The 56050-nt window shown below is 72.0% G+C and carries 37 protein-coding genes; 18 read left to right on the top strand and 19 right to left on the bottom strand.

Translation table 11 applies throughout. The features are described from left to right. Positions 1–177 precede the first annotated feature (177 nt). The 5 genes from AB0M39_RS26860 to AB0M39_RS26840 are packed head-to-tail and all read right to left on the bottom strand — an operon-like array spanning position 178 to position 5629. Entirely contained in the window at positions 178–1488 is a 1311-nt protein-coding gene (locus AB0M39_RS26860) for a DUF58 domain-containing protein (protein ID WP_365368469.1), read from the bottom strand. 8 nt (positions 1489–1496) lie between these two features. Beyond that, entirely contained in the window at positions 1497–2480 is a 984-nt protein-coding gene (locus tag AB0M39_RS26855) for a MoxR family ATPase (RefSeq protein WP_365368468.1), read from the bottom strand. Then, a complete protein-coding gene (locus AB0M39_RS26850) occupies positions 2477–3718 on the bottom strand; it encodes a DUF4350 domain-containing protein (protein ID WP_365368467.1) in 1242 nt (413 codons plus the stop codon). Before AB0M39_RS26850 ends, AB0M39_RS26855 begins: the two co-directional genes overlap by 4 nt. Then, complete coding sequence (locus AB0M39_RS26845; protein ID WP_365368466.1) at positions 3715–4401, bottom strand: DUF4129 domain-containing protein; 687 nt, start codon at positions 4399–4401, stop codon at positions 3715–3717. Before AB0M39_RS26845 ends, AB0M39_RS26850 begins: the two co-directional genes overlap by 4 nt. 4 nt (positions 4402–4405) lie before the next feature. Beyond that, positions 4406–5629: a hypothetical protein gene (locus tag AB0M39_RS26840; RefSeq protein ID WP_365368465.1), complete on the bottom strand. Its 1224-nt coding sequence runs from the start codon at positions 5627–5629 to the stop codon at positions 4406–4408. A gap of 179 nt (positions 5630–5808) precedes the next feature. On the opposite strand from AB0M39_RS26840, the gene mtnA reads away from it, so the two are divergent. The 7 genes from mtnA (at position 5809) to AB0M39_RS26805 (ending at position 14464) form a co-directional block, all read left to right on the top strand. Then, positions 5809–6951 (top strand): S-methyl-5-thioribose-1-phosphate isomerase, encoded by a 1143-nt coding sequence (gene mtnA / locus AB0M39_RS26835; protein ID WP_365368464.1) that lies wholly within the window; start codon positions 5809–5811, stop codon positions 6949–6951. A gap of 4 nt (positions 6952–6955) precedes the next feature. Continuing rightward, positions 6956–7645 (top strand): two-component system response regulator MtrA, encoded by a 690-nt coding sequence (gene mtrA, locus AB0M39_RS26830; protein ID WP_187438793.1) that lies wholly within the window; start codon positions 6956–6958, stop codon positions 7643–7645. 1 nt (position 7646) lies between these two features. Then, positions 7647–9647: an MtrAB system histidine kinase MtrB gene (gene mtrB, locus AB0M39_RS26825; protein WP_365368463.1), complete on the top strand. Its 2001-nt coding sequence runs from the start codon at positions 7647–7649 to the stop codon at positions 9645–9647. A gap of 94 nt (positions 9648–9741) precedes the next feature. Beyond that, positions 9742–11493, top strand: a complete 1752-nt coding sequence (locus tag AB0M39_RS26820; protein ID WP_365368471.1) for an LpqB family beta-propeller domain-containing protein — start codon at positions 9742–9744, stop codon at positions 11491–11493. A 259-nt stretch (positions 11494–11752) separates the two neighbouring features. Next, on the top strand, positions 11753–12484 hold the full coding sequence (locus AB0M39_RS26815) for a ComF family protein (RefSeq protein WP_365368462.1): 732 nt from the start codon (positions 11753–11755) through the stop codon (positions 12482–12484). A 335-nt stretch (positions 12485–12819) separates the two neighbouring features. Beyond that, complete coding sequence (gene raiA, locus AB0M39_RS26810) at positions 12820–13509, top strand: ribosome-associated translation inhibitor RaiA (protein ID WP_365368460.1); 690 nt, start codon at positions 12820–12822, stop codon at positions 13507–13509. Positions 13510–13711: 202 nt separating this feature from the next. Continuing rightward, positions 13712–14464, top strand: coding sequence for a response regulator transcription factor (locus AB0M39_RS26805; protein ID WP_365368459.1), 753 nt, complete (start codon positions 13712–13714; stop codon positions 14462–14464). Positions 14465–14634: 170 nt separating this feature from the next. On the opposite strand, the gene AB0M39_RS26800 is transcribed toward AB0M39_RS26805, so the two are convergent. Both AB0M39_RS26800 and AB0M39_RS26795 read right to left on the bottom strand, forming a co-directional pair. Next, complete coding sequence (locus AB0M39_RS26800) at positions 14635–15798, bottom strand: crosslink repair DNA glycosylase YcaQ family protein (protein ID WP_365368458.1); 1164 nt, start codon at positions 15796–15798, stop codon at positions 14635–14637. A 162-nt stretch (positions 15799–15960) separates the two neighbouring features. Next, positions 15961–16536, bottom strand: a complete 576-nt coding sequence (locus AB0M39_RS26795; RefSeq protein WP_365368457.1) for a GNAT family N-acetyltransferase — start codon at positions 16534–16536, stop codon at positions 15961–15963. Between the two features lie 251 nt (positions 16537–16787). On the opposite strand from AB0M39_RS26795, the gene secA reads away from it, so the two are divergent. Continuing rightward, on the top strand, positions 16788–19607 hold the full coding sequence (secA, locus tag AB0M39_RS26790; RefSeq protein ID WP_365368456.1) for a preprotein translocase subunit SecA: 2820 nt from the start codon (positions 16788–16790) through the stop codon (positions 19605–19607). Positions 19608–19770: 163 nt separating this feature from the next. Here secA and AB0M39_RS26785 read toward each other — a convergent pair whose 3' ends face one another. Continuing rightward, positions 19771–20193: an Rv3235 family protein gene (locus tag AB0M39_RS26785; RefSeq protein ID WP_365368455.1), complete on the bottom strand. Its 423-nt coding sequence runs from the start codon at positions 20191–20193 to the stop codon at positions 19771–19773. A 302-nt stretch (positions 20194–20495) separates the two neighbouring features. Between AB0M39_RS26785 and AB0M39_RS26780 the strand changes: the two genes are divergently transcribed. Both AB0M39_RS26780 and AB0M39_RS26775 read left to right on the top strand, forming a co-directional pair. After that, positions 20496–21002: a hypothetical protein gene (locus AB0M39_RS26780; RefSeq protein WP_365368454.1), complete on the top strand. Its 507-nt coding sequence runs from the start codon at positions 20496–20498 to the stop codon at positions 21000–21002. Positions 21003–21071: 69 nt separating this feature from the next. After that, on the top strand, positions 21072–21746 hold the full coding sequence (locus AB0M39_RS26775) for an HAD hydrolase-like protein (protein ID WP_365368453.1): 675 nt from the start codon (positions 21072–21074) through the stop codon (positions 21744–21746). Positions 21747–22456: 710 nt separating this feature from the next. Here AB0M39_RS26775 and AB0M39_RS26770 read toward each other — a convergent pair. Then, positions 22457–23023, bottom strand: coding sequence for a DJ-1/PfpI family protein (locus AB0M39_RS26770; RefSeq protein WP_365368452.1), 567 nt, complete (start codon positions 23021–23023; stop codon positions 22457–22459). Between the two features lie 447 nt (positions 23024–23470). On the opposite strand from AB0M39_RS26770, the gene AB0M39_RS26765 reads away from it, so the two are divergent. Then, positions 23471–28447: an NAD-glutamate dehydrogenase gene (locus AB0M39_RS26765; RefSeq protein ID WP_365368451.1), complete on the top strand. Its 4977-nt coding sequence runs from the start codon at positions 23471–23473 to the stop codon at positions 28445–28447. A 52-nt stretch (positions 28448–28499) separates the two neighbouring features. On the opposite strand, the gene AB0M39_RS26760 is transcribed toward AB0M39_RS26765, so the two are convergent. The 3 genes from AB0M39_RS26760 to AB0M39_RS26750 form a co-directional block, all read right to left on the bottom strand. After that, positions 28500–29483, bottom strand: coding sequence for a serine/threonine-protein kinase (locus AB0M39_RS26760; protein WP_365368450.1), 984 nt, complete (start codon positions 29481–29483; stop codon positions 28500–28502). Positions 29484–29868: 385 nt separating this feature from the next. Further along, positions 29869–30654 carry an ABC transporter ATP-binding protein gene (locus tag AB0M39_RS26755; protein ID WP_365368449.1) on the bottom strand — a complete coding sequence of 262 codons (786 nt, stop codon included), beginning with the start codon at positions 30652–30654 and terminating at the stop codon, positions 29869–29871. After that, complete coding sequence (locus AB0M39_RS26750) at positions 30647–31513, bottom strand: ABC transporter permease (protein WP_365368448.1); 867 nt, start codon at positions 31511–31513, stop codon at positions 30647–30649. The genes AB0M39_RS26755 and AB0M39_RS26750 overlap by 8 nt, the downstream gene beginning before the upstream one ends. A 152-nt stretch (positions 31514–31665) precedes the next feature. Between AB0M39_RS26750 and AB0M39_RS26745 the strand changes: the two genes are divergently transcribed. Both AB0M39_RS26745 and AB0M39_RS26740 read left to right on the top strand, forming a co-directional pair. Further along, positions 31666–32313, top strand: coding sequence for a TetR/AcrR family transcriptional regulator (locus AB0M39_RS26745; protein ID WP_365368470.1), 648 nt, complete (start codon positions 31666–31668; stop codon positions 32311–32313). 274 nt (positions 32314–32587) lie between these two features. Beyond that, positions 32588–36052 carry a CDP-glycerol glycerophosphotransferase family protein gene (locus AB0M39_RS26740; protein WP_365368447.1) on the top strand — a complete coding sequence of 1155 codons (3465 nt, stop codon included), beginning with the start codon at positions 32588–32590 and terminating at the stop codon, positions 36050–36052. 208 nt (positions 36053–36260) lie between these two features. On the opposite strand, the gene AB0M39_RS26735 is transcribed toward AB0M39_RS26740, so the two are convergent. Continuing rightward, positions 36261–37328 (bottom strand): glucose-1-phosphate thymidylyltransferase, encoded by a 1068-nt coding sequence (locus AB0M39_RS26735; RefSeq protein ID WP_365368446.1) that lies wholly within the window; start codon positions 37326–37328, stop codon positions 36261–36263. A gap of 325 nt (positions 37329–37653) precedes the next feature. On the opposite strand from AB0M39_RS26735, the gene AB0M39_RS26730 reads away from it, so the two are divergent. Genes AB0M39_RS26730 through AB0M39_RS26720 form a run of 3 tightly spaced genes read left to right on the top strand, consistent with a single transcriptional unit; the run spans position 37654 to position 40817 of the window. Then, positions 37654–38838 carry a glycosyltransferase family 39 protein gene (locus tag AB0M39_RS26730; RefSeq protein WP_365368445.1) on the top strand — a complete coding sequence of 395 codons (1185 nt, stop codon included), beginning with the start codon at positions 37654–37656 and terminating at the stop codon, positions 38836–38838. A 28-nt stretch (positions 38839–38866) separates the two neighbouring features. Beyond that, on the top strand, positions 38867–40396 hold the full coding sequence (locus tag AB0M39_RS26725) for a bifunctional glycosyltransferase/class I SAM-dependent methyltransferase (RefSeq protein WP_365368444.1): 1530 nt from the start codon (positions 38867–38869) through the stop codon (positions 40394–40396). Between the two features lie 46 nt (positions 40397–40442). Further along, positions 40443–40817 carry a hypothetical protein gene (locus AB0M39_RS26720; RefSeq protein WP_365368443.1) on the top strand — a complete coding sequence of 125 codons (375 nt, stop codon included), beginning with the start codon at positions 40443–40445 and terminating at the stop codon, positions 40815–40817. Between the two features lie 83 nt (positions 40818–40900). Here AB0M39_RS26720 and AB0M39_RS26715 read toward each other — a convergent pair whose 3' ends face one another. From AB0M39_RS26715 to AB0M39_RS26690, 6 genes are all read right to left on the bottom strand, one after another. Further along, entirely contained in the window at positions 40901–43228 is a 2328-nt protein-coding gene (locus AB0M39_RS26715) for a bifunctional glycosyltransferase family 2 protein/CDP-glycerol:glycerophosphate glycerophosphotransferase (protein ID WP_365368442.1), read from the bottom strand. Positions 43229–43323: 95 nt separating this feature from the next. Next, positions 43324–45588: a bifunctional glycosyltransferase family 2 protein/CDP-glycerol:glycerophosphate glycerophosphotransferase gene (locus AB0M39_RS26710; protein ID WP_365368441.1), complete on the bottom strand. Its 2265-nt coding sequence runs from the start codon at positions 45586–45588 to the stop codon at positions 43324–43326. A 153-nt stretch (positions 45589–45741) separates the two neighbouring features. Next, complete coding sequence (locus AB0M39_RS26705) at positions 45742–46623, bottom strand: carbohydrate ABC transporter permease (protein ID WP_365368440.1); 882 nt, start codon at positions 46621–46623, stop codon at positions 45742–45744. Beyond that, positions 46620–47972: a sugar ABC transporter permease gene (locus AB0M39_RS26700; RefSeq protein ID WP_365368439.1), complete on the bottom strand. Its 1353-nt coding sequence runs from the start codon at positions 47970–47972 to the stop codon at positions 46620–46622. Before AB0M39_RS26700 ends, AB0M39_RS26705 begins: the two co-directional genes overlap by 4 nt. Before the next feature lie 4 nt (positions 47973–47976). Beyond that, positions 47977–49332 carry an ABC transporter substrate-binding protein gene (locus tag AB0M39_RS26695; protein ID WP_365368438.1) on the bottom strand — a complete coding sequence of 452 codons (1356 nt, stop codon included), beginning with the start codon at positions 49330–49332 and terminating at the stop codon, positions 47977–47979. A 149-nt stretch (positions 49333–49481) separates the two neighbouring features. Further along, entirely contained in the window at positions 49482–52691 is a 3210-nt protein-coding gene (locus tag AB0M39_RS26690) for an FHA domain-containing protein (protein WP_365368437.1), read from the bottom strand. Positions 52692–53158: 467 nt separating this feature from the next. Between AB0M39_RS26690 and AB0M39_RS26685 the strand changes: the two genes are divergently transcribed. Then, positions 53159–54838: a protein kinase gene (locus AB0M39_RS26685; RefSeq protein ID WP_365368436.1), complete on the top strand. Its 1680-nt coding sequence runs from the start codon at positions 53159–53161 to the stop codon at positions 54836–54838. 138 nt (positions 54839–54976) lie between these two features. Continuing rightward, on the top strand, positions 54977–56050 hold a 1074-nt coding region (locus tag AB0M39_RS26680; protein WP_365368435.1), incomplete at its 3' end, for a serine/threonine-protein kinase.

The following is a 56050-nucleotide window of genomic DNA, read 5'->3' as shown; positions in this document are numbered from 1 at the left end:
TACTGCAGGGGGGACCCTGTGGGAGAGTAGGACGCCGCCGAACAATCATTGTGGGAGAGCCCCGCACCTTATGGTGCGGGGCTTTTCTGCGTTCAAGACCCATTACGCAGACGCAGGGTTTCGGCACCCTGCGTCTGTCTCTTTCTGTTCCCTCTCCTCGTACCGGCCGCACTGCCGCTAAAGGCGGCCGGCGGCCTTCAGCGCAAGATAGGCGTCTGCGAGAGCGGGAGCGAGTTTGTCGGGAGTGGCGTCGACGACGGTGACGCCATGACGCTGAAGCTGTTCGGCAGTACGTCGGCGTTGCGCCTGGGCCTGTGTGGCCGCCGCCGCGTCGTAGACGGCTTCGACATTGCCCCGGGCGCGGGACATCTGCTCGACATGAGGGTCGGCGACCGACGCCACAAGCACCGTGTGCCTCTGCGTGAGCTGAGGGAGGACGGGGAGCAGCCCCTCCTCGATGGGTGCGGCGTCGAGGCTGGTGAGCAGCACGACGAGCGAGCGGCGCGGGGCGCCCTGCAGGGCTGCGGCGCTGAGACCGCGAGCGTCCGTCTCCACGAGCTCGGGCTCCAGCGGAGCGAACGCGTTGACCATGGCGGGCAGGATCTCGCCGGCGGACCGGCCCTGGACCTGGGCTCGGACGCGACGGTCGTACGCCAGCATGCCCACGCGGTCGCCCGCGCGGGATGCCAGTGCGGTGAGGAGCAGGGCCGCGTCCATGGCCGCGTCGAGGCGTGGGACGTCGCCCACGCGACCAGCCGACGTGCGGCCGGTGTCGAGCACGATGAGGATGTGGCGGTCGCGCTCAGGGCGCCAGGTCCGTACGGCGACGGTGCTCTGCCGGGCGGTGGCGCGCCAGTCGATGGACCGGGTGTCGTCCCCGGGGACGTAGTCGCGGAGACTGTCGAACTCGGTTCCCTGGCCGCGGATCAGAACGCTGGTCCGGCCGTCGAGCTCGCGGAGGCGGGCCAGTCTGGACGGCAGGTGCTTGCGGCTGGTGAACGGCGGCAGCACGCGGACAGTCCAGGGGACTCGGTGGCTGCCCTGTCGGGCGGCGAGGCCGAGCGGGCCGTACGAGCGGACGGTGACACGCTCCGCCTGGCGGTCTCCGCGGCGAGTGGGGCGCAGGGTGGTCGTCACCCGTCGGCGTTCCCCCGCTGGGACGGTGACGGTGTGCCGGGATGCGGCTTGCTCGGTTCCGGCGACCCAGCTGCTCGGTGGCCAGGCATCGCGGAGCTGGGCGCGCAGGCGGCGGTTGGAGGCGTTTGTGACCGTGAGCTGGACTTCCGCGCCGTCACCCAATCGAACTGATGTATCACCACTTCGAGTGAAACGGAGCGTTCGCACTGGCGCGGCGAGGGCGTAGTCGCACAGGATTGCGAGTGAGAGAGGGGCGTTGACCGCGAGCATCCCGGTCCAGCTCGGTCCGAGGATGCCCACGGGGAGCGAGCCGAGAGCGGCGAGGAGCGCGGTGCGTCCGGTGAGGGCCATGGGGGGCCTCAGCGGGGGACGGGGACGTGGCTGAGGATTGCGGTGATGACGGAGTCGGGGGTGACTCCTTCCATCTCCGCCTCGGGCCGGAGCTGGATGCGGTGGCGCAGTGTGGGCAGAGCCAATGCCTTCACATCGTCCGGGATGACGTAGTCGCGGCCCGTCAGCCAGGCCCAGGCGCGGGCGGTGGACAGCAGGGCAGTGGCGCCTCGAGGGGAGGCGCCGAGAGTGAGCGAGGGGGATTCACGGGTGGCACGGCAGATATCGACGACGTAGCCGGCGATCTCGGCGGAGACCGACGTCTTGGCAACCGCAGCGCGAGCCGCCTCCAAGTCGGCGGGGCCGGCGACGGGCCGTACGCCTGCGGCGACGAGGTCGCGCGGGTTGAAGCCTTCTGCGTGGCGGGTCAGGACGCTGATCTCGTCCTCGCGGGAAGGCAGAGGGACCGTCAGCTTGAGGAGGAAGCGGTCCAGCTGCGCTTCGGGCAGCGGGTAAGTGCCCTCGTACTCAACGGGGTTCTGGGTCGCGGCGACCAGGAATGGCTCGGGCAGCGGGCGGGGCGTGCCGTCGACCGTGACCTGACGCTCCTCCATCGCTTCGAGGAGAGACGACTGGGTCTTGGGCGGGGTGCGGTTGATCTCGTCGGCCAAGAGGAGGTTGGTGAACACAGGGCCGGGCTGGAAGGAGAACTCGGCGGTACGCGCGTCATAGACGAGGGACCCGGTGACGTCGCTGGGCATCAGGTCGGGGGTGAACTGCACACGCTTGGTGTCGAGTTCAAGAGACGCCGCGAGGGTGCGGACCAGGAGCGTCTTGGCGACGCCGGGCACTCCCTCGAGGAGAACGTGACCTCGGCAGAGCAGGGCCACGACGAGCCCGGTGACAGCGGGGTCCTGGCCGACGACGGCCTTGGCGATCTCGGTGCGCAGGGCCTCCAGGGAGGTGCGGGCGCGGTCCGAGCTCTCAGCTGTCTCGGTGGTCGGGGCGCTCATGAAGTGCGTACCTCTCTTTCGAGGGCGTCGAGTTGGTCGGTCAGGCGGACGAGGGCGGCGTCGTCGGACGGGGCCGGTCCGAAGAGCAGCGACCTGAGGTCCCGATCGCCGCTTGGGAGGTGGGCCGAGACCGCCGGGAGCAGGGCCTCCGGAGAGTGTGCGTCGACCGGGGGCACGCCGAGAAGGGGTGCGAGGCGAGCGCGCGTCGCCGAACGCAGTGCGGCGGCGGCGCGGTCGCGGGCGTTCACATGTCGGTAGAGGCGGGCGCGGCCCTCGGTGGACTCCGAGGCGCGGATGGCCACGGGGAGGCGTTCGGTGACGAGGGGGCCGAGGCGTCGGGCGCGCCAGACGGCGGCGAGGGCTGCGGCGAGGGCGAGTTGGAGGGTCCCCCAGAGCCAGCCGGAGGGGATCAGGTCGAGGAACGTGTCGTCGGCCTCTTCCTCGCCGCTGCCACCGCCGCTGCCACCGCCGCTGCCACCGTCGCTGCCGCCGCCTTCTTGGGCGGAGGCGTCGCCGAGAGAGGGGAGGTACCAGACCAGATGCTGGCGGGAGCCGAGGAGTTGCAGAGCGAGGGAGGCGTTGCCGTGCTCGTCGAGACGGTCGTTGTAGAGGATGTCGGGGGAGCCGAGCAGGACGGTGTCGCCGTTGTCGGGGCCCTTCACTACGAGCAGGGTGGGCAGGCCTCCGCTGAGGTAGCACTGTTCGGCGCCGGAGGCGTCGGTGGAGTAGCGCTCCCCGCCGAGGTCGACGTCGCCGGCGGTGCGGGCTGCGGGGAGCGAGCACTGCGGGTCGAGTGCCGAGACCGGGTCGGGGGATTCGGCGTGGACGCCGGGGGCCAGTGTGCCGACGGAGGCGGGACCGGCGGAGACGAGGACCGTGCGGCCTCCGTTCCTGGCCGTCGCGTCGCGGAGGGTCTGCTGCTGGTAGTCCGTCAGCAGGTCGGGGGAGGCCACGAGAAGAGTGGTGTCGGGGTCCGTGGAGGTGGTGGCCCCTTCGAGAGTGGTGACCACTCGGGTGGAGACGCCGCGGTCCTTGAGGAGCTCGGCGACGGCGCGGCTGCCGTACTGGTCCGCGGAGCGGGGGTCGAGGCGCCCGTGCTGGTCTCCGGAGCGCAGGGCTGCCAGGGCGATCCCGGCGGCGACGAGGATGACCAGTGCGAGCATCAGGCCCCGTATACGCCGCCATACCTGCTGGGCGTTGGGGGACATGGAGGTGGAGTCGAGGGAGGCCGCGCTCATGCGGGTGCTCCCTGGGCTGCTCCGGTCAGTTGGGGCTTGGTGCGCTCCAGCTCGAGGTCCAGGTCGCGGAGGCGTCCGTATGCCTGCTCGTCGGCGGTGCGGCCGCCGTATGTGACGTCGTCGAACTCCCGGGCTGCGGCGCGAAGTCCGTCGGCGCGGCTCGGGAGGGAGCGGCCGGCTTCCGCGGCGGCCTCGTCGGCGGTGCGGCCGGGGCGCGGGTCCAGAAGGGCTCGTTCCTCCAGGGAGCGGACGATGGCGCGCATCCGCTCCTGGACAGCCTGGTTCCAGCGTCCGGCTGCGGCGTGGGCCTCGGCGGCGGCACGGTGCTCCGATGCGCTGCGGGGGCTGTCGTCGAAGAGCGAGTCGGCGGCGCCGGCGCTTCGCTGGGGGGTGCCCAGACGCCACCAGAGGGCGGCGATCAATCCGATGACGAGGAGGAGGACGACCACCAGTCCGAGCGGACCGCCGGGGGCGGCGCCCGACGCGGAGTCGAAGAGGTCGCCGACCCAGTCCCAGAAGCGGTCGAGTGCGCGCTGGAGGAGGTTCGGGTCGTTCTCGTGGTACATCGGCTTGGACAGTTCCCGCTCCGCCGCCTCCCGGGCGGGGACGCGGGGAGTGTCCACCGGTACGTCGTCGCTCGCGCGCAGAGCCAGCCGCGCCGTCGTCACGCCCCCCGTGAACACCCCATCAGCTCCTGAAGGACGGGTTGCCCGGAGGCTCGGAGCCGTAGCCGGGGACGCCGGCGGCCCGTGCCAGGTCGAGGTCGAGGGCCTCGCGGCGGATGCGCTGGTCCACGTAGAGGAGGACGGTCACGCCGGCGGAGATCGGGTACGTGATGGAGGCCGCGATCACCGAGCCGATGCCCGTGATGATCAGGAAGGGCCAGCCGAAGTCGGGAGCCGTCCCGGACAGGAGGTCCGAGAAGCTGCTGCCGTCGACGGCGAACGCGATCACGGTGAAGGGAATCGCGATGATCATCGTCACCAGGACGGTCAGCAGCACCGTGAGCGCGATGATGCCGAACGTCCGCCACCAGGCGCCCTGGACGAGCTTGGCGGAGCGGCGCAGGGACTGGACGATCCCCTGGCGCTCCAGCATCAGCGCGGGCGAGGCGAGCGCGAAGCGGATCATCAGCCACAGGGTGACCGCGCAGCCGGCGAGACCTCCGAGGACGACGAGGGCGGCGCCGCCGCCTCCGCCGATCAGCACGCCCGGGATGAAGCCCACGGCCATGATGCCCACGCTCATGAGCGGGAGCAGCACGGTCAGGCCCAGCAGCTGAGGCAGCCGGGGCCGGGCCTCCTGCCAGGCGTCGGAGAGGTCCACGGGGCGGCCGAGCACCGACCGGCTGATCACCACGGTGAGCACCGCGGTGGTGATGAGCGTGCAGATCAAGGTGATGATCAGCGCGGGGACCATGGCGAGCAGGCTGGACTGGAGCGACTCGACGGACTGGCTGAGGGCTTCCGACGGGCTGGCGTTCGGGTCGACGTCGGGCGGCTCCGGCAGGAGGTAGCGCTCGACGAGGATGTTGGCGATCTCCGAGATCACCGAGACGGTGATGGTGACGCCCAGCACGGTGCGCCAGTGGGCGCGCAGGGTCGAGACCGCGCCGTCGAGGATCTCGCCGACGCCGAGGGGGCGCAGCGGGATGACTCCGGGCTTGGCGGCGGGGGGCTGACCCCAGGGGCCCTGCGGCTGGCCGCCTCCCCAGCCGGGTGCGGGCGGGGGGACCGGGCCGCGCTGCGGGGCCGGGGCCGTGGGCGCGGACCACTGTCCGGGGGGCGGCTGCTCCTTGGACCAGTTCGAGGCGGGGCCGCGCTCGTCGGCGGGCTCGGCGGGACGGGGCACGCCGTCATGCCCGTCAGAGGAGGCAGATCCGGGCGAAGCCCAGCCCGGAGTGTCGTTCACGCTCGTCCACCTCATGATTTGGTCGCGGAACCGACTCGCCGAGCCGGTGTGTTCACGGTGCCCTTCCGCCCCTGGAGGCGGCTGGTTGGCTGCCATCGTGCCACGCGCCGCCCAGCGGTGCGCCGGGCCCTGTGTCTTCGCACCTTCAATGTGGGTGGCTCACCGGGCAGACTGGGCGGATGGCTGATCAGTACGTACAGAAACCGGCCGAGGTCGAACCGTCGATGCTTCCGTCGCTGCGGTGGGACGAGCCGCCGGAGGGGCCCGTACTGGTGCTGCTCGACCAGACGCGGCTGCCCGCGGAGCAGGTCGAGCTCGTCTGCACCGACGTGCCCGCTCTGGTGGGGGCGATCCGGACGCTCGCCGTGCGGGGAGCGCCGCTGCTGGGCATCGCCGGTGCGTACGGGGTGGCGCTCGCGGCCGTGCGGGGCTTCGACGTCGCCGAGGCGGTGGAGCAGCTGGAGACCGCGCGGCCCACCGCGGTGAACCTGGCGTACGGGGTGCGGCTGGCGGCCGAGGCCCACCGGCGGGCGGTCGCCGCGGGGGCGGACTCCGGGCAGGCCGCGCAGGCGGCGCTGTCGGCGGCCAGGGAGCTGCACCGCGAGGACGCCGAGGCCAGTGCCGCCATGGCCGGGCACGGGCTGGCGCTGCTGGACGAGCTGCTGCCGGGCGGCGGTCACCGGATCCTCACCCACTGCAACACCGGGGCGCTGGTCTCCGGAGGAGAGGGCACCGCGTTCGCCGTGGCCCTCACCGCGCACCGCGCAGGCAGGCTGCGGCGGCTCTGGGTAGACGAGACGAGGCCCCTCCTGCAAGGCTCCCGGCTGACCGCCTATGAAGCGGCCCGCAATGGAATGCCGTACACACTGCTCACGGACAATGCCGCTGGGTCGTTGTTCTCGGCGGGGGAGGTGGATGCCGTACTCATCGGGGCGGACCGGATCGCGGCCGACGGATCAGTGGCGAACAAGGTGGGCAGCTACCCGCTGGCCGTGCTGGCGAAGTACCACCATGTGCCGTTCATCGTGGTCGCTCCGACGACGACGGTCGATCTGAGGACCGAGGACGGGGCCTCGATCGAGGTGGAGCAGCGGGCGGGGCAAGAAGTGACGGAGGTCACATCGCCCCAGCTGGGGGTCGGCGGGGCGGGTGGCGGGCTGTCGGTCGCGCCGCTCGGAACACAGGCCTACAACCCGGCCTTTGACGTCACACCCGCAGATCTGGTGACGGCGATCGTCACCGAGGTGGGAACGTTGTCCCCGGTCACGGGGGCAGGAATTGCAGAGCTGTGCGCCAGGTCACGCCAGGTAACGATTAGCTAATGGGATGATGTCGATTATGAAGGGACGTGTCCTTGTCGTCGACGACGACACCGCACTGGCCGAGATGCTCGGCATCGTGCTGCGTGGAGAAGGTTTCGAGCCGTCGTTCGTAGCGGACGGCGACAAGGCCCTTGCCGCTTTCCGGGAGGCCAAGCCGGACCTGGTCCTGCTGGACCTCATGCTGCCCGGACGTGACGGCATCGAGGTGTGCAGGCTGATCAGGGCCGAGTCCGGCGTGCCGATCGTGATGCTCACGGCCAAGAGCGACACCGTGGACGTGGTGGTCGGCCTGGAGTCCGGGGCCGATGACTACATCGTCAAGCCGTTCAAGCCGAAAGAGCTCGTCGCCCGGATCCGGGCGCGGCTGAGGAGGTCCGAGGAGCCCGCGCCGGAGCAGCTGGCGATCGGGGATCTGGTCATCGACGTGGCCGGTCACTCGGTGAAGCGGGAGGGCCAGTCGATCGCGCTGACCCCGCTCGAGTTCGACCTGCTGGTCGCCCTCGCCCGCAAGCCGTGGCAGGTCTTCACCCGTGAGGTGCTGCTCGAGCAGGTGTGGGGCTACCGCCACGCCGCGGACACCCGGCTGGTCAATGTGCACGTGCAGCGGCTGCGCTCCAAGGTCGAGAAGGACCCGGAGCGTCCCGAGATCGTGGTGACCGTCCGTGGCGTCGGATACAAGGCCGGGCCGAGCTGAGATGTCTCAAGGCAGCGTTGCTCCGAAGCCCGGGGAGCCGGGAGTCCGTACGGGGCGGGCTGCCGGACCGGGGCGTGAGCGCTCGCGATTCGGCCGTCTGCTCCAGGGCGGACGGCTGCTCCAGGACGGGGCGCCGGGCAATCCGGTGCCTCGGCTGGTCATGCGCTGGGTGCGCCGGCCGCTGCTGCCCGCAGTGCGGCTGTGGCGGCGCAACATCCAGCTCAGGGTGGTCGCGGGCACGCTGCTGATGTCGCTGGGCGTGGTGCTGCTGCTCGGCTTCGTGGTCATCGGACAGGTGCGCAACGGTCTTCTCGACGCCAAGGGCAAGGCCGCTCAGAGCCAGGCCGCCGGCGGTTTCGCCGCGGCGCAGGAGAAGGCGAACGCGCCGGTCGGCCCACGCGGCCAGGACGGCGCCGCCGATGGCACGGGCGCCGGCCGCCCCTGGCGGTCTGACCTGGTGGAACAGCTGGCCAGTGGTGGCCAGGGCGCGTTCAAGGTGGTGGCGCTGAGCGCCGACTCCGCGGGCATGGGCTCCAGCCGCGGACCCCGGACCTCGGGCGGCGTGGACCACGAGAGCATCCCGAAGTCGCTGCGTCAGGCCGTGGCCCAGGGGACGGGCACGTTCGAGACGTACATGCGGATCTCGTACAAGAACGAGGAGCACGATCCCGAGCCCGGCTTGGTCGTGGGCAAGCGGCTGAACGACATCGAGGGCAATCCGTACGAGCTCTACTACGTCTTCCCGCTGGCCCAGGAGGAGCAGTCGCTCAACTTGGTCAAGGGAACCCTCGCCACGGCCGGCCTCTTCGTCGTGGTCCTGCTGGGGGCCATCGCCTGGCTCGTGGTGCGGCAGATCGTCACCCCGGTGCGGATGGCCGCCGGCATCGCCGAACGGCTCTCCGCGGGCCGCCTGCAGGAGCGGATGAAGGTCACCGGCGAGGACGACATCGCCCGACTCGGCGAGGCCTTCAACAAGATGGCGCAGAACCTCCAGCTCAAGATCCAGCAGCTCGAGGAGCTCTCCCGGATGCAGCGGCGGTTCGTCTCGGACGTCTCGCACGAGCTGCGCACGCCCCTGACGACGGTGCGGATGGCCGCGGACGTCATCCATGAGGCGCGCGTGGACTTCGACCCGGTCACGGCGCGGTCCGCGGAGCTTCTCGGCGACCAGCTCGACCGTTTCGAGTCGCTGCTCTCCGACCTGCTGGAGATCAGCCGCTTCGACGCGGGGGCGGCGGCGCTGGAGGCCGACGCGATAGACCTGCGCGAGGTCGTACGGCGGGTGATCGGCGGGGCCGAGCCGCTGGCCGAGCGCAAGGGCAGCCGGATACGCGTGATGGGCGACGAGCAGCCGGTCGTGGCGGAGGCCGACGCCCGGCGGGTGGAGCGCATTCTGCGCAACCTCGTCGTCAACGCCGTCGAGCACGGCGAGGGCCGGGACGTGGTGGTCCGCATGGCCGTGGCCGGCGGAGCCGTCGCGGTCGCGGTGCGCGACTACGGCGTGGGACTCAAGCCGGGCGAGGCGACCCGGGTGTTCAACCGCTTCTGGCGGGCCGACCCGGCGCGCGCCCGTACCACCGGCGGTACCGGCCTCGGCCTGTCCATCGCGGTGGAGGACGCCCGGCTGCACGGCGGATGGCTGCAGGCGTGGGGCGAGCCCGGCGGGGGCTCGCAGTTCCGGCTGACCCTGCCGCGTACGGCGGACGAGCCGCTGCGCGGCTCGCCGATCCCCCTGGAGCCGGAGGACTCGCGCAAGGGCCGTGAGCGCGCCGAGGCGCCCGTTCCGCAGGGGCACGGGAACCGGCTGTCGTCCGTGCCCTCGCAGCCGTCGACCGACCGGTCGCCCCTCCCTGTGGCGCCGCGCACGGCGCCGGCCGGGGTGGACCCGGCGGCCCTGCCGGGCAACGGCGCGCGGGTGGTGTCGCGGCCGGCCGAGCGGCAGGACGTCGGCGCCGCAGCGCAGCTTTCTTCTGACCGGGAGGACACGACTCGTGGGCGCTGATCCCCGTCGCAAGGATCGCGACGGCCGAAAAGGCGTGCTGCGCGGCGTCGCGCTGCTCGGCTGCACCGCCGTGGTGCTGACCGGGTGCGCGTCGATGCCGGACAGCGGAGACATCCACGCGGTGAAGGCGTCCCCGCGGGCGGACTCCCAGGTGCGGGTGTACGCGGTGCCGCCGCGGAAGGGCGCCACTCCCGTCGAGATCGTCGACGGCTTCCTGGAGGCGATGACCAGCGACGACGCCAACTTCGCCACCGCGCGTACGTATCTGACGCCCGAGACCTCGCAGAAGTGGCGTCCGGAGGCCAGCACCACGGTGCTCGAGGCCGCGCCGAGCTCCGGGCAGGCCGTGACCGGCGGACGCGACAATCCCGGCATCGACTACCCGCTCTTCGGCAAGCAGGTCGCCACGGTCGACAACCAGCAGGCGTACCAGCCGGTCACGCCCACGGACTACCGCAGGACCATCCATCTGTCGCAGCAGAACGGTCCGGACGGCAAGGAGTGGCGCATCGACAACCTGCCGCCCGGGCTGGTGCTCGGCGTGTCCGACTTCCAGCGCAGCTACGTCTCGGTGAACAAGTACTACTTCGCGTCCGGGCGGAGCGTGGTCGTCGCCGACCCCGTCTACATCCGGCAGCGGCTCGACCCGGTGACCCGCATGGACCCGGTGACGCAGTCGGTCAAGTCGTTGCTCGAAGGCCCGACGAACTGGCTGAAGCCGGTCGTCGAGTCGCCCTTCCCCACGGGCACGGCGCTGAAGGAGGGCGTGAAGACGCTGACCTTCGACGACCGCAACGCGTTGAAGGTGCCGCTGAACGACAAGGCGTCCAACGTGGGCCGCCCTCAGTGCATCAAGATGGCGGCGCAGATCCTCTTCACCGTGAAGGACGTGACGTCCACCCGCGTCGAGCAGGTGGAGGTGCAGCGCAAGGACGGCTCGCAGCTGTGCGTGCTCAACGGGGGGCAGGCGGAGGAGTTCGCGCCGGACCGCTCGAGCAGCCCGAACAACCAGTACTTCGTCGACAGCAGGGGCCAGTTGGCGACGCTGCCGGGCGCCGCGAAGGACATCGACGAGCCGGAGAACGTGCCGGGGCCGTTCGGCAACGGCCAGCTGCAGCTGAGCGCGGTCGGTGTGGCACGCGACGAGCGCACGGCGGCCGCGGTCTCCAAGGACGCCTCCAAGCTCTTCGTGTCGTCGATCATCTCGGACGGCGAGCTGGGCGACGCGGTCGTCGAGAGCAAGGGCAAGGACCCTGCCCACCGGCTCTCGGCGCCGAGCTGGGACGGCCAGGGCGATCTATGGGTGGCGGACCGCGACCCCGCGCATCCCGCCCTGCTGCGCCTGGAGGACGGCGTGGGAGCACCGCAGAACGTCAAGATCATTCCGGGGCTGGACGGCGCGCACATCGACGCGCTGAAGGTGTCGGCGGACGGCTCGCGCATAGCGCTGCTGCTGGCCAAGGACGGCAAGACCACGCTGAAGATCGGCCGGGTGGAGCGCCAGGGCCCCAAGGACGAGCCCGTGGTCTCCGTCGCGGAGCTGCGGCCCGCCGCGCCGCAGATGGAGACGGTGACGGCGGTCTCCTGGGCCGGTCCCAGCAAGCTCGTGGTCGTCGGCAAGGAGTCCGGCGGCGTCCAGCAGGTGCGGTACATGCAGACGGACGGGTCCAGCCTCCCGGCGAGCATCCTGCCGGGACTGACCCAGGTCAAGGCGGTCACGGCGACGGGCGACGAGGCGCGGCCGCTGGTGGCGTACTCCGAGGAGGACGGCATCGTGCGGCTGCCCGCCGGGGCGAACTGGCAGACCCTGGTCAAGAAGGGCTCGGCCCCGGTCTACCCCGGCTAGGTCCCAGGCCTGCCCTGACACCTGCCGGTCAGGGCGGCCTGCCCCATCGGCCTGCCCTGACACCGGCCTGCCCCGACCGCCCTGTCCCGGGTAACCCGTACGGCCGCACAGGCCGAGAGCCTTCTCCTCAGCTCCCCCATTCCCCAGCTCCCCCATTCCCCCCGGTTCTGCCTGCGCTGCGGGGCCGCGGCCATCCCGGCGATCTCGCGGTTGTCCACAGGAGTGGCGGGGCTCTCCCCGCGTTGGCACAGTGGTGGTCATGCGGGGGTGGTGGCACGAAATCACCGGGCTCGTGCTCCCGGTCGCCTGCGGCGGCTGTGGCACGCCTCGTACGCCGCTGTGCGAGGAGTGCGCGGACGCGCTGCACGGGACGGCGGCGCGGCGGGCCAGGCCCGTGCCGGAGCCGCCGGGGCTGCCGGCGGTGTACGCCGCCGCGCCGTACGAGGACGCGGTACGGGCCGTGCTGCTGGCGCACAAGGAGCGGGGTGTACTGGGGCTGGCCAGGCCGCTGGGGAGCGCGCTCGCGGGCGCCGTTCGGGCGACGGTGCTCCGGGCCGGTCCGGAGCGGGGCGAGGGGCCGCTGCTGCTCGTGCCGGTGCCGTCGGCTCGGCGGGCGGTCAGGGCGAGGGGGCACGACGCCGCGCGGCGGATCGCGCTCGCGGCGGCGGGCGAGCTGCGGCGTACGGGGACGGAGGCGAGGGCGCTGCCGGTGCTGCGGCAGCGGCGAGCGGTGGCGGACCAGTCGGGCCTCAGCGCCCGGCTGAGGGTGGCGAACCTGGCCGGGGCACTGGAGGTGCGGGCAGGTGCTGAACGGCTGCTGGAGGGCGGCAGGGCAGTCCTGGTGGACGATCTGATGACGACCGGGGCGTCTCTGGTCGAGGCGGCCAGGGCGTTGCGTGCGGGGGCAGGCCGGGGGTTTTCCGGATTCCTACAGCTGGGCGCTGCCGTTGTCGCAGTCCCACCGCAATCTTTCGAAATGAATCGGAACTGACAGGGTACTTGCGACGTTGCAGGTAGTGAGGAGGGAAATTCGTCTGAACGGAGGTACGCGCTGGTAGCGGGTGCCGACATCCGTCCGATCGAGCTATGTTCGGTTGTGAGGAATGGCGAATGTCGTGCCTCACCGAATGCACCGCCGGGGTTCCAGGCCATGGATTCGGCGCTGAGAGAACCTCGAAGTTGGTGGGGGTGGGGATCTTGTCGACTGGGGAGGAGGAGGTGAAAGTCGCCAAGTCCGAGACTCCGGTGATCACCGGAGTCTGGTGCAAGTGGGAGACGCTCCGCCGCCAGTGAGCGGGTGGAGCCCATCCGGGAACGGAGTTCTGCGTGGACATCGTCGTCAAGGGCCGCAAGACCGAGGTGCCTGAGCGGTTCCGCAAGCACGTGGCCGAGAAGCTGAAGCTGGACAAGATCCAGAAGCTCGACGGCAAGGTGATCAGCCTGGACGTCGAGGTGTCCAAGGAGCACAACCCGCGGCAGGCCGACCGTTCCGACCGCGTGGAGATCACACTTCACTCCCGAGGCCCGGTGATCCGGGCGGAGGCCGCGGCCGGCGACCCGTACGCAGCGCTTGACCTCGCTACGGGCAAGCTCGAGGCGCGGCTGCGCAAGCAGCACGACAAGCGCCACAACCGTCGTGGCAGTGGCCGCATTTCAGCGGCAGAGGTGGCCGATGTCGTTCCCGGCGTCGCCGAGTTGAACGCGAACGGCCGACCCGTCTCCGAAGAGACGCCCGCAACGATTCCCACCACCCGGATCGGCTCGCTCGAAGTACAGGGCGAGGGACCGCTGGTGGTTCGCGAGAAGGTCCACACCGCAGCACCGATGACGCTCGACCAGGCGCTCTACGAGATGGAGCTGGTCGGGCACGACTTCTACCTCTTCGTCGACTCCGAGACGAAGCAGCCCAGTGTCGTCTACCGACGACACGCCTACGACTACGGCGTCATCCACCTGGAGAGCGACCCGCTGGCCGGGTCCGAGGGGGCTGGCGCGGGAGGCGCGCTCGGCGGATGACCCCGTCGGCGGACTGACGAGAAGACGGTGCCCCTGGAGCGCCTCGTGCGCCCCCAGGGGCACCATCGTGCGACCACAGGGTCACCGCTCTGTCGTCCCGGCATGAAAGCATGGAGCCGCAAGCCAACCCGTGCGCTGTGCACTGATGTTGGCGGAGCGGATACACATGATCTTCAGGCCACGGCTTTCAGGGGGAGGAACGATGGCGGACAGCTTCGGACCGGTGCACGGCGACGTGAGCGATTCCGAGAGCGCAGTCGTCGACGCCACCGCGGATACGGGCGGGTCCCGCAAGGAGCCGATCAGGGTCCTCGTCGTGGACGACCACGCCCTCTTCCGGAGAGGTCTGGAGATCGTCCTCGCCCAGGAGGAGGACATCCAGGTGGTCGGCGAGGCCGGCGACGGCGCGGAGGCCGTCGACAAGGCCGCCGATCTGCTGCCGGACATCGTGCTGATGGATGTACGCATGCCCAAGCGCGGCGGCATCGAAGCCTGCACCTCCATCAAGGAGGTGGCCCCCAGCGCGAAGATCATCATGCTGACGATCAGCGACGAGGAGGCCGACCTCTACGACGCGATCAAGGCGGGCGCCACGGGCTATCTCCTCAAGGAGATCTCCACGGACGAGGTCGCCACGGCGATCCGAGCGGTGGCGGACGGCCAGTCGCAGATCAGCCCCTCCATGGCGTCGAAGCTCCTGACCGAGTTCAAGTCGATGATCCAGCGCACCGACGAGCGCAGACTCGTCCCCGCTCCTCGGCTGACCGACCGGGAGCTCGAGGTGCTCAAGCTCGTTGCCACGGGCATGAACAACCGGGACATCGCCAAGGAGTTGTTCATCTCCGAGAACACCGTGAAGAACCACGTCCGCAACATCCTGGAGAAGCTGCAGCTGCACTCCAGGATGGAGGCCGTGGTCTACGCGATGCGGGAGAAGATCCTCGAGATCCGCTAGCGGCGCGCGCCGCAGCGCCGAGGAGTGCCGACAAGCACCCCGGAGCACGACCAGCGCCGACAAACACCGAGGAGCGCGGAAGCACCCCGGAGCGGCGACCCCGACAAGCGCCGACAAGCGCCGAGGCTGCGGGAGCGTCGGCTCGCGGCGGTCGGCCAGCCGTTCGCCGGTCAGGCGACCGCTCGGGCGAGCTCCGCGGTCAGCTCGGGGCGGTCGACGCGTTCGATCCGTACGGAGTCGCAGCCCACCCACTCCGCCGCCTCGCGCAGGGCCTGCGCCATGGGCGCGACCGCCTTGGGCGTCTCCAGCGACACCTGGCGCGCCACCAGAGTCGTCCCCTCGCGGCCCGGGTCGACGCGGCCCAGCAGCTTTCCGCCCGACAGCAGGGGCATCGCGAAATAGCCGTACACGCGCTTCGGCTTGGGGACGTACGCCTCGAGGCGGTGCGTGAAGCCGAAGATCCGCTCGGTGCGGGCCCGCTCCCAGATGAGGGAGTCGAACGGCGACAGCAGCGTGGTGCGGTGCCGGCCGCGCGGCTCGGAGGCGAGCGCCTGCGGATCGGCCCAAGCCGGCTTGGCCCAGCCCTCGACCGTGACCGGCACCAGGCCGGAGTCCGCCGCCACCGCGTCGAACTGCTCGCCCTTGAGACGGTGGTAGTCGGCGATGTCCGCCCGGGTGCCGACCCCGAGGGCCTCCCCGGCCAGCCGGACCAGACGGCGCAGGCACTCCGCGTCGTCCAGGTCGTCGTGGAGGACGGCGTCCGGGATCGCGCGCTCGGCCAGGTCGTACACCCGCTTCCAGCTGCGTCGCTCCGTGCACACCACCTCTCCGTTCATCAGCGCGCGCTCGACGGCGACCTTCGACTCCGACCAGTCCCACCACTCGCCGCCGTTCTTCGCGCCGCCCAACTCGGTCGCCGTCAGCGGGCCTTCCGCGCGCAGCTGCTTGATGACCGCGTTGTACGCGCCGTCCGGGAGGTCGTGGTACCACTGCGGGCGGGTGCGGTAGGCGCGGCGGCGGAAGGCGAAGTGCGGCCACTCCTCGACGGGCAGGATGCAGGCGGCGTGCGACCAGTACTCGAAGCTGTGGCCCTCCGTCCAGTACGCGTCCTCGACGGTGCGGCGGCCGACGGCGCCGAGGCGGGCGTACGGGATCAGCTCGTGCGAGCGAGCCAGCACGGAGATCGTGTCGAGCTGCACGGCGCCGAGGTGGCGCAGGACGCCCCGGACCCCGGCCCGCCGGTTCGGCGCGCCGAGGAATCCCTGGGCGCGCAGCGCTATGCGGCGGGCTTCGTCGGCGGACAGTTCGGCGGCGGGAGGCGGCAGCGTCGTCATGCTTCGCACGATAGACGCCGCCACTGACAGTCCGGCCGGGTCTCCCGGGCACCGCCTCGGACCCCGTCCCGCAGTCCCCTCGCCCCGGACCCCCGCCCCGGTGCACCCCGCCGCCGGGGGACGCACGCCCCGGACCCCTCGACCCCCGAAAGCGCGGCCGCCTCAGCCCCGCGTCGGGAGGTACGCGTAGGGGCTCGGCAGGCCCAGGTCAGACGGGAGCAGCGAGCCCACCCAGGCGTCGCGGAGCGTGTCCTTGTTGAGCAGGGCGGCCCGCAGCTCGCCCTCGATCGTGAAGCCCGTCTTCTCCGCGACGGCCCTGGAGCCGGTGTTGCCCACCTCGGCCCGCCACTCCAGCCGCGTGGCGCCGAGCCGGGCGAAGGCCCAGTGGGCCACCGCGCCCACCGTCTCCGCCATGACCCCGCGGCCCCGGTGCTCCTTGCCCGTCCAGAACCCGATCTCCCACGTGCCCGAGAGGGTACGGAGGGTGACGGCCACCGAGGCCATCAGCGTCCCGCCCTCGCGCGGCAGCACCGCGAAGGTGCACATCGTGCCGTTGCGCCAGCCGTCCGGGACCATGCGCTCGGTGAACTCGGCCGCGTGAGCGCGTTCGTACGGCGAGGGGACCGTGGTCCACCGCTGGATGTCCGGGTCCTGACAAGCCTGGAGCACGGCCTCCGTGTCGTCGGTCGTGAAGCTGCGCAGCAGCAGGCGTCGGGTGGTGAGAGTGATGGGCTCCATCCCCGGATTCTGGCCAGCGGGGCGGGCCGGCGCGAGCACTTTTCGTACCTCACCGGCACCTTCCGCGTGTCCCGCGCGTTCTCCTTGCGGGTGACGGCAGGCCTCTGTGACGGCGGACCTCCGGTGGACCTCCCGGCGCGGCAGGGTCCTCGCTTACGATGGCCGTTGCGGTGGGGCCTACCTGCCGTGCCCGCGCCAGTGTCCGTTACACGACCCAGTGCCAGGCCCGATCGGCAAGGAGACCAACCTCAGTGTCCGTCTTCAACAAGCTCATGCGTGCAGGCGAAGGCAAGATCCTGCGCAAACTGCACCGCATCGCGGACCAGGTCAACTCCATCGAAGAGGACTTCGTCAACCTCTCCGACGCCGACCTGCGGGCGCTCACCGATGAGTACAAGCAGCGCTTCGCCGACGGTGAGACCCTGGACGACCTGCTCCCCGAAGCCTTCGCGACGGTCCGCGAGGCCGCCAAGCGCGTCCTCGGCCAGCGCCACTACGACGTCCAGATGATGGGCGGCGCCGCCCTGCACCTCGGATTCGTCGCCGAGATGAAGACCGGCGAGGGCAAGACCCTCGTCGGCACCCTCCCCGCGTACCTCAACGCGCTCTCGGGCAAGGGCGTGCACCTGATCACGGTGAACGACTACCTCGCCGAGCGCGACTCCGAGATGATGGGACGCGTCCACAAGTTCCTGGGCCTGGACGTCGGCTGCATCCTCGCCAATATGACGCCCGCCCAGCGGCGCGAGCAGTACAACTGCGACATCACCTACGGCACGAACAACGAGTTCGGCTTCGACTACCTCCGCGACAACATGGCGTGGTCCAAGGACGAGCTCGTCCAGCGCGGCCACAACTTCGCGATCGTCGACGAGGTCGACTCGATCCTCGTCGACGAGGCCCGTACGCCGCTGATCATCTCCGGCCCCGCCGACCAGGCCACCAAGTGGTACGGCGACTTCGCCAAGCTGGTCACGCGCCTCACGAAGGGCGAGGCGGGCAACCAGCTGAAGGGCATCGAGGAGACCGGCGACTACGAGGTCGACGAGAAGAAGCGCACCGTCGCCATCCACGAGACGGGCGTCGCCAAGGTCGAGGACTGGCTGGGCATCGACAACCTCTACGAGTCGGTCAACACGCCCCTCGTCGGCTATCTGAACAACGCCATCAAGGCGAAGGAACTGTTCAAGAAGGACAAGGACTACGTCGTCATCGACGGCGAGGTCATGATCGTCGACGAGCACACCGGCCGTATCCTCGCCGGTCGCCGCTACAACGAGGGCATGCACCAGGCGATCGAGGCGAAGGAAGGGGTGGACATCAAGGACGAGAACCAGACCCTCGCCACGATCACCCTGCAGAACTTCTTCCGCCTCTACGGCAAGCTGTCCGGAATGACCGGTACGGCCATGACGGAGGCCGCCGAGTTCCACCAGATCTACAAGCTCGGCGTCGTGCCGATCCCGACGAACCGGCCGATGGTCCGCATGGACCAGTCCGACCTGATCTACCGCACCGAGGTCGCCAAGTTCGCCGCGGTCGTCGACGACATCGTGGAGAAGCACGAGAAGGGGCAGCCGATCCTGGTCGGCACCACCTCGGTCGAGAAGTCCGAGTACCTCTCGCAGCAGCTGAACAAGCGCGGCGTGCAGCACGAGGTCCTCAACGCCAAGCAGCACGACCGTGAGGCGACGATCGTCGCCCAGGCAGGCCGCAAGGGCGCCGTGACCGTCGCCACGAACATGGCCGGCCGCGGTACGGACATCAAGCTCGGCGGCAACCCCGACGACCTCGCCGAGGCGGAGCTGCGCCAGCGCGGCATGGACCCCGTCGAGCACGTCGAGGAGTGGGCCGCGGCCCTGCCCGCGGCGCTGGAGCGCGCCGAGGCGGCCGTCAAGGCCGAGCACGACGAGGTCAAGGACCTCGGCGGGCTGTACGTCCTGGGCACCGAGCGCCACGAGTCGCGCCGTATCGACAACCAGCTGCGCGGTCGTTCCGGCCGTCAGGGCGACCCGGGCGAGTCCCGCTTCTACCTGTCGCTCGGCGACGACCTGATGCGTCTGTTCAAGGCGCAGATGGTCGAGCGCGTGATGTCCATGGCGAACGTGCCGGACGACGTGCCGATCGAGAACAAGATGGTCACGCGCGCGATCGCGTCGGCCCAGTCGCAGGTCGAGCAGCAGAACTTCGAGACGCGTAAGAACGTCCTGAAGTACGACGAGGTCCTCAACCGTCAGCGCGAGGTCATCTATGGCGAGCGCCGCCGCGTTCTGGAGGGCGAGGACCTGCACGAGCAGGTGCGCCACTTCATGGACGACACGATCGACGCCTACATCCAGGCGGAGACCGTCGAGGGCTTCGCCGAGGAGTGGGACCTGGACCGGCTGTGGGGCGCGTTCAAGCAGCTCTACCCGGTGAAGGCCACCGTCGAGGAGCTGGAGGAGGCGGCCGGCGACCGCGCCGGGATCACCGCGGAGTTCATCGGCGAGACCATCAAGGACGACATCCACGAGCAGTACGACGAGCGTGAGAAGACGCTCGGCTCGGACATCATGCGCGAGCTGGAGCGGCGCGTGGTGCTGTCCGTCCTGGACCGCAAGTGGCGCGAGCACCTCTACGAGATGGACTACCTCCAGGAGGGCATCGGCCTGCGCGCGATGGCCCAGAAGGACCCGCTCGTGGAGTACCAGCGCGAGGGCTTCGACATGTTCACCGCCATGATGGAGGGCATCAAGGAGGAGTCCGTCGGCTACCTGTTCAACCTGGAGGTCCAGGTCGAGCAGCAGGTCGAGGAGGTTCCGGTGCAGGACGCGGCGGAGCGCCCCTCGCTGTCGAAGGAGGACGCGGTGCCGGCCGGCGCCTCGCGCCCGGAGATCCGCGCCAAGGGGCTCGACGCCCCGCAGCGTCCGGACCGGCTGCACTTCTCGGCGCCCACGGTGGACGGCGAGGGCGGCGTCGTCGAGGGCGACTTCGACAACGGCGACGGGCCGGCCCGCTCGGAGACGGACGGGATGACGCGTGCGGAGCGCCGCAAGGCGCAGAAGGGCGGTGGGCGGCGCCGCAAGAAGTAGCGCCTGAGCTCGCGCTCCTCGCTCCATAGCTCTACAGGCTCTATGGACGACGCTCGACAGCTCTATAGAGGCTCGATAGCCGACGGCCGGGGCCGGACACCGCTATAGGTGTCCGGCCCCGGCCGTCGTCTGTGCGCACGCCCGCCGGCCGCCCGCTCGCGCCCTAGCGGGCCGCTGGGACGCGCTCGCCGCCCAGTTCCACGGCCGCGCAGCGCCAGCGCTGGTCCGCGCCCTGCTCCAGGCGGAACGCCATCGCGCTGACCCGGTCGCCCGAGCCGATACGGGCGAAGGCCTCGATCACGCCCGGGCCCGGGTGGTACTCGCCGCAGTGGCGGACCACAGGCGTCACCCGGTCCGCCGGGCGCAGCGGCGCGCCAGGGGCGAGCCGTACCAGCTGCTCGTACGCCTCGCCGATGGTGTGGCCGAGCATCCAGTGGACCGGGCGCTGGCCGCTGAGCACCGCGAGCAGGCGGTCGGCGAACCAGTAGTGCGGCTTGTGATGTCGCCGTGCACGCGCCATCGCCGATGCCGCCACCGCGGCGGGCCGGCGCTGGTCGCGTCGTCCTGCGGGCCGGGTCCTGTCCATCGAGATCGCCCCCGTCGTGCCGGGCCCGGAGTGGATACCGGGCGGTAACTTCGTTGGTGATTCTTCTACGGGGGCGGGCTGGGCGGCCGCAATGAGCGCGGGCGGAAGCGCGGGCGGCCGGGAAGATCGCCTATCTGGGTGATCGGGGTACATCGACGGGCGGATCTGGGCTGGTGGAGCCGCCGGCGAGGCGGACGCGCAGGGCGCGCGAGGTGGACGGTGCGCGAGCTGGGAGGGGCACCCCGAAGGGGGACGTCCCACGTATCCTGAGGGCGTCTCCCGACTACGAAAGCGGCCAGCCAATGCGCGTCTACGTCCCCCTGACCCTTCCCGGTCTCGCAGAGGCGCACAAGGCGGGCGAGCTGGGCCCGGGCCCGCTGACCGCCTACGCCGTCACGCCCGGGCTGCGCGAGTGGTACGTCTCCGACGACATCGAGGAGCTCGAGTACGCGGCTCTGAGCCGGGCCGCCGCGGGATCGCTGCGGCTGCTGGCCGGGGCGCCCGAGACGGCGCGGCGACGGGTCGTCGTCGCCGTGGACGTGCCCGACCAGGACGCGGTCGCCGATCCCGACGGGGCGCTCGTCGCGAGCGCGCTCGGCGAGGTGCGGATCGCGTCCGCGGTCCCGCTGGCCAAGGCGGCGGCGGTGCATGTGGACGCCGACGACGCGGTGGCGGACGTGGCCGCGGCGGCGGAGGCGCTGGGGGCGGCGGACCAGGGCGACGACGACGCGCAGTTCACGGTGGACGGGGCGGACGACCACGAGCTGCTCTGGTACGGGGTGCAGGAGATCCCGAACCTGCTGGGCTGAGGCGGTCCTGCGAGGGCCGTTCTCCGGCGGAGAGGCCCGTTGTCAGAGGCGCCCGGTACCGTTTTCGGTATGGGGAAGCACAACGGGCACCTGGTCTGGGACTGGAACGGCACACTCCTCGATGACAGCAAGGCGGTCATCGGGGCGACGAACGCGGCGTTCGCGGAGATCGGTCTGGAGCCGATCACGCTGGAGCGCTATCGAGAGTTGTACTGCATACCAATTCCGCGCTTCTACGAACGGCTGATGGGGCGGCTGCCGTCGGACGCGGAGTGGGAGGTCATGGACGAGGCCTTCCACCGGCACTACAGCGAGCACCGGATCGGCTGCGGGCTGACCGAGGGCGTGGAGGAGCTGCTGCGGCAGTGGGGGCTGGCGGGGCGCAGCCAGTCGCTGCTGAGCATGTACGGCCATGAGCAGCTGGTGCCGGTCGTGCGGGGGTACGGCATCGAGGAGCACTTCATACGGGTCGACGGGCGTACCGGGCCGTCGGGCGGCACGAAGGCGCTGCACATGGAGCGGCATCTGGCGGCGCTGACCGAGGTCGGGGTGGACCCGTACCGCACGGTGGTCATCGGCGACGCGGCGGACGACGCGGTGGCGGCGGCGCATGTGGGGGCGCGGGCGGTGCTGTACACCGGCGGGTCGCACAGCAGAGCGAGTCTTGAGTCGGCGGGGGTGGGGGCGCCGGTGGTGGACAGCTTGGCGGAGGCGGTGGAGGTGGCGGCGGAGCTGGTGGCGTAGGGGGCGGTTGCTTCCCCACCCCGCCCCTTCCCTTAACCGGGGCTCCGCCCCGGACCCCGCGCCTGCTGCGAAGCGGCGACCCGCGTCGGGCGGGTGCGAACAGCCGCCCGACGGGGGCTGCGCCCCGGACCCCGTTTGCCCCTGCGGGCCCCCTAGTCTGCGTGGCCGCGCCGGGCACCCGCGTCCGGGGCTGCTCACGCCCAGGGCGCTTGTCGGGGTCGGCCCCAGGCCCTGCCAGGCCGCCCGCGCCCCAAGGCCCCGGCAGGAGCTCGCCCTACCCGCGCGCCAGGCGGCTGCTGGGGCCGCGCCCCAGGAGCTGCCAGGGGCCCCGCGACCCCTGCGCCCCTGCGGGCCCCGCCTCCGCGTGGCCGCGTCCCGCACCCGCGAGCAGCGGGGCTCGACCCCAGCCCAGCAGGGCCCCGGGGCCCTGCTGCGGGCGCTATGGAGCGGCGCCCCGCGTCGGGCGGGTGCGGTCCGCCGTCGAGCCGGGGGCTGCGCGCCCCGGACCCCGTTTCCCCCTGTTGGGCCGTCTCCGCGTGGCCGCCCCCAGCACCCGCGTCCGGGGCCGCTCACGCCCGGGCCCCCGGGAGGTTGTCGTAGCCGCGCCCCAGGCCCTGCCGGGGCCCCGGGTACCCCTTTGCCCCTGCCAGGGGCCCCGGGCCCCGTCCCCAGGCCCCCGAACCCCGCTACCCATCCCCCCACCCCCTACCTCACGTCACCGGTGCCTTCGTCCTCAGGAGTTTGAGGAACTCTCGCATCCAGGCCGGGTGGTCCGGCCAGGCGCGGGAGGAGATCAGGGTGCCGTCCACCACCGCCTCCGTGTCCTGGAAGCTCGCACCCGCCGCCTGCATGTCCAGTTCGAGCGCCGGATAGGACGTGACGCGGCGGCCCTCCAGGCTGCCGATCGCCGCCGTCAGCAGCGGGCCGTGGCAGATCTGGGCCACCGGCTTGTCCGCGTCGAAGAAGGACTTCAAGATCTTGCGCAGTTCCGGGTCGTTGCGCAGATACTCCGGGGCCCGGCCGCCCGGGATGACCACCGCCGCGTACTGGCCCGGGTCGACCTCCGAGAACGCCAGGTCGGCGGGCCAGGTGTAGCCCGGCTTCTCGGTGTACGTGTCGAAGCCCGGCTCGAAGTCGTGCACCACGAAGCGCAGCTTCTTGCGGGCAGGGGCCGCGATGTCGACCTCGTACCCTTCCTCCAGCAGCCGCTGGTACGGGTAGAGGACCTCAAGGGACTCGGCGGCGTCGCCGGTGACGATCAGGATCTTCGTAGTCATGGCTTGCTCCCGGTGTCGGGCGTGCGACTGTGGCGGCCATGCCGACGGTCCGTGCCGACAGTGACCGGTTCGTCACCTTTAACCTGCACCGACGGAGGCTCTTTGCCAAGAGGGCCTGTGTCGCTGTCCAGAGTGTCAAACTTCCGGCCGTGCTTTTGTACACATACAGCTCATGACGGTTTAGGGGGGCGGGACGATAGCCTGGTGCCGTGATCAGCGCGATACGCCGTGGGGGCAGCGAAGCCCCCGGCCTGCGCCCGGAGTGCCACCGCGCCCGGGCGATCGTTGATCTTCTCATTCCGGCCCGGCTGCCAAAATTGGCCGATTATGGCGCGGACATCTCTCATCGCGGCATAGCGTCGACTCCGACCGGACACCCCGCGTCGTGGCGTTGCGTCGCTTCTTTCACCTACGTCACGCAACGGCGCGCGACAGGAGCCAGAGGACATGCAGACCAAGCTGGACGAAGCCAAGGCCGAGCTGCTCGCACGGGCTGCCCGGGTAGCTGAGAACAGCCCGGTCGGGGGGAACCTTCCGACTGGGGCCGAGCAGGACCGTCCTGACCAGGACACCCTGCTCTCATACCTCCAGCGCTACTACCTGCACACCGCCCCCGAGGACCTCGCCGACCGCGACCCGGTCGACGTCTTCGGCGCCGCACTCTCCCACTACCGACTCGCCGAGAGCCGCCCGCAGGGGACCGCCAACGTGCGCGTCCACACCCCGACCGTGGAAGAGAACGGGTGGACCTGCAGCCACTCCGTGGTCGAGGTCGTCACCGACGACATGCCCTTCCTCGTCGACTCGGTCACCAACGAGCTCTCCCGCCAGGGCCGCGGCATCCACGTCGTGATCCACCCGCAGGTCACCGTCCGCCGCGATGTGACGGGCAAGCTGATCGAGGTGCTGCCCGCCGAGGCGAACGGCCAGCCCTCCTCGTCGCTGCCGCACGACGCGCTCGTCGAGTCCTGGATCCACGTCGAGATCGACCGCGAGACCGACCGGGCCGACCTCAAGCAGATCACCGCCGATCTGCTGCGGGTGCTGTCCGACGTCCGCGAGGCCGTCGAGGACTGGGAGAAGATGCGCGACGCCGCGCTGCGCATCGCCGAGGAGCTGCCCAGCGAGCCGACCGCCGACGACCTGCGCGACCAGGAGGTGGAGGAGGCGCGCGAGCTGCTGCGCTGGCTCGCCGCGGACCACTTCACCTTCCTCGGCTACCGGGAGTACGAGCTCACCGAGAACGACGCGCTCGCCGCCCGCCCCGGCACCGGCCTCGGCATCCTGCGCTCCGACCCGCAGCACAGCGCCGACGACACCCACCCGGTCAGCCCGTCCTTCAGCCGGCTGCCCGCCGACGCCCGCGCCAAGGCCCGCGAGCACAAGCTGCTCGTCCTGACGAAGGCCAACAGCCGCGCCACCGTGCACCGCCCCTCGTACCTCGACTACATCGGGGTCAAGAAGTTCGACGAGCAGGGCAACGTCATCGGCGAGCGCCGCTTCCTCGGCCTCTTCTCGTCCGCCGCGTACACCGAGTCCGTGCGCCGCGTGCCCGTCGTGCGCCGCAAGGTCGCCGAGGTGCTCCAGGGCGCCGGCTTCTCGCCCAACAGCCACGACGGCCGCGACCTGCTCCAGATCCTGGAGACGTACCCGCGCGACGAGCTGTTCCAGACGCCGGTCGACGAGCTCCGGTCGATCGTGACGAGCGTCCTGTACCTCCAGGAGCGCAGGCGGCTGCGGCTCTACCTGCGCCAGGACGAGTACGGGCGCTACTACTCCGCCCTCGTCTACCTGCCGCGCGACCGCTTCAACACCACCGTCCGCGAGCGTCTGACCGGCATCCTCAAGGAGGAGCTCGGCGGCACCAGCGTCGACTTCACCGCGTGGAACACGGAGTCGATCCTCTCCCGCCTCCACTTCGTCATCCGCGTCCCCTCCGGCACCGAGCTGCCCCATCTGACCGACGCCGACAAGGACCGCATCGAGGCCCGGCTGGTCGACGCCGCCCGCTCCTGGGCCGACGGCTTCGCCGAGGCGCTGAACGCCGAGTGCGGCGAGGAGCGCGCCGCCGAGCTGCTGCGCACCTACGGCGCCGCCTTCCCCGAGGGCTACAAGGCCGACCACTCGCCGCGCGCCGCCGTCGCCGACCTGGTGCATCTGGACCGGCTGACCGGCAGCGGCAAGGACTTCTCGCTCTCGCTGTACGAGCCGGTCGGCGCAGCCCCCGGCGAGCGCCGCTTCAAGATCTACCGCACCGGCGAGCAGGTCTCCCTCTCCGCTGTGCTGCCGGCGCTCAACCGGCTGGGCGTCGAGGTCGTCGACGAGCGTCCGTACGAGCTGCGCACCTCCGACCGCACCAGCGCCTGGATCTACGACTTCGGTCTGCGCATGCCGCTGTCGACCGGCAACGGCGGCGACTACCTCGGCGACGACGCCCGCGAGCGCTTCCAGGAGGCCTTCGCCGCCGTGTGGACCGGCGAGGCGGAGAACGACGGCTTCAACTCCCTCGTGCTGCGCGCCGGTCTGAACTGGCGGCAGGCGATGGTGCTGCGCGCCTACGCCAAGTACCTGCGCCAGGCCGGCTCCACCTTCAGCCAGGAGTACATGGAGGACACCCTCCGCGACAACGTCCACACCACCCGGCTGCTGGTCTCCCTCTTCGAGGCCCGGATGGCCCCCGAGCGCCAGCGCGCGGGCACCGAGCTGATCGACGGCCTGCTCGAGGAGCTCGACGGCGCGCTCGACCAGGTGGCCTCGCTGGACGAGGACCGGATCCTGCGCTCCTTCCTCACCGTCATCAAGGCCACGCTGCGCACCAACTTCTTCCAGAGCGCCGACGCGGCGAACCCGAAGAAGGGCGAGAAGGCGGCCAGCGGCGGCCGGCACAGCTATGTGTCGATGAAGTTCGACCCGCAGGCCATCCCGGACCTGCCCGCGCCCCGCCCGGCGTTCGAGATCTGGGTGTACTCCCCGCGCGTCGAGGGCGTGCATCTGCGCTTCGGCAAGGTCGCGCGCGGCGGTCTGCGCTGGTCCGACCGGCGCGAGGACTTCCGTACGGAGATCCTGGGCCTGGTCAAGGCGCAGATGGTCAAGAACACGGTGATCGTGCCGGTCGGCGCCAAGGGCGGCTTCGTCGCCAAGCAGCTCCCGGACCCGTCCGTGGACCGCGACGCCTGGCTGGCCGAGGGCATCGCCTGCTACAAGACCTTCATCTCGGCGCTGCTCGACATCACCGACAACATGATCGCGGGCGAGGTCGTCCCGCCGCCGGACGTCGTGCGCCACGACGAGGAGGACACCTACCTCGTCGTCGCCGCCGACAAGGGCACCGCGACGTTCTCGGACATCGCCAACGAGGTCGCCATCGCGTACGACTTCTGGCTCGGCGACGCGTTCGCCTCCGGCGGCTCCGCCGGGTACGACCACAAGAAGATGGGCATCACGGCCCGCGGCGCCTGGGAGTCCGTCAAGCGGCACTTCCGCGAGCTCGGCCACGACAGCCAGACGCAGGACTTCACGGTCGTCGGCGTCGGCGACATGTCCGGCGACGTGTTCGGCAACGGCATGCTGCTCTCCGAGCACATCCGCCTGGTCGCCGCCTTCGACCACCGGCACATCTTCATCGACCCGAGCCCCGACGCCGCCGTCTCCTACACCGAGCGCCGCCGGCTGTTCGAGCTGCCCCGCTCCTCCTGGGCGGACTACGACAAGGACCTGCTGTCCGCGGGCGGCGGGATCCACCCCCGTACCGCCAAGTCGATCCCGGTCAACGCGCATATGCGCGAGGCCCTCGGCATCGAGCAGGGCGTCTCCAAGCTGACGCCCGCCGAGCTGATGCAGGCGATCCTCAAGGCCCCGGTCGACCTGCTGTGGAACGGCGGCATCGGTACCTATGTCAAGGCGTCGACCGAGTCCAACGCGGACGTCGGCGACAAGGCCAACGACGCGATCCGCGTCAACGGCGAGGACCTGCGGGTCAAGATCGTCGGCGAGGGCGGCAACCTGGGCCTGACCCAGCTCGGCCGCATCGAGTTCGACCGCCACGGCGGCAAGATCAACACCGACGCGATCGACAACAGCGCCGGCGTGGACACCTCCGACCACGAGGTGAACATCAAGATCCTGCTCAACGGCCTGGTCTCGGACGGCGATCTGACCGTCAAGCAGCGCAACAAGCTGCTCGCCGAGATGACCGACGAGGTCGGCAGCCTGGTGCTGCGCAACAACTACGCGCAGAACGTCGCCCTGACCAACGCCGTGACCCAGTCGCCCTCCCTCCTCCACGCCCACCAGCGCTTCATGCGCCGGCTGGGCCGGGACGGGGCGCTGGACCGGGCGCTGGAGTTCCTGCCCAACGACCGCCAGATCCGCGAGCTGCTCAACGCGAGCAAGGGGCTCAGCCAGCCCGAGCTGGCCGTGCTGCTCGCCTACACCAAGATCACGGTGGCGGACGAGCTGATCGGGACCTCGCTGCCGGACGACCCGTATCTGCGCCGGCTGCTGCACGCGTACTTCCCCCAGCAGCTGCGCGAGCGCTGCCCCGAGGCGATCGACGGGCACGCGCTGCGCCGGGAGATCGTCACGACGGTGCTGGTCAACGACACGGTGAACACCGGCGGCTCGACCTTCCTGCACCGGCTGCGCGAGGAGACCGGCGCGTCGATCGAGGAGATCGTGCGGGCGCAGACCGCCGCGCGCGAGATCTTCGGCCTGGGCGCGGTCTGGGACGCCGTCGAGTCCCTGGACAACCAGGTCGCGGCCGACGTCCAGACCCGCATCCGGCTGCACTCGCGCCGGCTGGTCGAGCGCGGCACCCGCTGGCTCCTCGGCAACCGCCAGCAGCCGCTGGAGCTCGCGGAGACCATCGAGTTCTTCGCGGAGCGCGTGGAGGAGGTCTGGTCGCAGCTGCCGAAGATGCTGCGCGGCGCGGACCTGGAGTGGTACCAGAACATCCTCGACGAGCTCACCGCGGTCGGCGTCCCCGAGGAGCTCGCCCTGCGCGTGGCCGGCTTCTCGTCCGCCTTCCCGACGCTCGACATCGTGGCCATCGCGGACCGTACGGGCCAGGAGCCGATGGCGGTCGCCGAGGTGTACTACGACCTCGCCGACCGGCTGCGGATCACCCAGCTGATGGACCGGATCATCGAGCTGCCGCGGGCCGACCGCTGGCAGTCGATGGCCCGCGCCTCGATCCGCGAGGACCTGTACGCGGCGCACGCGGCGCTGACCGCGGACGTCCTGTCGGTCGGGAACGGCTCCTCGACGCCCGAGGAGCGGTTCAAGGCGTGGGAGCAGAAGAACGCGGCGATCCTGGGCCGTGCGCGCACGACGCTGGAGGAGATCCAGGGCTCGGACCAGTTCGACCTGGCGAACCTGTCGGTGGCGATGCGGACGATGCGTCAGCTGCTGCGTACGCACAACTGACGCGGGGGCGCGTGAAGCGCTGAATGCCGGACGGACCCAATGCCGGACGGACTCAGGGGTCGGACGGGCTGGAACTCCAGCCCGTCCGGCCCCTGAACGCTCTGCCCAGCCAGCCAGAGGAGCGCGGGTCCCTCGCCGAGCGCTCCACGCGCGCGACCGCCGCGGTCAGCGGCTTGGGGAGCCAGCCGCGGAAGTCGTGCACATCGCGGCCCGCCGCGCGCCCGCACATCGCCGCCGCCTGCGCAGCGGTCGGCCGGTCCTGCGGCCGGGCGGACAGGCACGCGTCGAGCACCTCGCGCAGCGCCGGCGGATGGGCGCTCAGGTCCGGGGGCTCGCGGTCGGTGCCCGCGATCCGGGTGGCGACGACGAGACCGCCGCCCTCCCCGTACGGATGGCGTCCGGTCGCGGCCTCCGCCGCCACCAGGCCCAGCGTGAAGACGTCGGACGCGGGGGTGAGCTGCTTGCCGAGCGCGTGCTCGGGCGACATGTACTTCGGGGTGCCGACCATCCGCCCGACGGTGGTGAGGCTCTCGGTCCCCTCCGCGCGGGCGATGCCGAAGTCGAGCAGGCACGGCCCCTCCGCGGTGAGCAGCAGGTTCGCCGGCTTCACATCGCGGTGTATGACGCCGGCGGCGTGCACGGCGTCCAGCGCGTGCGCGGCGCAGGCGGTCAGCTGGAGCACGCACCCCAGCGGCAGCGGACCGTACTCCTCCAGCGCGTCGTCGAGCGGCAGCCCCGGCACATAGCGGGTGGCGAGCCAGGGGCGGGCGGCCTCCGCGTCATGGTCGACGACCTGCGCCAGATGGCGGCCGCCGACCCGCCGGGCCGCCTCGACCTCGCGGGCGAAGCGGCGCCGGAAGTTCTCGCTCTGCGCGTGCTCGCGGCGGATCAGCTTCAGGGCGACGGGATGGCCGTCGGCGGTACGGGTGAGATAGACGGCGCCCATGCCGCCCTCGCCGATCCGCGCCTCGAGCACATACCCGGCGATCTCCGTCGGATCGTCCTGGCGCAGCGGCTCCGGCCCCCCGTTCCGCATCCCAGCCCCCTCTACGTCGGCAGGGGAGCCTACCGCTTGGCCGCGCCGGGCGTCCCGGTCGCGGCGGAGGGTCGCGGGGGGCGGGCGGGGTCGCGTGCGGCGCGGCGGGCGCCGGGGGCGCTGGCGCGCTCCCGGCCGGCTTGGCGACGGCCGGCTTGGCGACGGCTGGCCCGATGACCGCAGGCCCACGGACCGCCTGCCCAGGGAGTCCCCCGGGGACTGCCCCCAGGGACCGTCGGCCCGGCGACGGCTGGTCCTGGCGGCCGTCGGCATGGCGTCCATGGCCGTGGCGTCCGTCGCCGCAGTGGCCTGCCCGGCGACCGCCCGCGGCAGGACAGCACGGCCGCCGTGAGCAGCACTCCGTTCCGTACGACCGCGATCGTCCCTATTTCTCGGCGGTGAACCGTTCGTACGCGGCGACGACCTCCTTCGCCGGACCGTCCATCCGCAGCGTCCCCGCCTCCAGCCAGATCGCCCGGTCGCAGGACTCGGTGATCGTGCTGTTGCTGTGGCTGACCAGGAAGACCGTTCCGGCCTGCGCCCGCAGCTCGTCGATGCGCCGCTGGCTGCGCCGCCGGAAGGGGGCGTCCCCGGTGGACAGCGCCTCGTCGATCAGCAGCACGTCGTGGCTCTTGGCGGCGGCGATCGAGAAGCGCAGCCGGGCGCCCATGCCGGAGGAGTACGTGCGCATCGGCAGCGAGACGAAGTCGTCCTTGTCGTTGATCCCCGAGAACTCGACGATCCCGTCGTAGCGTTCGCGGACCTCCTCGCGGGTCATGCCCATCGCGAGCCCGCCGAGGACGACGTTGCGCTCGCCGGTCAGGTCGGACATCAGCGCCGCGTTCACGCCGAGGAGAGCGGGCTGGCCGTGGGTGTAGACCCGGCCCCGGGCGGGCGGCAGCAGTCCGGCGATGGCCTTGAGCAGCGTGGACTTGCCGGACCCGTTGGAGCCGATGAGGCCGATGGCCTCGCCCGTGTACGCCGCGAAGCTGACGCCCTTGACGGCGTGGACCTCGCGGACGCCGGGGGCGGCGCGGCGGGAGACGATCCGGCTGAGGGCGGAGACGGCGCTGCCGCGCCCGGTCCTCGCTCCGTTGACCTGGTAGGCGATGTGCACGTCGTCGACGACGACGGTGGGTGTTCGCCCAGTTCGCCCAGTTCGCTCAGCCACGGCCGTACCGCTCCTCCGCTGCCCAGAAGTACACGAATCCGCCCGCCCCCAGGAGCACGCCCCAGCCGAGCGCCAGCGCCCACACATGCGGCGGCAGCTGGGCCTTGTCGTAGCTCTCGATCAGCGCGAAGCGCACCAGGTCGATATAGACGGCGGCCGGGTTGCACTGGAGGGCCAGGACGACGGCGTGCGGCAGGTGCGCGTCGGCGACCGTCGCCCGGATGCTCCACATCACGCCCGACGCGTACATCCACGTCCGCAGCAGGAACGGCATCAGCTGCGCGATGTCCGGCGCGCCCGCGGCGAGCCGGGCCATGGCCATCGACAGGCCGGTGTTGAAGGCCGCCTGAAGCGCGAGCGCCGGGACGGCGAGCAGCCAGGACGCCCGGGGCGGCTGCCCGCAGCAGACCAGGATCGCGGCGAGCGCGCCCAGGGAGAACAGCAGTTGCTGGAGCTGCTGGAGGGCCAGCGCGACGGGCAGGGCGGCGCGGGGGAAGTGCAGGGCGCGTACGAGTCCGATGTTGCCGGAGATCGCACGGGCGCCGGCCATGATCGAGTTGGCGGTGAAGGTCCAGACGAAGACGCCGGTGACGAGGAACGGCACGAAGTCCTCGACGTGCTTCCCGGTGCCCATGAGCCTGCCGAAGATCACGTAGTAGACGGCGGCGTTGAGCAGCGGGGTCATCAGCTGCCAGAGCTGGCCGAGCCGCGCCTGGCTGTACTGCGCGGTGAGCCTGGCGGTGGCGAAGGCGGCGATGAAGTGGCGGCGGGCCCACAGCTGGCGGACGTACGCGCCGAGCGGCGGGCGGGCTCCGCTCACGGTCAGCCCGTGCTGGGCGGCGAGCTCGCTCAGGCTCACGTCGCTCCCTTCCCTTCCGGTGAGGCTTACGAGTGGCATACGAGGGGCTTTACGACAGATCTACGACGGAACGGGACCGTATCGTCGCTACGGTGAGAGTAAGACGTCGTTACGTCGCAACGCAACCGTCTCGTCGTGACGTGGGCGGCGCTATGCTGCGGGACATGACTACGGACCCCGCGACCCCACGCCGCACCCCCGCGGGAGCCGCGGTGCTCCGGGAGGACGTGACCGAGGCGATTCGCGCGGCCGTCTTCGAGGAGCTGGCGGCGGTCGGCTACGCCCGGATGTCCATCGAGGGCATCGCGCGGCGGGCGGGCGTGGGCAAGACGGCGGTCTACCGGCGGTGGAAGTCGAAGCTGGCGCTGGTGCTGGACCTGGTCACGGCGTTCGCGGCGAACGGGCTGCCGGCGCCGGAGACCGGCTCGCTGTACGGGGACGTGCGGGCGCTGCTCGAAGTGGCCGCGCACGCCCTGCGCCACCCGGTCGCCTCCCAGGTCATCCCGGACCTGCTGGTGGAGGCGGCGCGGCACCCGGAGATCTCCGACGCGATCAAGGCGGCGCTGCTGGACGGCCAGCAGGGCGTGGCCGCGGTGATCGTCCGCGAGGCGGTGGCGCGCGGCGAGCTCCCGCCGACGGCCGACCCGGACAGGGCGCTGGACCTGATGGTGGGGCCGCTGTACTGGCGGCTGGTCGTGGTGCGGGAGGAGGTGGGGGAGGCGTATCTGGACGCGCTGGCGGCCTCGGCGGCGGCGGCGCTGCGCGCGGAGGCTCCCCCGTCCTCGCGTCCCTCCCGCTGACGGGATCCTCCGCTCCCCCTCCGCCCCTTCCCTCTCCATCGCATCCCGATGCTCTCTCGATCCCCTTGCGGGGGAGGGCGGTTGGGCGTGCGGGCGCGCCTTCGCGCCCCCGCGGTGCGCCGATTCGGCGGTCGAGGGAGGGCCGTACGCGGGCGGCCGGCGTCCCCGTCACCCGTATGGCCCAACGTGCGGTGACCCTTGCCCGTCGGGCGGGTTGTTCTCCCCAGTCACCGCAACTCGCAGCGAACCGCGCTTTTGAACGGACGTGCCCACCATGCCTCTTCGGCTCAGCGTCGTCGTCCCCGTCTACAACGTGGAGGACTATCTCGAGGAGTGCCTGCGCTCGCTGGCCGACCAGAGTCTGCGCGACCTGGAAGTCGTCATGGTGGACGACGGATCCACCGACGGCAGCGCCGTCATCGCCCGCCGCTTCGCCGCCGAGGACGACCGCTTCCGGCTGCTCACCCAGGTCAACGCGGGCCTCGGCGCCGCCCGCAACGCCGGAGTCCGCGAGGCCCGCGGCGAGTTCCTCGCCTTCGTCGACAGCGACGACCTCGTCCCCGCCGACGCGTACGAGCGGATGGTGTCCTCCCTCGAGGCCTCCGGCTCCGACTTCGCCACCGGCAACGTCTTCCGGCTGCGCGCGAGCGGGAAGACCGGCCAGTCCCCGATGTTCCGCGAGCCGATGGCCGCCTCCCGCACCGCCACCCACGTCACCCGCCACTGGCCGCTGCTCTACGACCGCATCGCCTGCAACAAGGTGTTCCGCAGGGACTTCTGGGACCGGAACTCCTTCGCCTTCCCCGAGGGAGTCCTCTTCGAGGACATCCCCGTGATCATTCCCGCGCACTTCCTCGCCGCCTCCGTCGACGTGCTCCACGACACGGTGTACCTCTGGCGCGACCGCGACGGCTCGATCACCACCCGCCGGGCCCGCCCCAAGGCCGTGCAGGACCGCGCCCGTTCGTGCGCCCGCGCCGCCGAGTTCCTCGCGACCGAGCCCAAGTGGGCCGAGGGCAAGCGGCGTTACGACTCCAGCGTGCTCAGCAGCGACCTGAACCTGTTCATGGAGGCGCTGCCCGACGGGGACGGGGAGTACCACCAGGCGTTCCTCGACCAGGCCGGCGCCTTCGTGGGCAGCGTCGACCAGTCCGTCCTGGACGGCCTTCCGCTGCATCTGCGCGTCAAGTGGCAGCTCGTGCGCGAGCGCCGGATCGCCGAGCTCCTCGCCCTGCTCGCCTTCGAGAAGAACAACCGCGACGCCTTCCGCGTCCGCGGTGTGAAGAGGCTCCGCGCCTCCTACCCCGCCCTCGCCGCCGGCCTCCCGCGCCGCGTCACCGCGCTGAACAAGGCCGACCTGCCCGTCCTGTCGGACCTCGTCGAGGCGGTCTGGCGGGACGGGAGACTGCACCTCAAGGGCTACGCGTACGTACGCAACCGGCCCGTCGGCAAGCTGCGCCGGCGCTCGCTCACCATCGGCTGGCTGCGCTCCGGCCGCCGCCGCGTCCTGCCGCTGCGGCTGCGCAGGATCACCCTGCCCGAGGCGACCGCCGACTCCCGGCAGGGCATGCACTGCTACGACCGGGCCGGCTTCGAGGCGGTCGTCGACCCCGCCCGCCTCGGCACGTCCGCCACCTGGAGCCTGGAGGTCGGCATCCTGAGCGCCGGCGCCCTGCGCCGCGGCCCGCTGCGGATGCTCGGCAACCCCGCCGCCCCCGCCGTCCACCACGTCCGCGACGACCTGCGGATCGTGCCCCAGCTGTCCGGCAACAAGCTGCGGCTGAAGGCGGAGCGGGTCGCCGCCCTGCTCACCGGGCACCGGCCCGGCGACGACTGCGTACGCGTCGAGGGCGTCACGCTCGACGGCCTCGCCCCCACGGCGCTGCGGCTGGAGAACTGGCACACCAAGGAGCACCACGAGGTCCCCGCCGTCGCCGCGGACGGCGCCGCCTTCTGGGCCGACGTGCCGCTCGACCTGTTCGCCCCGGACGACGCGCACCACGCCAGCCCCTGGGGCGTACGCCTGGTCCGCGCCGACGGCAGCCGGGTCGCCGTCGGCGTGCGCACCGCCGTCGACCCCGGCCGCTACCCTCTCGACGGCCCCGCCCGCGAGCTCGTCGTCACCGCCAACGCGTCGGGCAACCTCGTGCTGTCCGACCAGAGCGCCCAGCCGATCGCGGACTCTCTCATGCTGCGGCCGTCCGGCGAGCTCACCGTCGCGGGCAGCTTCCCGCAGCACGCCCTGTTCGAGGCCGAGTTGGTGCTCCAGCACAACGGCAGCCACGAGGAGACGGTCGTCGACCCGCAGCTGAGGGACGGCCGGTTCCACGCCGTGCTCGACACCGCCGCCGTCCAAGGCCCCGGCGGCGAGCTGCCGCTGAGCGAGGGCCGCTGGTACCTCTTCTTCCGCGCGCGCGGCGAGAGCGACCCCGAGCAGTACATCCCGGTGCGCCTGGCCCCTGCCGAGCACGGCGCCGTCCCCCTCGTACAGCGGGTGCGCGGACGGGACTTCACCCTGAACCGCCGCTTCCACGACCAGCTGACGCTGGAGTCCGGCCCGGCGCTGACGGCGCGCGAGCGCGGCGGCTACCACGAGCGGATGCTGCGCAGGAGGTACGCCTCCCTGCGCCGCGGACCCCGCCGCGACACGATCCTGTTCTCCAGCTTCGACGGCCGCCAGTACTCCGACTCGCCGCGCGCCGTCCACGAGGAGCTGCTGAGCCGCGACACCGGGCTGGAGCATCTGTGGGTCGTGCGCGACCAGCAGGCGCCGCTGCCCGCCGGGGTCCGCGCCGTGGAGTACGGCAGCGCCGAGTGGCACGAGGCGCTGGCCCTCTCGCGGGCGCTGGTGACCAACACCCAGCTGCCCAAGTGGTTCGAGCGCGGCCGCGGCCAGTTCGTCGTGCAGACCTGGCACGGCACCCCGCTCAAGCGCATCGGCCGGGACCTGCTGGGCACCTCGCAGGCCAACCGCCCCTACATCGAGTCGCTGCCGCAGCGCGCCGGACAGTGGGACCTGCTTGTCTCGCCCAACCGCTTCGCGACCCCGATCCTGCGCCGCGCCTTCGGCTACGAGGGCGAGGTTGTCGAGTCCGGCTACCCGCGCAACGCCCTGCTGCACGCCGAGGACCGGCACAAGGTCGCCGCCGCCGTCCGCGAGCGCCTGGACCTGCCCGAGGACAAGAAGATCGTGCTGTACGCCCCGACCTGGCGCGAGGACCGGCCCAAGGGCGGCGGCTACGCCCTGGACCTCCGGCTCGACCTCGCCGCCGCCCGCCGGGCGCTCGGCGACACCCATGTGCTGCTGGTGCGCCGCCACTACCTGGTCGCCGACCGGCTGCCCGAGACCGGCGGCTTCGCCCGCGACGTCTCGCGCTACCCGGACGTCGCCGAGCTGATGCTGGTGAGCGACGCGCTGGTCACCGACTACTCGTCGCTGATGTTCGACTTCGCGCACACCGGCCGCCCGATGCTGTTCCACACCTACGACCTGGAGCACTACCGCGACACGCTGCGCGGCTTCTACTTCGACTTCGAGGAGCGCGCGCCGGGGCCGCTGGTCCCCGGCGGCCCGGAGCTGATCGAGGCGCTGCGCGAGCCGGAGGCGGCGGTCGCGGGGCACGCGGAGGCGTACGAGCGGTTCCGCGAGGTGTTCTGCGACCTCGACGACGCGCGGGCGGCGACGACGGTGGCGGACCGGCTGCTGACGGAGCTGTCCGGCGGGCAGACGAGCCGGTAGCCGAGCCGGTAGCCGAGCCGGTCGCCGACGGGAGCGCCGGGCACGGCGCCGACGACCGCCGTGCCCGGCGCGCCCTCCCGGCCGCGATCAGCCGGAGAACAGCCGTAGATCTGCCCCGGATCAGCCGGAGACCGGCCGGAGCTCCGCTGCGGATCAGCCGGAGACCAGCCGGAGACCTGCCCCGGATAAGCCGGAGATCAGCCCGACATCAGCCCGAGATCTGCACCCTGCTGTGGTCCCCGAGCACCAGGCGGTGCGCGGCGGGGATGTGCGGGGCCGGCGTGATCTCGACGTCGTGGCCGATCAGCGAGGCCTCGACGCGCCCCACCCCCTCCAGCGACGAGCCGCTCAGCACGATGGAGTACTCGATCTCGCTGTCCGTGATCCGGCAGTTCTCGGCGATCGACGTCGAGGGGCCGATGTACGAGCGCTCCACGACGGTCCCCGCGCCGATGACCGCCGGGCCGACGATGCGCGAGGCGCGCACCACCGCCCCCGCCTCGATCCGCACCCGGCCGATGATCTCCGTCTCCTCGTCGACGCTGCCCTCGTGGTGCGGGTCGAGCCGCTCCAGGACCGACCGGTTGACCTCCAGCATGTCCGCGACGTTGCCGGTGTCCTTCCAGTAGCCGTCGATGACCGTCGAGGCCACCCGGCGGTCGCTGTCGATCAGATGCTGCAGCGCGTGGGTGATCTCCAGCTCCCCGCGCGCGGAGGGCGCGATGGCCCGCACCGCCTCGTGGACGGCGGGCGTGAAGAGATAGACCCCGACGAGCGCGAGGTCGCTGCGCGGCTGGGACGGCTTCTCCTCCAGCCGCACCACCCTGCCCGCGCCGTCCAGCTCCGCCACGCCGAACGAGCGCGGGTCGGGCACCTTGGTGAGCAGGATCTGCGCGTCGGGCCGCCGCTCGCGGAACTCCTCGACCAGGTCCGTGATGCCTCCGACGATGAAGTTGTCGCCCAGGTACATCACGAAGTCCTCGTCGCCGAGGAAGTCGCGGGAGATGAGCACCGCGTGGGCGAGCCCGAGCGGCGACTCCTGAGGGATGTACGTGACGTCGATGCCGAACCGCGAGCCGTCGCCGACCGCCGCTTCGATCTCCTGCGCGGTGTCGCCGACGACGATGCCGACCTCGGTGATGCCGGCCGCGGCGATCGACTCCAGGCCGTAGAAGAGGACCGGCTTGTTGGCGACCGGGACGAGCTGCTTGGCCGAGGTGTGCGTGATCGGCCGCAGTCGGGTTCCGGCGCCGCCGGAGAGTACGAGTGCTTTCACTGGATCTGCCCCGTCGACGTGCTGGATGGATTGCTGACTGGATGGATGTGTTGAATCGAAATGGTCTGATCGATGGAGAAAGCCTAAGAAGAAACAGGCGGTGAACGAGGGCTGAAGCGCTCGAATTACGGGGCGCGGTGGACCGTCCGGGTGATTTGCCGAGCCGATTCGGCGCCAAAGATCGCAGCGCAATGATGTATGCAGCACTTCAAGTGTGTTTATCGGTGCGCGATGTTGACGTCTTGCGTTGCTACGTTCGGCGGCCATGGACATGCGAATGCGAACGGATAGGTCCGCACTGGACGCGCGAAGAGCGAGAAAGCTCGTGATCGTCGTGTCCGCGATCGCTTTTGTGTCGAAGATGGTCATCGCCGCCACTATGCGCGGCCCCGCCGACGTCCGCTTCTTCAACGCATTCGCGCGTGCGATCGAACAGGTCGGCCCGCTGCACGTCTACGGACACCCCATGCCGCGGCTGCCCGTCTACAACCATCCCCCGCTCGCCAGCTGGATGCTGCTGGCCATGGACGGCCTCGAAGACATCGGCCTCCCTTTCGACGTTCTGATCCGCACGCCCGCCTGCATCGCCGACTTCGTCTCCGCGCTGCTCATTTTCGCCATCGTGCGCCGCCGCCGTTCGATCCGGACCGCCATGGCGTGCGCGATGGGATGCGCCCTGAGTCCCGTGCTCGTCTCGACCTCCGGATACCACGGGAACACCGACTCGGTCGCCATCATGCTCGCGGTCGCCGCCGCCTATCAGCTCGTCGACCGGCGAAGGCCGCTCGCGGCCGGCGTTCTCGCCGCCCTCTCGATCAGCGTCAAACTCATTCCGATCGTGGCGATCCCCGCCCTGCTCGTCGCCGCCGCGCGCGCCGGCCGGCCGGCCGCGGTCCGGTTCTGCGCCGGGCTGGGCGCCGTGCTGCTGGCGCTGTGGACCCCGGTCCTCGCCGTCGTCCCCGGGCCGCTGACCGAGAAGGTCCTCGGGTACGAGGGCGGACGGGCCAGGCTCTGGGGGTTCGTCAGGTTCGCCGACTTCTTCGGGGCGTCCGACGAATTCATCGCGTTCGTCCACAGCGACGCCCACTTCGTGTTCGTGCTGCTCTGCATGGCCGCCGGCGCCTGGCTTGCCTGGCGGCGCCCCGCCCACGCGCCGTACGCGGTCGCGCTGTCGACGACCCTCCTGCTGCTGCTCAGCACCGCGTCCGCCGTCCAGTACCTGGCCTGGCCCGTGGTCGGCCTCTTCCTCTTCGGGCTCTGGGAAGGGGTGGCGTTCAGCGTCGTCGTCGGGATCGTCACCGTCGACGTCTACGCCGGCGACAGCGCGGTCCGCTGGAGCGATCTGGCGCTGTCGCTGGCCGCCGTCGGCTGGCTGCTGCTCGCGATCGGCATCGCGAGCGGCGTCCGCAGAGTCCTCGCCGCGCCGCCGGACCCCGTCCCGGATCCGCCGCGCCCGCTCGTGCCGCAGCCCGCGCAGGAGCGCTCCGCACCCGCCTCCACCGTCAACTGACCACTCAACGGAGAGTAGAGAAGGCCCAGTGAAGGACAGTCCGAAGCCCAGGATCGGCATCCTGGTAGTGGCGTACAACGCCGAGTCGACGCTGGAGAAGACGCTCGACCGCATCCCGAAGGACTTCCGGTCGCGGATCGCCGAGGTCCTCATCCTCGACGACGCGAGTCACGACGAGACGTTCACCGCGGGCTGCCGCTGGTCCCAGCTGGACGGGATGCCGCCCACCGTGGTGATGCGGCACACCAAGAACCTCGGCTACGGCGGCAACCAGAAGGCGGGCTACGCGCTGGCCGCCGAGCGCGGCCTGGACATCGTCGTGCTGCTCCACGGCGACGGGCAGTACGCCCCCGAGCTGCTGCCCGAGATGGTCGCGCCCATCGAGCGCGGCGAGTGCGAGGCCGTCTTCGGCTCCCGGATGATGAGGCCCGGCAGCGCGCTGGGCGGCGGCATGCCCTTCTACAAATGGCTCGGCAACCGCGTCCTGACCCGGCTGGAGAACGGCCTGCTCGGCTCCGGGCTCACTGAGTTCCACTCCGGCTACCGCGCCTACAGCGTCGCCGCGCTGCGCCGGCTGCCCATCGACCGCAACACCGACGCCTTCGACTTCGACACCCAGATCATCGTCCAGCTCATCGACGCCGGCATGCGGATCAAGGAGATCCCCATCCCGACGTACTACGGCGACGAGATCTGCTACGTCAACGGCATGCGGTACGCGAAGGACGTCGTCAAGGACGTCCTCGAGTACCGCCTGGCCCTCAAGGGCTTCGGCACCTGCGCCTGGATCCCCAAACCGGTCGAGTACGCCTTCAAGGAGGGCGACGGCTCCTCGCACTCCGCCATCCTGAAGATGATGCGGGACCTGCCGCCCGGCCGGGTCCTCGACGTCGGCTGCTCGGGCGGCCTGTTCGCCGCGCGCCTCGAAGAGCTCGGACACACCGTCACCGGCGTCGACTTCGTCGAGGTCGAGGGGGTCAGAGAGCGCTGCACCGAGTTCGTGCTGGCCAACCTGGAGGAGGGGCTGCCCGAGGACGTCGGCTACGACTACGACTATGTGGTCGCCGGGGACGTCATCGAGCACCTCTCCCGCCCCGAGCGGGTCCTCAAGGAGCTGCGGGACGTGCTCCGCCCCGGCGGCAAGGTGCTGCTGTCCGTGCCGAACTTCGGGCACTGGTACTCACGGCTGCGGGTCGCGCTCGGCGCCTTCGACTACGACCGGCGCGGCATCCTCGACGAGACGCATCTGCGTTTCTTCAGCCGCGCCAGCCTGCGCCGCACGGTCCGCTCCTCCGGCTACGACCTGCTGAGGGTCACCTCGACGGGCGCGCCCTTCTGGTCCGTGCTCGGCGGCGGGTTCCTCGCCAGGACCCTGGGCGGGATCTCCAGGCTACTGACCCGGATGCGGCCGACCCTCTTCGGCTATCAGTACGTCGCCGTGCTCACCCCGCACGCGGCGCAGACGATCATCGCTGGGGAGCACGTCGATGTCCAAGACATTCTCAACCGCCAGTATGTCCCCGCCGACCTCACCGGACGCGTGGGCGCCCGCACCTGAGACCGGCCCCGCGCCGAAGCCCGAACCCCCTGCCAGGAGGCGCATTTTGACGCTGCCCAGTCTGCTGCTTCTGCTCTTCGCGGTCTTCTCGTCGGCGGGGGGCCAGATCATGCTGAAGCACGGCATGCGGTCCGCGGCCGCCGCCGCCGAGCACGGCGGCGGCTCGGTGGCGATGCGCGCGGCGGCCTCGCCCTGGGTGATCCTCGGGCTCCTCGTCTTCGCCGTCTCGGCGGTGGCGTGGATGTCGACGCTCGCCAAGGTGCCGCTGAACATCGCGTACCCCTTCAACGCGCTCGGCTATCTGCTGATCGTGCTGGCCTCCTCGACCGTGCTGCACGAGCGCACCTCGGCCTGGACCTGGGGCGGCTCGCTGATGGTCGTGGCCGGTCTGGTGACGGTGATGGCCGGCCAGCAGGGCTGAGCCGACACAAGCGTCCGGGCGGACTTCTACGAGGGGAGGTCCGCCCGGATCCCTGCGCGGCGGGGGCTCGTGCGCGGCGGCGGTCAGCGCGCCCTGCGCCCGGCGGCCTCCGCGGCGACCTCCGCGGCGGCCTCCGAAGCGTCGCCGGAAGCCTCTGCGGGCGCGTCGGCCGGGAGGTCGTCCGGGGCGGTGGCGACGTCCGTCTGCCGCGGCACGGCGACCGGCCTGCGCTCGTGCAGCGGCGCCACCGGGAGCAGCTCGCTCTCGCCCAGCAGCACATGGCGCACCACCCGCTCGGCGGCCCGCCCGTCGTCGAAGGCGCAGAACCGCTCCCGGAACGCGGTCCGCAGCTTCCCGTTCTCCTCGCTGTCCCAGGTTCCGTCCGAGAAGACCCGTACGAGATCGTCGGTCGTCCGCGTCACGGCGCCCGGCGTGTCGCCCGGCTCGCCCGACAGCAGGTCGAAGCAGACCCCGCGCACCGCGCGGTAGATCTCCCAGTCCGGGGCGTGCACCACGATGGGCCGGTCGAGGTTGGCGTAGTCGAACATCACGGACGAGTAGTCGGTGATCAGCGCGTCCGCGGCCAGGCACAGCTCCTCGGTGCTGGGGTGGTCGGACACGTCGACGAGCCGGCCCGGGAGCGTGCCGAGCGCGCCGCCGTCGTGGAAGTAGTGCGCCCGGACCAGCAGGACGGTGTCCTCGTCCAGCTCCCGGCTCAGCCGCTGCAGATCCAGCCGGCAGGTGAAGGTCCGCTCGTAGTCGCGGAAGGTCGGGGCGTACAGCAGGGCCCGCTGGCCGGGGCGGATGCCCAGGCGCGTGCGGATCTCCTGGATCTCGGCCGCCGTCGCGGTGGTGAAGACGTCGTTGCGGGGATAGCCGGTCTCCAGGTGGACCGCGGCGCTCGGGTAGGCGCGCGACCAGGTCTCCGTGGAGTGCGGATTGGACGACAGGCTCAGGTCCCAGCGGTCGACGCGGCGCAGCAGGTCCTTGAAGTTCAGGCCCTGCGCGGCGGCCGGGTACTGGTGCTGGCTCATCCCCATGACCTTCAGCGGGGTGCCGTGGTGGGTCATCACATGGACCTGGCCGCGGCGCTTGACCACCTGGTTGGGGAAGTTGACGTTGCTGACGAAGTACGCGGCCCTGGCCATGGTCGCCCAGTAGCGGCGGGAGCCGGGCACCACGTGGTCGACGCCGGGGGGAAGGTCGGCCGCCGCCTTCTGGGACACCACCCAGACCCCGCGCACATGGGGGGCGAGCTCGGCGGCCTTGCGGTGGACGGCGGCCGGGTTGCAGCTGACGCCGCGGTTCCAGTAGGCGCTGTAGACGGCCAGGTTCCGGTCCAGCGGGCGCAGCCGCTGGAGCCGGTAGTAGAGCGGGGCGACCCTGCGCCCGGCCCGCCTGCGCAGCGACGCGACCGCCGCCAGCAGGCCGCGCCGGACCGCCAGCGCCGCGTCGAGCGCCGCGAGGGCCGTGCCGCGTCCGGCGGAGAACAGCCTCAGCCGCAGGCCCGGCCGGCCGCCGGGCAGACGGTGGCCGGCCGGGCGCCAGGACCGGCAGAACGCGGCCGCCGCCCGCAGATAGGACCGCCTGCGCCGGGTCGCCTTCGGATACAGCTCCAGCAGCTGCCGGGCGGCCAGCAGGAACAGCGGCTCGTGGACGGCGGCGAAGCCCGGCGCGCCCTGCAGCGCCCCGAACAGGTCGCCGAACTGCTCGACGACGTCGGCGGCAGCGCTGCCTTCCTCCTCCGGCTCGGGGGCGGCGGGCAGATGGCGCTGCTGGCGGTGCTCCACGCACGGGACGGGCAGCGCCGCGATCGTCTCGGCGGTCGCGAGGGTGGCCAGGGCGTACATCTGGTCGCCGTACTGGCCGGGCGCGAAGGGGACCTGTCCCGCGGCGTGGAAGTCCCGGCGCACGGCCCGGTTCCAGGAGACGGCCGCGACCCCCAGCAGCTCGGGGCGCTCGGCGAGGGTGCAGACCCGGGCGCCGCCGAGGTCGGCGAGCACCTGGAGGGAGTGCGTGGGCTGGGGGATGCCGCGGAAGGGGGTGCGCAGATGGCCGAAGAGCAGCACATCGGGGTCCTCTGCCTCGGCCAGCCGGTCGGCGATGCGCTCGAGCGCGTCGGGCAGCAGGACGTAGGAGCCCTCCAGGAACAGCAGATAGTCGCCCGTCGCCCGCTCCGCGCCTGCGGTGCGACGGCCGTCGGAGCCGGCGTTCAGGGCGAGATGGACGGCCCTCACCCGCGGGTCGGCCCCGGCGATCTCGTCGAGCAGCTGCCCCGAGCCGTCCGGCGACCCGTCGGCTACCCCGATGACCTCGAAGTCGGTGAAGGTCTGCGAGAGCACTGATTCCAGGCACTCCCGCAGGCTTCCGCGCACGCGACGGACGGGGACGATGATGCTGAGGCGGGGCATAGACACTCTTTCTCGTTCTCGCGCTGTCTTGTGTTGCTCGGCCTGAGCCCCGCGCGGGCTGAGTCACGCCCGGCCCGATCGGGGTCGGGCCGGGGTCAGGCGTGGTGGATCGGCACGCGTCCGCCCGGCACGTGCGGGGCGCCGGCGGACTGCGGCGGCACGTGCACGGCCGCAGGGGCCGGGGTGCGCTCCCCCTGGGGCAGGAAGGCGGGCAGCCCCGCCGTCTCGCCGAGGAAGACCCGGCGCACCACGCGCTCGGCGGCCTGCCCGTCGTCGTACGGACAGAACCGCTCCCGGAACGCCGACCGCAGCTGGGCGGAGCGGGAGCCGCGCCAGTGGCCGCTGGCGAAGATGTCGATCAGCTCGTCCTCGGTGCGCGCGACCGCGCCCGGCGGGAAGTCGCGCACGTCGAAGTACGTCCCGCGCGCCGCCTCGTACTCCTCCCAGTCGTCGGTGTGCACGACGATGGGCCGGTCGAGGTTGGCGTAGTCGAACATCAGCGACGAGTAGTCGGTGATCAGCGCGTCCGAGGCGAGGCAGAGGGTCTCGATCGAGGGGTGGCCGGAGACGTCGACCACGCGGGGCCGGGCGTCGGGGGCCAGGGGCGCGTCGCTGAAGTAGTGGGCGCGGGCGAGCAGGACGAAGCGCGGGCCCAGGGCCTCGGCGAGGCGCTCCAGGTCGAGCGGCGGGCGCTGGGTGCGGCGGTAGTCGCGGTGGGTGGGGGCGTACAGGACGGCGACGCTGCCGCGGGGGATCGAGAGCGAGGCGCGCAGCCGGGCCACCTCCTCGGCGGGGGTGCGCTGGAAGACGTCGTTGCGCGGGTACCCGTACTCGAGCGTGGTCGCGGCCGTCGGGTAGACCTTCTCCCACACCAGCGTGGAGTGGCGGTTGGCGGAGAGGGAGTAGTCCCATTTGTCGGCGTTGGCGAGCAGCTGCGGGAAGTCCATGGCGCCGCCGGCCGCCGGGCGCTCCTGGAGGTCGATGCCCATCGTCTTGAGCGGGGTGCCGTGGTGGGTCTGGAGCATGATCTGGCCGGGCCGCTTGACCATCCGCCGGTCGAAGTTGACGTTGTTGACGAGGTACTTGGCGCGGGCGAGCGCGCCCCAGGCACGGAACGATCCGGGCTGCAGCCGGCGGGTCGCGGCCGGGACGGTGTGCAGATGCGCGGGCTGGGCGATCCAGGCAGTGCGGATGTGCGGGGCGAGCTCGCGGACCTTCGCCTCGATCGCGGCCGGATTGCAGGAGTAGCCGCGGTCCCAGTACGCGGAGAAGACCGCGAGGTCCTTGCGGACGGGCAGCCTCAGCTGGATCCGGTAGTACAGCTGGACGAGCGCGGCCCGCAGCGCCCGGCGGGCAGAGGCGGCGCCGCGCCCGAGGCGGGTGCGCAGCGCGTCGGCGCTCCACAGGGCGCGGTAGGCGCGGCGGCAGCCGAGGCGGATCAGGGCGTGCCGCAGACGGGTCCGCAGGCCGGCCGCCTTGCCGGGGGCGCGGTAGCGGCGGCAGTGGGCGCGCGCCCGGCGGAAGAACTCCGCGCGGCTGCCGCCCGGCAGCCGGCCCCGGGTGGTCGCCAGCGTCGAGAAGTGGTCGATCATGCGGCGGAACAGGACGGGCTTCCAGTGCGCGAGCTCGGGCCGCTCGGCGACGAAGGCGAAGACCCGGTCGTACTGGTCGAAGACGTCGAAGTGGCTGCGGCTGGCCGTGGCGAGGATGTTGCCGCCCTGGCGGCGCTGGCGGTAGTGCACGCAGACCCGGTCGAGCGCGGCGATCGAGTCGGCGGCCATCAGCACCGGATAGGTCCAGGGGGTGTCCTCGTAGTAGCCCGGCGGGAAGGCGAAGCCCTCGCGCTCGACGAACTCCCGCTTGTAGGCCTTGTTCCAGACGACCATCAAGACCTTCAGCAGGCCGGGGCGGTCGTCGAGGCGGAAGGTCGCCGGGCCCTGCTCGGTGAGGGCGCCGGAGAACTGGTTGCGGACGACCTCGCCCGTCCAGTACGTCCGCGCGTAGTCGTAGACCAGGACGTCGGGCGCGTCGGTCTCCTTGAGCCGTTCGGCGATGGCCCGCAGCGCCCCGGGGACCAGGGTGTCGTCGCTGTCCAGGAAGATCACGTAGTCGCCCTGCGCGCGCGCGAGCCCGGCGTTGCGGGCGGGGCCCAGGCCCGCGTTCTCGGGGAGGTGGAGGGCCTGGACGCGCGCGTCGCGGGCCGCGAACTCGTCGATGATCGCGCCGCAGGCGTCCGGCGAGCAGTCGTCCACGGCGATCAGCTCGAGATCGTCGTAGCTCTGGGTCAGCACCGAGTCGAGGCATTCATGCAAGTACGCCTGGACCTTGAACGCGGGCACGATGACGCTGAACCGGGGCAAGGCACATCCAAGGGTCGGCGCGGGCAGTTGGCCCGAGAACGTCCAATGGGGTGACCTGGTTACGCCGCACGTGGCATACGGGGGACAGAAAGGAGAAGAAGGCCCGGTTACGGGGTATCCGGGCCGACTTCTCCAAGGTGACTTATTCGTACGTCACTTGACGGCGCCCGCCATCACGCCGCTGACGAACTGGCGTTGGAAGGCGAAGAACACGGCGAGCGGTATGACCATCGAGACGAAGGCCCCGGGGGCCAGTACGTCGATGTTGTTGCCGAACTGCCGTACCTGGCGCTGGAGTGCGACCGTGATGGGCGCGCTCTCGGAGTCCGCGAAGATCAGCGCGACCAGCATGTCGTTCCAGACCCACAGGAACTGGAAGATGCCGAGCGAGGCGATGGCCGGGCCGCCGAGCGGCATGACCACCCGGGTGAACAGCCGTATCTCGCCCGCGCCGTCGAGCCTGGCGGCCTCCAGCAGCTCCCGGGGGATCTCCGCGAAGAAGTTGCGCAGCAGGAAGATCGCGAAGGGCAGTCCGAAGGCGACGTGGAAGAGGATCACTCCGATCGTCGTCTCGAAGATGCCGATCGTCCCGAACAGCTTCGAGACCGGGACCAGGGCGACCTGGACGGGGACGACCAGAAGGCCGACGACCGCCATGAACCACCAGTCGCGGCCGGGGAAGTCCATCCAGGCGAAGGCGTATCCGGCGAGCGCGCCGATCACCACGACCAGCACGGTGGCCGGGACGGTGATCAGCACGGTGGAGAAGAGCGAGTCGGTGATCGCCTCGTTCTCCAGCAGCCGCGCGTAGTTCTCCGTGGTGAGCTCGGCGGGCGCCGTGAACACCTGCCACCAGCCGCTCTCGCCGATGTCGGCGGCGCCGCGCAGCGAGGAGAGCAGCAGCCCGACCGTCGGCATCAGCCAGAACAGGCCGACCAGGACCAGGAAGACGCGCATCGCGCCGCCGCCGGTGCGGGCGGCCGTCCGTGCGGCGAGGGACCGCTTCGCCTTCACCGCGCCGTCGTCAGCGCTCATCGCCGGGCCTCCCTTCGCATCCGCCGGATGTTGAAGAACATGACCGGGAGCACCAGCAGCAGCAGGAGCACCGCGATGGCGCTGCCCACGCCCAGGTCGGCGTCGGTGCCGAACGAGGAGCGGTAGAGCTGGAGCGCCAGGACGTTCGCGTCGTCCTGGGACGAGCCCGGCGCGATGATGAAGACCAGGTCGAAGATCTTCAGCACGTTGATCATCAGGGTGACCATGACGACCGCGAGGACGGGCGCCAGCAGCGGGACGGTGATCCTGCGGAAGACCTGCCACTCGTTCGCGCCGTCCACCCGCGCCGCCTCCATCAGCTCGCGCGGCACGCTCGCCAGGCCCGCCGCGATCAGCACCATCGCGAAGCCCGCCCACATCCAGACGTAGCTGCCGATGATGGCGGGGGTGACGAAGGACGGGCCGAGCCAGTTGACGCCGTTGTAGGGCTCGCGGAAGTTCTCGGCGGGCAGCCGCAGCAGGGCCCCGTCCGCGGACGCGGGCAGGGTGAAGCTGCCGTCGGCGCCGGCCCGGGCCGAGGCGACGACCTCGCCGTCCTTGACCGCCTCGACCTTGATCCCCTTGAGGCCGAGCTCCTTGGCGTCGACGGCGTTGGGCCTGCCGCCGCCGCCCTTGGTGAAGTCCAGCCAGGCGGTGCCGGCGATCTCCCCGGATCCGCCCGCCGCGGGCGCCTTCGCGGGCTCGGCGTCGTCGGGCATCTTCGCGGGCGCCACGCCGACCAGCGGAATCAGCGCGGGCGTGCCCGCGGAGACCGGCGTCTTGGTGACGAAGGACCCGCCGCCGCCCGCCGTGAGCGGATGCACGGGCAGCGGATGCGCCTTGGGGAAGCCGGCCGACTCGGCGAAGGTGTCGTGGACGCCCACCCAGACGGCGTTGGCGACGCCGCGCTCCGGGTCCTGTTCGTACACCAGACGGAAGATGATGCCCGCCGCGAGCATCGAGATCGCCATCGGCATGAAGACGATCAGCTTGAACGCCGTGCCCCAGCGGACCCGTTCGGTCAGCACCGCGAAGATCAGGCCGAGCGCGGTGGCGACGGTCGGCGCGACCACTACCCAGACCGCGTTGTTCTGCACGGCGGTGAGGATGGTGTCCTCGGTGAAGATCTCGCGGTAGTTGTCGAGCCCGGCGAAGCCGCTGCCCGACTGGTCGAAGAAGGACCGGTAGAGCGAGTACCCGATGGGGTAGACCACGAGCGCGCCCAGCAGCACCAGCGCGGGCAGCAGGAAGCCCGCCGCCATCGCTTTACGTGTGCCTGTCACGCTCTTGCGCTTGTCGGCGGGGGGCGTCGGGCCTGCCGAGCCCCCCGCGGCCGCGGCGGAGGTCACCGGGTCAGCTCTTGTACGCCTTGGCCGCGTCCGACTCCAGCTTCTGCTGGGCCCCGGCGACGTCCTTCGGGTTCTTCAGGAAGTCCTGGAGGGCCTTCCACTCGCCCTTGCCGGGCGTCCCGCCGAACGACTGCGGCATCTGGTCCGACATGTCGAAGCGGAAGTCGTCGCCCGCCGCGATCAGCGCCTTGGCGATGTCGCGCTGGACGTCGTTGGGGTACGCCGCCGGGTCCAGCGACTTGTTCGGCGAGATGAACCCGCCGGCCTCGGCCGAGATCCTGGCCGCGTCCGGGGAGGCGAGGAAGGTCAGCAGCGCCTGCGCGCCCTTGGAGTCCTTCAGCGCCACGGCCGCGTCCCCGCCCGTCACCACCGGCGGCTGCGCGCCCACCGCGGGGAAGGGGAACACCTTCGCGTCCGTGCCGATCTCGGCGTCCGTCTGTGCGATGTTGACGCTCACGAAGTCGCCCTCGAAGACCATCGCGCCCTTGGGCTGGTCGCCGCCGCTGAAGGTCTGGGTGACCGAGACGGGGAACTCCGTCTGGAGCGCGCCGTCCGCGCCGCCCGAGATCAGCGCGGGCTTCCCGAAGAGCTCGCCGAGCGTGGTCAGCGCGGCCTTCACCGAGGGATCGGTCCACTTGATCTTGTGCTGGGCCAGCTGGTCGTACTTCTCGGGACCGGCCTGGGAGAGGTAGACGTTCTCGAACCAGTCGGTGAGCGTCCAGCCGTCCGCGCCGGCCACGGAGACGGGCGTCACGCCGGAGGCGGAGATCGTCTCGGCCGTGGCCAGGAACTCCTTCCAGGTCTTGGGCTCCTTGGCGCCCGCGTTCTGGAAAGCGGTGTTGTTGTACCAGACCAGGGACTTGTTGGCGGCCTTGTAGTACACGCCGTACTGCGTGCCGTCCACCGCGCCGAGCTGCTGCCAGCCCGCCGAGTAGTTCTTCGCCAGCTGGGCCTTGGCCTCCGCGCCGACGGGCTTGGCCCACTTACGCTCGACGGCCTGCTGCACCGCCCCGACCTGCGGCAGCATCGCCACGTCCGGGGGAGAGCCGCCCGCGATCTTCGTACCGAGGAAGTTGACGATCGGGTCCTGCGCGGGGACGAAGGTGACCGTGGCCCCGGTGCGCTTCTCGAACTCCTTGAGGACCTTGGTGAAGTTCTCCTGCTCCGGGCCGGTCCAGACGGCGGCGACCTCGATCTTCTCGCCGTCCAGCTTGGGCAGCTGGACGGTCGTGGCGGGTTCCCTGCCCTTGCTCTCGTCGTCCTTGTCCTTGTCGCCGTCGCCCCCGCACCCGGCGAGTGCTAACGCGCCGACGGCGGCGAACACCACTGCGGCCCTGCCTGTACGAAGAGTTGTGCGCATCACTGCCCCGTCTCTCCCGTGCGCTGTCCCGTGACCGACAGGTGTACGCCCGGTACTCGGGCGTCGCAATACCGCACCAGGCGTCAACCAGCCTTTCGTGATGGGCTTGTGACGTGATGTCAGGTCATGGACACGGCCGCGGCCGAGCGTCAGGGGCGGGCCGGGGTCAGCGGCGGAACCGGGGCCGCGTCCACTGATCGCGCAGCTCGCTCCAGGGCGCTCGCCAACAGCGCCAAGTCCGTCGGCCCGTTGCCCAGCTCGCGGATCGGGCGGCGGGCGGGCGGGTCGCCCATCCGCTCCCACTCCAGCGGGACCACAGTGGGACGCAAGGTCGCCGTCCGCGGAATACGGCCCGTCACCCGGCCGCCCTGGAACGGGGTCACCCGGCCGTCCGGATGCCCCAGCCGCCCCCGGCCCGGGGCCGGGTCCTCAGGACCGGGCGAGGCCGGCGGCGCGTCCAGCACCACCCGCAGCCGCGCCCGCGCCGCGACCTCCGTGTCCGCCGTCTTGTCCGGACGCGAGGACGTCGCCACCAGATGGACCCCGAGCCGCTCGCCGTCCCTGGCCACGGCCTCCAGCGCCCGTACGACAGAACCGGCCGCGGGCCGCCCCGGGCTGCCGAGCGCCGGGGCGACCAGCGCGTCGAAGTCGTCCACCAGCACCACCAGCCGCGGCAGCGACGGCGGCGCCTCGTCCTTCGTACGCGCACCGGGGCGCAGCCGAAGCGTGCCCGAGCCCAGCGACTCCAGATCGCCGCGCTGCTCGGCCGCGGGCGCGCGCTGGCCGATCTGCTCGGCGGCGCTCGGCGCACGCGGGGCCACCATGCGGTCCGCCACCTCGCGCCGGGCGTGCCACTGCGCGAAGTCGGAGGCGCCCAGCAGCTCGGACCGGCGCTTCAGCTCGGCGCCCAGAGCCTGCGCGAACTCCCGCATCCGCACTGGGTCGGAGGCTGCCAAGTGCTCGGTGACATGCGGCAGCTCCGTGCACGCCGTCAGTCCGTCGCCGCGCTCGCCGCCGGCGCCGTCCACCAGCAGCAGCCCGAGCCGGTCCGGACGCCCGGCGGCGGCCAGCGAGGCGGCGACCGAGCGCAGCAGCTCGGTGCGCCCGCTGCCCGGCGGGCCGTCGATCAGCAGATGCGGGCCCTCCGCGGTCAGGTCCACGGCGAGCGCGCCGCGCGGGCCCGAGCCCAGCACCGCGGTCCCGTCGCCCGCCGACGCCCAGCGCGCCATCAGCGAGGCCGGGGTGGCACGGGCCAGCCCCAGCTCGTCCAGCAGCCGCGACGACTGCGGCAGCGCGGCGACCCGGCCCGGGTGCGCACTGCTCCCCTCCGCGCGCAGCGGCGCGAGCGCGCGCCCGAAGCGCTCCGCCCAGGCCGCCGACACCGCGTCCACCGCGCCGACCGTGCCGTGCCCGGCGGGCTGCCCGCCGGCCGTGCGCATCAGCCGCAGCGCCGTCGCCACGTCGCCGCTCAGCAGCGCGACCGCCCCGCACTCGCGGAAGGCCAGCGAGGCCGCGCACGCGCTCTCGTACGTCGCCGCGACGGGGGACGCGGGCGAGGCGGCCGGAGTCTCGGCCAGGCAGATCAGATGGATCCCGGCGGCCGCTCCCGCCCCGGCCAGCCGGGCCGTGGTCTCGCGCAGCGCCGAGGACCCCGGGTCGCCGTCGACGACGACCACGGTGCGCGGCCCTTCGTAGCGCGCGGCCGCCTCGGCGACGGCCCGGCGCTCCGCGCTCGGCCAGGACGGGCCGAGCGGGCCGTCGTCCAGCCTGCGGGTGAGCTCGGCGCAGCGGGCGGCCGCCTGGTCCCGGTCGTACGCCAGCAGCAGCCGGCAGTCCTGGCCGTGCGCCGGGCGCAGATGCGGCAGCCAGCCCAGCCAGGCCCACTCGGCCCTGCGCTCGCCCAGGGCGCGCGTGCGGTCCGCGCTGATCAGCACGATCTCGAGGTCGACGGGCGAGTGCAGCGCGGCGAGCTGGGCCACGGCGGACCGCGCCAGGCCCGCGAGCCGCGCCCGGGGGCCCGCGAGGCCGAGCGAGCCGGCCTCGCGCAGGCCGACGGTGACCGGGACGGAGGGGAGGTCGGCGCGGTCGGCGGTGCCCAGACGCAGGACGAGGGACTCGGGGTGGGCCGGGCGCCGCTCCCACAGCCGCGGGCCGGGGCCGAGCGCGGTGAGCAGCACGGCGGCGGGGTGGGGCCAGCTCTCGACGGCGGGGGCGGCGGCATAGGCGCCGTGGTCCGGCTGCGGGGTCGCGGCGGCCTCGGAGGGGGTCTCGCGCCCGCCGGCGAGCCGCCGCGCCCAGGCGCCTATGCCACGTCTGCGCGTGGCGCTCTCGGGCAGGGCGGCGCCGCGGGCGGGGGTGCCGTTCTGGTGCTGGGCGCCGTGCGCCCGTGTGTCGCCGAGCGTCTGGCCGTCGGCGGCTCGCGTGTGCTCGGCGTCGTCACGCGCGGAGAGGCGTCCGGCGCCGTACGCGCTGTGGGTGGGGGCGGCGGGGTCGTGCGGCCCGGCGTGGTGCGGCCCGGGGGCGTGCTGCCCCGGGTCGTACGGGGAGGGGACGCGGGAGGACGGCGGGGGAGTCTGCGCGGCCTGGGCCCAGCTCGGGACCCGGGGCCCGGCGGCGGGCGCCGGGGCGTCGGCCAGGCCCACGGGGCACTCGGGCCCGTCGGCGCCGGTTGCCGCCGCGTCGGCGGAGTCCGCACCGGGCTCCCTGCCCACGCGCAGATGTCCCTCGCCGTCCGGGGTCGTCGGCAGGGCCGGGGGGCGCTCGCCCGGGGTGACCTGGAGCGTGGACTCGCCCAGGCGCAGCAGCGCGCCGGACGGGAGGCGGACCGGGCGCGCTCCCACGGTCGCGCCGTCCACCGTCGTGCCGTTGGTCGAGCCGAGGTCGGCGACCGTGACCCGGCCGTCCTGGGCGACGGTGATCTCGCAGTGCAGCCGGGAGACGTCGGGGTCGTCGAGGGGGACGTCCGCGTCGGCGGAGCGGCCGATCCTGATCCGGCCGTCGTGCAGCAGATGGACGCCGCCCGCGTCCGGCCCCGCGACGACGTGGAGCTGCGCCGGGGCGTCCGCGTCGGGGGCCTCCTCCTCGCCGGGGACCTGGAGGGAGAGCACCGCGCCGTCCACCAGGGGCGGCTCGCCCAGCGTGCGGCGCTGGGCGTCCAGCCGCTCCTGCCCCGCGTACAGCACGACCGAGCCCGAGGCGTCGGGGCCGGCGACGGCGGCGGCGAGCCCGGAGGCCACCGCGGCCAGCGCGGTCCCCGCGGGCGCGGTGATCAGCACGTCGCAGGCGCGTCCCGCGGCGGCAGGCTCCGCGGCGGCGGCTTGCCCGCCGCGCGGCGCGAGGACAGTCAGCCGGATCTGCATCGCCGTGAGCAATCCCTTCTGCGCGGGGTGCCCGGCAGGGGAGCCGCCCTGTGTTCCCCCACCCGGCAGGTCGGCACGCGCGCGAGACCCCCGCCCTCGCGACCGCGTGCTGAGGGCATCCTCGCACCTGCCGCTGACAACACGCCCGGGAGCCAGCGCTAAGTGATCTTGATTGTTCGGCTCTGGACGCAAAAGTGCCTGGTTGGGGTCTGATCCAGAACGGGCGTGATATGCACTGCACGGCTGTTCGGCAACCATCCGTACGGCGTCCGCGTCTTTCTTTCGAACAGCGCCGCCCCTCGAACGACACCGCTTCTCGAACAGCGCCGCCGCCCGGCGGCGGGGCCGGGAGCGGAGACCAGTTGGAAGATCGCCGTCGGGGAGTTGTGCGGCGGCATTAAAGTGGGTCGGACACCCGGGCGGGCCCGGGACCACGCAAGGACCACGATCAGCAGGGAGCACATGACGTGCGGCCGGTAGGCAGCAAGTACCTGCTCGAGGAGCCCCTCGGGCGCGGCGCCACGGGCACCGTCTGGCGAGCGAGCCAGCGCGAGACCGCGGGCGCCGAGGCGGCCGTGGCCGGCCAGCCCGGCGAGACCGTTGCGATCAAGGTCCTCAAGGAGGAGCTGGCCAACGACGCGGACGTGGTGATGCGCTTCCTGCGCGAGCGCTCCGTCCTGCTCCGCCTGACCCATCCGAACATCGTGCGCACCCGCGACCTCGTCGTCGAGGGCGATCTCCTCGCCCTCGTCATGGACCTGATCGACGGACCCGATCTGCACCGCTACCTCCGCGAGAGCGGCCCGTTCAGCCCGGTCGCGGCCGCGCTGCTGACCGCGCAGATCGCCGACGCGCTCGCCGCGAGCCACGCCGACGGCGTCGTCCACCGCGACCTCAAGCCCGCGAACGTCCTGCTCAAGACCGACGCCGACGGCCAGATGCACCCGATGCTGACCGACTTCGGCATCGCGCGCCTCGCGGACTCCCCGGGCCTGACCCGGACCCACGAGTTCGTCGGCACCCCGGCCTACGTCGCGCCGGAGTCCGCCGAGGGCCGCCCGCAGACCTCCGCGGTCGACGTCTACGGCGCCGGCATCCTGCTGTACGAGCTGGTCACCGGCCGTCCCCCGTTCGCCGGGGGCACGGCGCTGGAGGTGCTCCACCGCCACCTCAGCGAGGAGCCGCGGCGCCCCACCACCGTTCCCGAGCCGCTGTGGACGGTCATAGAGCGCTGCCTGCGCAAGGAGCCGTCCGAGCGGCCCAGCGCCGTCAACCTCGCCCGCGGGCTGCGCACGGTCGCCGCCGGCATCGGCGTGCACTCCTCCTCCGCGCAGGTCGAGGCCGCGCTCGGGGTCGCCGCGCTGCTCGCGCCCGACCCGTCGCCGGCGCACGTGCCCGAGGACCCCGGCGCCGCCGACCCGACGCAGGTGCTGCCGAGCAACGCCGGCTCGTACGACCCCGCCGCCGCGACCAGCGTGATGCCGCAGACCGGCCGCCCGCAGGGCGGGGCCGACCCGACCGCGATGATGCCGCCCGTGCCGCAGGGCCCGGCGCCGGAGGACCCGCACCCCTGGCAGTCCCAGCTCCAGGCGGCCCGCGACCGCAACGAGCAGACGCAGGTCCAGTACCTCGACCCGAGCCAGGACCCGCTGCGCCGCCGCCCCCAGCGACAGCAGCAGCGCCCGCAGCAGCAGCGGCCCCAGCAGCAGCCGCCGCAGCACCCCCAGCAGTACGCGCCGCAGGCCCAGCCGCAGCGCCGTCAGCCGCCGCAGCGCCAGCAGTACGCCCCGCCGCCGCAGCAACAGCAGTACGCGCCCCAGCAGCAGCAGTACGCGCCGCAGCCCTACGCGCCCCCGCAGCAGCCGCCGCCCCAGCAGCCGGCCCCGCGCCAGCCGCGTCAGCGCAGCGGCAGCCCGATGCGCATCCCCGGCCTCGGCTGTCTCAAGGGCTGCCTGTTCTCGGTGCTCCTGCTGGTCGTCGCGGGCTGGCTGATCTGGGAGCTGACCCCGCTTCAGGGCTGGATCGCCGAGGGCAAGAGCTACTGGGACGCGATCGGCGACGGCATCTCCAAGGTGACCGACTGGGTCTCGGACCTCGGCGGCTCGGACACTCCCTCCGGCGGCGCCGGCGGCGGCCAGGGTCAGTAGCCAGTAGCGACTCTGTGGATTTGTCGACTTCTGCGGGCTGATTTATCCCGGAGAAGTGAAGGTTGGCGCCATCCGGGGCACACAGGCCCCGGATGCCCGCGTACTTTAAGGGCAACGCCAGCCGCTGAGGGAGCAGTCTTGGCACGGAATATCGGCAGCCGGTACACGGCCCACCAGATCCTCGGGCGGGGCAGCGCCGGCACGGTGTGGCTCGGCGAGGGCCCCGAGGGCCCCGTCGCGATCAAGCTGCTGCGCGAAGACCTCGCGTCGGACCAGGAATTGGTCGGACGCTTCGTCCAAGAGCGCACAGCCCTGCTCAAACTGGACCATCCGCGGATCGTCGGCGTACGCGACCTCGTCGTCGACGGCAACGACCTCGCGCTCGTCATGGACCTCGTCCGCGGCACCGATCTGCGCACCCGCCTCGACCGGGAGCGCCGCCTCGCCCCCGAGGCGGCCGTCGCGATCATCGCCGACGTCGCCGACGGCCTCGCCGTCGCGCACGCCGCCTCAGTCGTCCACCGCGACGTCAAGCCGGAGAACATCCTGCTCGACATGGAGGGCCCCCTCGGCCCCGCGGGCTCCCACCCGGCGCTGCTGACCGACTTCGGCGTCGCCAAGCTGATCGACACCCCGCGCCGCACCAAGGCCCTGCGCCCGGCCGGCGGCTCGCCGCCCAACCCCTCGGGCATCATCGGCACCCCCGACTACATCGCCCCCGAGATCGTCGAAGGCCTGCCGCCGCGGGCGGCGGTCGACATCTACGCCCTCGCCACCGTTCTGTACGAACTCCTCGCCGGTTTCACGCCCTTCGGCGGCGGCCACCCCGGCGCGGTCCTGCGCCGCCACGTCACCGAGACCGTGGTCCCGCTCCCGGGCATCCCCGACGAGCTCTGGCAGCTGATCGTCCAGTGCCTGGCCAAGGCCCCCGCCTCCCGGCTGCGCGCCTCCGAGCTCGGCGCCCGGCTGCACGAGCTGCTCCCGCTGCTCGCGGGCATGCCGCCGCTGGACGTCGACGAGCCGGACGCCGAGCCGGCCCCGGAGCCGTACGAAGACGTCGTACGGCCCGCCTCCGCCGAGCCCCGCCGCCGCGGCGCGGTCCCCCTCGTCCCCGGCGCGGCCCCCGCGGACTCCAACCGCGACACCCACACCTCCATGCGCGTCCCGGCCCCCGACGAGCTGGCGGGCGGCGCCCGCGGCACCGCCCGCGCA

This window comes from Streptomyces sp. NPDC051907 (assembly GCF_040681075.1).
GTDB lineage: Bacteria > Actinomycetota > Actinomycetes > Streptomycetales > Streptomycetaceae > Streptomyces.
This window is presented reverse-complemented; position numbering and strand designations above follow the sequence as displayed.

What these genes read in the sequence shown, in the direction of transcription:
- AB0M39_RS26860 (WP_365368469.1), bottom strand. Translation starts at nt 1,488, where the DNA reads ATGGCCCTCACCGGACGCACCGCGCTCCTCGCCGCTCTCGGCTCGCTC.
- AB0M39_RS26855 (WP_365368468.1), bottom strand. Translation starts at nt 2,480, where the DNA reads ATGAGCGCCCCGACCACCGAGACAGCTGAGAGCTCGGACCGCGCCCGC.
- AB0M39_RS26850 (WP_365368467.1), bottom strand. Translation starts at nt 3,718, where the DNA reads ATGAGCGCGGCCTCCCTCGACTCCACCTCCATGTCCCCCAACGCCCAG.
- mtnA (WP_365368464.1), top strand. Translation starts at nt 5,809, where the DNA reads ATGGCTGATCAGTACGTACAGAAACCGGCCGAGGTCGAACCGTCGATG.
- mtrA (WP_187438793.1), top strand. Translation starts at nt 6,956, where the DNA reads ATGATGTCGATTATGAAGGGACGTGTCCTTGTCGTCGACGACGACACC.
- mtrB (WP_365368463.1), top strand. Translation starts at nt 7,647, where the DNA reads ATGTCTCAAGGCAGCGTTGCTCCGAAGCCCGGGGAGCCGGGAGTCCGT.
- AB0M39_RS26820 (WP_365368471.1), top strand. Translation starts at nt 9,742, where the DNA reads ATGCCGGACAGCGGAGACATCCACGCGGTGAAGGCGTCCCCGCGGGCG.
- AB0M39_RS26815 (WP_365368462.1), top strand. Translation starts at nt 11,753, where the DNA reads ATGCGGGGGTGGTGGCACGAAATCACCGGGCTCGTGCTCCCGGTCGCC.
- AB0M39_RS26805 (WP_365368459.1), top strand. Translation starts at nt 13,712, where the DNA reads ATGGCGGACAGCTTCGGACCGGTGCACGGCGACGTGAGCGATTCCGAG.
- AB0M39_RS26800 (WP_365368458.1), bottom strand. Translation starts at nt 15,798, where the DNA reads ATGACGACGCTGCCGCCTCCCGCCGCCGAACTGTCCGCCGACGAAGCC.
- AB0M39_RS26795 (WP_365368457.1), bottom strand. Translation starts at nt 16,536, where the DNA reads ATGGAGCCCATCACTCTCACCACCCGACGCCTGCTGCTGCGCAGCTTC.
- AB0M39_RS26785 (WP_365368455.1), bottom strand. Translation starts at nt 20,193, where the DNA reads ATGGACAGGACCCGGCCCGCAGGACGACGCGACCAGCGCCGGCCCGCC.
- AB0M39_RS26780 (WP_365368454.1), top strand. Translation starts at nt 20,496, where the DNA reads ATGCGCGTCTACGTCCCCCTGACCCTTCCCGGTCTCGCAGAGGCGCAC.
- AB0M39_RS26775 (WP_365368453.1), top strand. Translation starts at nt 21,072, where the DNA reads ATGGGGAAGCACAACGGGCACCTGGTCTGGGACTGGAACGGCACACTC.
- AB0M39_RS26770 (WP_365368452.1), bottom strand. Translation starts at nt 23,023, where the DNA reads ATGACTACGAAGATCCTGATCGTCACCGGCGACGCCGCCGAGTCCCTT.
- AB0M39_RS26765 (WP_365368451.1), top strand. Translation starts at nt 23,471, where the DNA reads ATGCAGACCAAGCTGGACGAAGCCAAGGCCGAGCTGCTCGCACGGGCT.
- AB0M39_RS26760 (WP_365368450.1), bottom strand. Translation starts at nt 29,483, where the DNA reads ATGCGGAACGGGGGGCCGGAGCCGCTGCGCCAGGACGATCCGACGGAG.
- AB0M39_RS26745 (WP_365368470.1), top strand. Translation starts at nt 31,666, where the DNA reads ATGCTGCGGGACATGACTACGGACCCCGCGACCCCACGCCGCACCCCC.
- AB0M39_RS26740 (WP_365368447.1), top strand. Translation starts at nt 32,588, where the DNA reads ATGCCTCTTCGGCTCAGCGTCGTCGTCCCCGTCTACAACGTGGAGGAC.
- AB0M39_RS26715 (WP_365368442.1), bottom strand. Translation starts at nt 43,228, where the DNA reads ATGCCCCGCCTCAGCATCATCGTCCCCGTCCGTCGCGTGCGCGGAAGC.
- AB0M39_RS26705 (WP_365368440.1), bottom strand. Translation starts at nt 46,623, where the DNA reads ATGAGCGCTGACGACGGCGCGGTGAAGGCGAAGCGGTCCCTCGCCGCA.
- AB0M39_RS26695 (WP_365368438.1), bottom strand. Translation starts at nt 49,332, where the DNA reads ATGCGCACAACTCTTCGTACAGGCAGGGCCGCAGTGGTGTTCGCCGCC.
- AB0M39_RS26690 (WP_365368437.1), bottom strand. Translation starts at nt 52,691, where the DNA reads ATGCAGATCCGGCTGACTGTCCTCGCGCCGCGCGGCGGGCAAGCCGCC.